General features: G+C 47.1%; 48 protein-coding genes (1 of these 48 running past the window's edge). 18 read left to right on the top strand and 30 right to left on the bottom strand.

Annotation, left to right across the window (positions count from 1 at the left end):
* The 4 genes from EDC56_RS00265 to EDC56_RS00280 form a co-directional block, all read right to left on the bottom strand.
* On the bottom strand, positions 1-2,982 hold a 2,982-nt coding region (locus EDC56_RS00265; RefSeq protein WP_123710541.1), incomplete at its 3' end, for a two-partner secretion domain-containing protein.
* A 34-nt stretch (positions 2,983-3,016) separates the two neighbouring features.
* Positions 3,017-4,879, bottom strand: coding sequence for a ShlB/FhaC/HecB family hemolysin secretion/activation protein (locus EDC56_RS00270; RefSeq protein WP_148059264.1), 1,863 nt, complete (start codon positions 4,877-4,879; stop codon positions 3,017-3,019).
* A gap of 754 nt (positions 4,880-5,633) precedes the next feature.
* Positions 5,634-6,275: a nitroreductase family protein gene (locus tag EDC56_RS00275; protein ID WP_123710543.1), complete on the bottom strand. Its 642-nt coding sequence runs from the start codon at positions 6,273-6,275 to the stop codon at positions 5,634-5,636.
* A 105-nt stretch (positions 6,276-6,380) separates the two neighbouring features.
* Positions 6,381-6,791: a DUF4279 domain-containing protein gene (locus EDC56_RS00280; RefSeq protein WP_123710544.1), complete on the bottom strand. Its 411-nt coding sequence runs from the start codon at positions 6,789-6,791 to the stop codon at positions 6,381-6,383.
* Positions 6,792-7,066: 275 nt separating this feature from the next.
* Here EDC56_RS00280 and EDC56_RS00285 point away from each other — a divergent pair, with 275 nt between their 5' ends.
* Positions 7,067-9,184, top strand: a complete 2,118-nt coding sequence (locus EDC56_RS00285; RefSeq protein WP_211333512.1) for a carboxy terminal-processing peptidase — start codon at positions 7,067-7,069, stop codon at positions 9,182-9,184.
* Between the two features lie 49 nt (positions 9,185-9,233).
* On the opposite strand, the gene gorA is transcribed toward EDC56_RS00285, so the two are convergent.
* The 7 genes from gorA to EDC56_RS00320 all read right to left on the bottom strand — a co-directional run bounded on the left by gorA (position 9,234) and on the right by EDC56_RS00320 (position 18,211).
* The gene (gene gorA / locus EDC56_RS00290; protein ID WP_123710545.1) at positions 9,234-10,601 is read right to left on the bottom strand and encodes a glutathione-disulfide reductase; all 1,368 of its coding nucleotides are present in this window, start codon (positions 10,599-10,601) and stop codon (positions 9,234-9,236) included.
* Positions 10,602-10,636: 35 nt separating this feature from the next.
* A complete protein-coding gene (cysG, locus tag EDC56_RS00295) occupies positions 10,637-12,022 on the bottom strand; it encodes a siroheme synthase CysG (protein ID WP_123710546.1) in 1,386 nt (461 codons plus the stop codon).
* 110 nt (positions 12,023-12,132) lie between these two features.
* Complete coding sequence (gene serS / locus EDC56_RS00300; RefSeq protein ID WP_123710547.1) at positions 12,133-13,416, bottom strand: serine--tRNA ligase; 1,284 nt, start codon at positions 13,414-13,416, stop codon at positions 12,133-12,135.
* A 16-nt stretch (positions 13,417-13,432) separates the two neighbouring features.
* On the bottom strand, positions 13,433-13,825 hold the full coding sequence (gene crcB / locus EDC56_RS00305) for a fluoride efflux transporter CrcB (protein ID WP_123710548.1): 393 nt from the start codon (positions 13,823-13,825) through the stop codon (positions 13,433-13,435).
* A 3-nt stretch (positions 13,826-13,828) separates the two neighbouring features.
* Entirely contained in the window at positions 13,829-15,178 is a 1,350-nt protein-coding gene (locus tag EDC56_RS00310) for a replication-associated recombination protein A (RefSeq protein ID WP_123710549.1), read from the bottom strand.
* A complete protein-coding gene (lolA, locus tag EDC56_RS00315; protein WP_162844032.1) occupies positions 15,178-15,807 on the bottom strand; it encodes an outer membrane lipoprotein periplasmic chaperone LolA in 630 nt (209 codons plus the stop codon). Before lolA ends, EDC56_RS00310 begins: the two co-directional genes overlap by 1 nt.
* Positions 15,808-15,877: 70 nt before the next feature.
* Entirely contained in the window at positions 15,878-18,211 is a 2,334-nt protein-coding gene (locus EDC56_RS00320) for a DNA translocase FtsK (protein ID WP_123710551.1), read from the bottom strand.
* A gap of 232 nt (positions 18,212-18,443) precedes the next feature.
* Between EDC56_RS00320 and trxB the strand changes: the two genes are divergently transcribed.
* The 4 genes from trxB to infA all read left to right on the top strand — a co-directional run bounded on the left by trxB (position 18,444) and on the right by infA (position 21,235).
* Positions 18,444-19,394 (top strand): thioredoxin-disulfide reductase, encoded by a 951-nt coding sequence (gene trxB, locus EDC56_RS00325; RefSeq protein ID WP_123710552.1) that lies wholly within the window; start codon positions 18,444-18,446, stop codon positions 19,392-19,394.
* Positions 19,395-19,454: 60 nt separating this feature from the next.
* On the top strand, positions 19,455-20,171 hold the full coding sequence (gene aat, locus EDC56_RS00330) for a leucyl/phenylalanyl-tRNA--protein transferase (RefSeq protein ID WP_123710553.1): 717 nt from the start codon (positions 19,455-19,457) through the stop codon (positions 20,169-20,171).
* 17 nt (positions 20,172-20,188) lie between these two features.
* Positions 20,189-20,899, top strand: coding sequence for an arginyltransferase (locus EDC56_RS00335; protein ID WP_123710554.1), 711 nt, complete (start codon positions 20,189-20,191; stop codon positions 20,897-20,899).
* Between the two features lie 117 nt (positions 20,900-21,016).
* On the top strand, positions 21,017-21,235 hold the full coding sequence (infA, locus tag EDC56_RS00340) for a translation initiation factor IF-1 (protein WP_123710555.1): 219 nt from the start codon (positions 21,017-21,019) through the stop codon (positions 21,233-21,235).
* 71 nt (positions 21,236-21,306) lie between these two features.
* Here the strand turns inward: infA and clpA are convergent, their stop codons facing one another.
* Complete coding sequence (clpA, locus tag EDC56_RS00345) at positions 21,307-23,580, bottom strand: ATP-dependent Clp protease ATP-binding subunit ClpA (RefSeq protein WP_123710556.1); 2,274 nt, start codon at positions 23,578-23,580, stop codon at positions 21,307-21,309.
* Between the two features lie 32 nt (positions 23,581-23,612).
* A complete protein-coding gene (clpS, locus tag EDC56_RS00350; protein WP_123710557.1) occupies positions 23,613-23,978 on the bottom strand; it encodes an ATP-dependent Clp protease adapter ClpS in 366 nt (121 codons plus the stop codon).
* 238 nt (positions 23,979-24,216) lie between these two features.
* Here clpS and cspD point away from each other — a divergent pair, with 238 nt between their 5' ends.
* Positions 24,217-24,468, top strand: coding sequence for a cold shock domain-containing protein CspD (cspD, locus tag EDC56_RS00355; protein WP_123710558.1), 252 nt, complete (start codon positions 24,217-24,219; stop codon positions 24,466-24,468).
* 54 nt (positions 24,469-24,522) lie between these two features.
* Here cspD and icd read toward each other — a convergent pair whose 3' ends face one another.
* Positions 24,523-25,776, bottom strand: coding sequence for an NADP-dependent isocitrate dehydrogenase (gene icd / locus EDC56_RS00360; RefSeq protein ID WP_123710559.1), 1,254 nt, complete (start codon positions 25,774-25,776; stop codon positions 24,523-24,525).
* 116 nt (positions 25,777-25,892) lie between these two features.
* On the opposite strand from icd, the gene EDC56_RS00365 reads away from it, so the two are divergent.
* The gene (locus EDC56_RS00365; RefSeq protein WP_123710560.1) at positions 25,893-26,540 is read left to right on the top strand and encodes a pseudouridine synthase; all 648 of its coding nucleotides are present in this window, start codon (positions 25,893-25,895) and stop codon (positions 26,538-26,540) included.
* A 55-nt stretch (positions 26,541-26,595) separates the two neighbouring features.
* Here EDC56_RS00365 and EDC56_RS00370 read toward each other — a convergent pair whose 3' ends face one another.
* Positions 26,596-28,821, bottom strand: coding sequence for an NADP-dependent isocitrate dehydrogenase (locus EDC56_RS00370; RefSeq protein WP_123710561.1), 2,226 nt, complete (start codon positions 28,819-28,821; stop codon positions 26,596-26,598).
* Between the two features lie 293 nt (positions 28,822-29,114).
* Between EDC56_RS00370 and EDC56_RS00375 the strand changes: the two genes are divergently transcribed.
* The 6 genes from EDC56_RS00375 to EDC56_RS00400 all read left to right on the top strand — a co-directional run bounded on the left by EDC56_RS00375 (position 29,115) and on the right by EDC56_RS00400 (position 34,551).
* Entirely contained in the window at positions 29,115-29,573 is a 459-nt protein-coding gene (locus tag EDC56_RS00375) for an NUDIX domain-containing protein (protein ID WP_123710562.1), read from the top strand.
* Between the two features lie 13 nt (positions 29,574-29,586).
* Entirely contained in the window at positions 29,587-30,714 is a 1,128-nt protein-coding gene (mnmA, locus tag EDC56_RS00380; RefSeq protein WP_123710563.1) for a tRNA 2-thiouridine(34) synthase MnmA, read from the top strand.
* Positions 30,715-30,733: 19 nt separating this feature from the next.
* On the top strand, positions 30,734-31,366 hold the full coding sequence (gene hflD, locus EDC56_RS00385; protein ID WP_123710564.1) for a high frequency lysogenization protein HflD: 633 nt from the start codon (positions 30,734-30,736) through the stop codon (positions 31,364-31,366).
* Between the two features lie 99 nt (positions 31,367-31,465).
* On the top strand, positions 31,466-32,833 hold the full coding sequence (gene purB, locus EDC56_RS00390) for an adenylosuccinate lyase (RefSeq protein WP_123710565.1): 1,368 nt from the start codon (positions 31,466-31,468) through the stop codon (positions 32,831-32,833).
* A gap of 187 nt (positions 32,834-33,020) precedes the next feature.
* Positions 33,021-34,142 carry a cupin domain-containing protein gene (locus EDC56_RS00395; RefSeq protein ID WP_162844033.1) on the top strand — a complete coding sequence of 374 codons (1,122 nt, stop codon included), beginning with the start codon at positions 33,021-33,023 and terminating at the stop codon, positions 34,140-34,142.
* Positions 34,114-34,551, top strand: coding sequence for a GNAT family N-acetyltransferase (locus EDC56_RS00400; RefSeq protein ID WP_123710567.1), 438 nt, complete (start codon positions 34,114-34,116; stop codon positions 34,549-34,551). Before EDC56_RS00395 ends, EDC56_RS00400 begins: the two co-directional genes overlap by 29 nt.
* A 50-nt stretch (positions 34,552-34,601) precedes the next feature.
* Here EDC56_RS00400 and ppsA read toward each other — a convergent pair whose 3' ends face one another.
* Entirely contained in the window at positions 34,602-36,971 is a 2,370-nt protein-coding gene (gene ppsA, locus EDC56_RS00405) for a phosphoenolpyruvate synthase (protein WP_123711710.1), read from the bottom strand.
* Between the two features lie 148 nt (positions 36,972-37,119).
* Here ppsA and ppsR point away from each other — a divergent pair, with 148 nt between their 5' ends.
* Positions 37,120-37,938 carry a posphoenolpyruvate synthetase regulatory kinase/phosphorylase PpsR gene (gene ppsR / locus EDC56_RS00410; RefSeq protein WP_123710568.1) on the top strand — a complete coding sequence of 273 codons (819 nt, stop codon included), beginning with the start codon at positions 37,120-37,122 and terminating at the stop codon, positions 37,936-37,938.
* Positions 37,939-37,947: 9 nt separating this feature from the next.
* Here the strand turns inward: ppsR and EDC56_RS00415 are convergent, their stop codons facing one another.
* Positions 37,948-38,949, bottom strand: coding sequence for a site-specific integrase (locus EDC56_RS00415; protein WP_123710569.1), 1,002 nt, complete (start codon positions 38,947-38,949; stop codon positions 37,948-37,950).
* A 137-nt stretch (positions 38,950-39,086) separates the two neighbouring features.
* Between EDC56_RS00415 and EDC56_RS00420 the strand changes: the two genes are divergently transcribed.
* Positions 39,087-40,172 (top strand): DNA-binding protein, encoded by a 1,086-nt coding sequence (locus EDC56_RS00420; protein WP_123710570.1) that lies wholly within the window; start codon positions 39,087-39,089, stop codon positions 40,170-40,172.
* Here the strand turns inward: EDC56_RS00420 and EDC56_RS00425 are convergent.
* Positions 40,169-42,571 carry a bifunctional acetate--CoA ligase family protein/GNAT family N-acetyltransferase gene (locus tag EDC56_RS00425; protein WP_123710571.1) on the bottom strand — a complete coding sequence of 801 codons (2,403 nt, stop codon included), beginning with the start codon at positions 42,569-42,571 and terminating at the stop codon, positions 40,169-40,171. The genes EDC56_RS00420 and EDC56_RS00425 overlap by 4 nt on opposite strands.
* A 66-nt stretch (positions 42,572-42,637) precedes the next feature.
* Between EDC56_RS00425 and EDC56_RS00430 the strand changes: the two genes are divergently transcribed.
* The 3 genes from EDC56_RS00430 to EDC56_RS00440 all read left to right on the top strand — a co-directional run bounded on the left by EDC56_RS00430 (position 42,638) and on the right by EDC56_RS00440 (position 46,941).
* Positions 42,638-43,564, top strand: a complete 927-nt coding sequence (locus tag EDC56_RS00430) for a histone deacetylase family protein (protein WP_162844034.1) — start codon at positions 42,638-42,640, stop codon at positions 43,562-43,564.
* A gap of 199 nt (positions 43,565-43,763) precedes the next feature.
* Positions 43,764-45,563, top strand: a complete 1,800-nt coding sequence (locus tag EDC56_RS00435) for a DUF1800 domain-containing protein (RefSeq protein WP_123710573.1) — start codon at positions 43,764-43,766, stop codon at positions 45,561-45,563.
* Between the two features lie 4 nt (positions 45,564-45,567).
* Positions 45,568-46,941 carry a DUF1501 domain-containing protein gene (locus tag EDC56_RS00440; protein ID WP_123710574.1) on the top strand — a complete coding sequence of 458 codons (1,374 nt, stop codon included), beginning with the start codon at positions 45,568-45,570 and terminating at the stop codon, positions 46,939-46,941.
* Here EDC56_RS00440 and EDC56_RS00445 read toward each other — a convergent pair.
* From EDC56_RS00445 to EDC56_RS00500, 12 genes are all read right to left on the bottom strand, one after another.
* Positions 46,938-47,408, bottom strand: coding sequence for a YiiD C-terminal domain-containing protein (locus EDC56_RS00445; protein WP_162844035.1), 471 nt, complete (start codon positions 47,406-47,408; stop codon positions 46,938-46,940). The genes EDC56_RS00440 and EDC56_RS00445 overlap by 4 nt on opposite strands.
* A 126-nt stretch (positions 47,409-47,534) precedes the next feature.
* Entirely contained in the window at positions 47,535-48,620 is a 1,086-nt protein-coding gene (gene alr / locus EDC56_RS00450; RefSeq protein WP_123710576.1) for an alanine racemase, read from the bottom strand.
* Positions 48,621-48,686: 66 nt separating this feature from the next.
* Positions 48,687-49,544 (bottom strand): D-amino acid aminotransferase, encoded by an 858-nt coding sequence (locus tag EDC56_RS00455; protein ID WP_123710577.1) that lies wholly within the window; start codon positions 49,542-49,544, stop codon positions 48,687-48,689.
* A gap of 57 nt (positions 49,545-49,601) precedes the next feature.
* The gene (locus EDC56_RS00460; protein ID WP_123710578.1) at positions 49,602-50,471 is read right to left on the bottom strand and encodes a glutamate cyclase domain-containing protein; all 870 of its coding nucleotides are present in this window, start codon (positions 50,469-50,471) and stop codon (positions 49,602-49,604) included.
* A 36-nt stretch (positions 50,472-50,507) separates the two neighbouring features.
* On the bottom strand, positions 50,508-51,443 hold the full coding sequence (locus EDC56_RS00465) for a 5-oxoprolinase subunit C family protein (protein ID WP_123710579.1): 936 nt from the start codon (positions 51,441-51,443) through the stop codon (positions 50,508-50,510).
* On the bottom strand, positions 51,440-52,117 hold the full coding sequence (pxpB, locus tag EDC56_RS00470; RefSeq protein ID WP_123710580.1) for a 5-oxoprolinase subunit PxpB: 678 nt from the start codon (positions 52,115-52,117) through the stop codon (positions 51,440-51,442). Before pxpB ends, EDC56_RS00465 begins: the two co-directional genes overlap by 4 nt.
* Positions 52,117-52,851 carry a 5-oxoprolinase subunit PxpA gene (locus EDC56_RS00475; RefSeq protein ID WP_123710581.1) on the bottom strand — a complete coding sequence of 245 codons (735 nt, stop codon included), beginning with the start codon at positions 52,849-52,851 and terminating at the stop codon, positions 52,117-52,119. The genes pxpB and EDC56_RS00475 overlap by 1 nt, the downstream gene beginning before the upstream one ends.
* A 19-nt stretch (positions 52,852-52,870) precedes the next feature.
* On the bottom strand, positions 52,871-53,656 hold the full coding sequence (locus EDC56_RS00480; RefSeq protein WP_123710582.1) for a putative hydro-lyase: 786 nt from the start codon (positions 53,654-53,656) through the stop codon (positions 52,871-52,873).
* Between the two features lie 307 nt (positions 53,657-53,963).
* The gene (locus EDC56_RS00485; protein ID WP_123710583.1) at positions 53,964-54,245 is read right to left on the bottom strand and encodes a hypothetical protein; all 282 of its coding nucleotides are present in this window, start codon (positions 54,243-54,245) and stop codon (positions 53,964-53,966) included.
* A 354-nt stretch (positions 54,246-54,599) separates the two neighbouring features.
* Positions 54,600-56,021 carry a Na+/H+ antiporter NhaC gene (nhaC, locus tag EDC56_RS00490; protein WP_123710584.1) on the bottom strand — a complete coding sequence of 474 codons (1,422 nt, stop codon included), beginning with the start codon at positions 56,019-56,021 and terminating at the stop codon, positions 54,600-54,602.
* A gap of 264 nt (positions 56,022-56,285) precedes the next feature.
* A complete protein-coding gene (locus tag EDC56_RS00495; RefSeq protein ID WP_123710585.1) occupies positions 56,286-56,744 on the bottom strand; it encodes a nuclear transport factor 2 family protein in 459 nt (152 codons plus the stop codon).
* Positions 56,745-56,885: 141 nt separating this feature from the next.
* A protein-coding gene (locus EDC56_RS00500) for a parallel beta-helix domain-containing protein (protein ID WP_123710586.1) crosses the window boundary here: on the bottom strand, positions 56,886-57,671 show its end. 1,659 nt of this gene lie beyond the right edge of the window; 786 of the gene's 2,445 nt are visible here — the last part of the coding sequence; its start codon lies off the right edge, out of view; its stop codon occupies positions 56,886-56,888.

Below are 57,671 nucleotides of genomic sequence, written 5' to 3' on the forward strand. Positions count from 1 at the left end.
AGTGACCAATTGACCATCGGAAAAGTCATTGCTGATAGTGCCATCGGTTATCACCTCAGTGATACCATGGAAGTTTATGTCGGCAGCTATTGCTTCGTTGAGGCCAGTGAACGACCAATCAAAGGTGCCCTGCTCGGTAATGGTGCCGGCTGTTGTCAAATGATTGATGTTTGAAAATTGACGCCCACCCGACGTTAACGTGTTAAGGCTTGCAATATCCCAGTTACCATTAGACTCATCGACGACGCTGTCAAATTCACCATTGCCCACATAGTTGCCGGAACCAGTAAATTTAATATCGGCGACGGTTAGATCTGCCCCTGAAACAGTGACCAATTGACCATCGGAAAAGTCATTTCTGATAGTGCCACCGGTTATCACCTCAGTGATACCATGGAAGTTTATGTCGGCAGCTATTGCTTCGTTGAGGCCAGTGAACGACCAATCAAAGGTGCCCTGCTCGGTAATGGTGCCGGCTGTTGACAAGTGATTGATATTTGAGAATTGGCGCCCAGCTGAAGTTAAAGTATTTAGGTTAGAAATTCCCCAATCACTATTAGACTGATCTACGATGATATCAAAAGCGCCAGCATTACCGACATAATCCCCTGTTCCAAAAAAATCAATACCAACAGCCTTGAACAGCTGAGCCCCTTGGTTAGCTATGTTAATACTTGCGTTTGACAGATTTGAAATTATACCGTCGGACTCGACTCGATCAATATCAAAAAACTCCCTAACAGAGTCATTAACGTGCTTGTGACCCAATATATCCCAATCGTCACTACGGTTATCCCTTACTACATCTGTCGCTACGTCACTCCCTGTATAACTACCATCGCCGAAGAAATCTATTTCGGCTACACGGATTTTATCGTTGCCATCAATGACGATCGTCTGGTCTACGCCGCTATCATTTGAAATTCTAAAATCGGAATTAATTTCATCGACATGCCGGAAGGATCGCATATGGTCATCGACTGCTCCAGCCCCTTTAATCCTCCACTCTGCATTCAATGGACCGCTAGTACGGTTATCCATGATAATATCGATATCTTCATCACTACCAAAATAAGTCGCCTCACGTTGCAGCCCATCACCAACAAAATTAATTCCAGCAACATTGAGTACATCATCATCCTCAAGTGTGATGGTCTTGGCCCCAGCCTCATTAATGATTGCGCCATCGCTTTGTACGACCTCATCAACCATACTAAAACGACGAACATGATCATCAATAACTTTATCTGCGATAAGGCTCCAGGTAGTACCACTTTCAACCCCGTTGGTATTTGACTCAGTTCGATTATCAACTATGGTATCTTTCGCCGTGGAACTACCGATGTAGTCACCATCACCAACAAAGTCTATCGCCGCGACGTTAATCTTCGTGTCATCATCGATGGTGACGATCTGTGCTGCGCCGCTGTCATTAGTTATAGTACCCGCGGTTTGCACCTGATCAATCTGCGTGAAGCTGCGTACCTGATCATCAGCATTGTTATTGCCTTTGACGTGCCAATTAGCATCACTACCGATACGAGCATCGACCACACTATCAATAGCTGAATCACTGCCGATGTAGTTTCCTTGCCCAACAATACGCAGATCATCAACAGTAAGAGCGTCGTTCTCGACAATGACGCTCTTAGCTAAACCGGAGCTATTGACAACTTGTCCGTCAGCATTAACTTGCTCGATATCGTTTATTAAGAAATTACCAATTGACGCATTACCATTACCGAGATTAACATCCCCCGTTAAATCATCAATAATAGTGTCACTGCCTGAACCACCCGAAACAGTAACTATTGAACTAGCGGTAATTGTGCCAAGCTTGCTACTACTATTTGCATCACCATGACCAACCTCTATTCCAATAGTCCCATCACCTGTCAACTCTATTAACCCGTCGTTTGTTAAATTAGCTGTTTGGATGACTATATGTGAGGTTTGACCACTGATTTTTCCGCTATTTATAACATCTCCCTTAGTGGAGACTTCAATAGCGCCTGCGTCCAACGAGCCCCCATCAGCAACACTTATCTCACCTGCAGGCGCATTGATAATATCGCCCATATTTGAGCTTAAGCGTATTGTACCGTTGCTAGTACTTATACCTGTTGCTTTTATTAAACCAGTGTTATTAACGGCGTTATCAAATAATGCAGAGCTTTCGTTCGCCTTAAGAACAATGTGGGTAGCCTGTATATCTCCGCTATTCGAGATTAAGTTCTCGTTTGTAAGGTCCTTATCCAAAAGGCCATCACTATCTACTGACACCCCTATATAGCCGTCTTGATCGAAAGTAATTGTTGCGGCGTTTGTAGCGTTTAATGATATATACCTCGCGCCAACCGATGTATCGCCTGAGCCTATTGAGCCACTATTAACGATATGGTTGCTGATAAAGTGCGCGCTAGAAGCGGCATTGATGGAGCCTTCTAGCCGAAGAGTGTTACCCCCACCCTCCTTAACAGTCATCGTTTTAGCATCGAAATCGAGGCTATCAAGCGCGAGTGTTGATGCGACAATAGCACCTACGTTGACTGTTGACTGAGGGTGAAAAATAATGCCATTACTATTAACGATGACAATTTTTCCGTTAGCCTCGATAGAGCCGAATATATTCGATGGGGAACTTGAAGTGACATTATTAACAGTGATGGATGAGGCTGTCGGCTGCTCAAAAACCATATCCTGATTAAGGCCGACACTGAAGTCTGCCCAGTTAATTCGAGCCTCTGGCGTTGTTTGAATAACTTTTAAGTTATCCGGGGTAATTGTTGCTGTACCCTCTACCACCACGCCCCCAGTCGGCGCAGCATTAACAAATTGACTAGACGCCATACCGCCTACACTTAAAGCAACCTGTGCTGCTACTGCGAGAGTAATAGGCATAGGAGTAAAAGGAAGGGGGATTCGCTGACGTTTAGTTTTGCGGTTAAATCCAGCTGTGTTTTTTTTAGCAATTTTCTTCATGATGATTCTTCCGTGAAAGCTAAATTATCAGCGTTTACTTAAAGTAAAAAGTAAAGTCTACGAACGTTCGAATTGATTTCTGGTCCAAGCCAACACCTTCCACAGAAGACTCTATCGATAGTGGACGCGCTATACTGATTTGTGAGTTGAAACTTTCGCCAGCATGAAACTTTAATAACATCCCATAGCCAGACATTTTCGCCCAATCATCTGCCGTATCTACTGCATAGACATTTTGACTACCATAAGCACCCTCTAGAAATATGCCAAATTCAAATAAATCCTTGAGCTGTTTATCGCCATAGACGCTGAAGTTTATTAGATCTGGGATATCCGGGTACCACTCTGTTGCGATATATGCTGAGCTATCAGCAGAAAAATCACTAACAGTAAATGCGCGGACAGCAGCGCCACCGCCCAGTGAGCTTTGCTCGTATGCTGGCAGCGAGCTTTCACTGTATTGACCGAAGCTGCGAACGATTAACCGTGACTTTAGGTCACTAAATGGAATAGGTAAAAAGAACAGCGAGTTGGTCGCCATCCGGAACTTATAGAATTCATCATCACGAGTAACAGGAACATCATTTGTTATCTTACCGTACTGTACGCTTAGGTCTATCATGTTAAGCATAGGAAAGGTGTTACCCATCACATCAAAGCTAAACCCTAAATCAGCACCAACAGTGTGGTCGCCAGCATTGGTCAGCAAATCAATTTCTGACTCTAGCTCTGTCTTTTTGTCTGTAAGATTCGCAGACAGCGTAAAGTTTTTTGCTCGTGTTCTAAGCATTTTCCTGCTTATACCTAACTGATACAGACTATTTTTCCCCGTAATGTCATATCGATCACTGTTCTCGTTCTCTACGGTAAATTCGTTATAGTCAGCTCCGACATTTATTCTCGTGCGTGCATCAAACACAGGGTAGCTGTAGTGAATTTGACCTAGGTCTGAATTCAGAGGGCTAAATGACTTCAAGTAACCGATTGACAGCTCATCACCATTTCCTGTCAGGTTATATAGGTCAGCTACAGCATAGAGTCGGTTATCGCCTGTAAAGGTTGATCCATGATTATCTGCTCTTATTGCCAGCTGCCACTTTTGCTCTTCTCTGACATTGATATTTAGCTTTGTTTCGCTTGGACGGCTACCCGCTTCAAAACCACCATAAATGCTTAGCCCGGGATAATCATTTAATAGATAAAAAGCTTCTTCAATATCCTTATCATTTACCAACAACCCAACCTGATCAATTAAGGGTTGCTTTAGCCTTTCCTCTGAGTATGACTGGTTCCCAGTGACACTCAACTCACCAAGTACACCTTCCATGATTCCTAGCTTTACAACACCATTTTGCACATCTTGAGCGGGGATATAGGCCTTTGCTAAAAACAAGCCGTTACTTCTATAAAATTGTGTGACTAAAGCGGCAACATCCTCAATGTCATAATAAGATAAGCCCCGTGCTGCATTTTGTTGCTTAATGACATCAGTCAACTGCCTTAAGGCACTTTCATCTAGCCCTTTTGATTCCCTTGCTTTTACCCGCTCTAGAGTCGCAGCCAGTTCTTCAAGTTCAGCACGTGTATATCCACTAGCGAACACTTCGTCAACCTTCATCAACGACCGTCGCTTATTTTCAACTATAGATTTTACCGCGGATTTTGTTATTCCTGACTCAGGGAATTCAGGTATACGATCAAACTCAAATTTCTCGACAAGTATTTTAGGTAGATCATCCCTGTCATCTGAAGCTGGTATTCTTACCTCGTTTGATGGCGCTTCACTGCCTTCACTCCTTGCCTGGAATTGTTTTTCGAGTTTACTCCCATCAAGCTCGGGTGAACTGTTATCAATAGCTCCTCTTATCGCATTATTGACTTGTGCTGCTTGAGCCAAACAATGACTTGAGTTAGTTAATATTATAAAGGAGCTTAATCCTACGACCAAAGATAAGGGCCGACGCCCAGAGAAAAAGATTGACACGAAAAACTCCCTTTAAAGCCAATTGCTGCACTCGAAAATCAATCGATTGATGTCAGCATGAGTCCATCACTAAGCAAAGGATGAGACATTATTTCCTAGGTATCAGAGATAGAGTAAATTATTATTAAGGTGGATTTTCCACTTTTTGCAGCCTAACTGCCATCCCTAGTGTTGGGGGTATTCTAAATAAAAGTACATGTTTACGTCAAGATATCTTCACTTTACTCATCCTTGCAACTTGTGGTATGTACAGACTGGTGCTGTTTGTACACTTATCAAAAACGTCACAAATCAGCCTTGCCAACGGCTAATGACGAAGCCACATCATTATCGCTGTTAACGAATATTCAAATTGCTTTTGAGAAACACTACAAGTTAAATAACAGTAAAAAAGAGGTGCCATAATGACTTATGGCGCTAAATAAACAGGCGGAACATAGTGCCAAGCCATTGTTTCTATAGGATATTAAGATCTAGCCAACAAAAATAAAATACTTAAATACTCTTTAACTATAATTTTATTTAAGCAATTCACTGCCAAGAACGAGGGTTGCAAGAGCATGATTACAGCATGCCGAATACCGCTCTATAGCTATAAGTCTTACGAACAGTTATATTTTATAGAACAGCATTCTTGCTTTAATATTAAGAAGCGAGGCAATAGATTTTACTTACGGCATGTCACTACCTGATCATACGGAAACCTCACCTTACAAGCCTTATCAAGGGTGTTGAAGTCGTCATCTGAACGATAACCTAACAGCACTATTGCAGTTGCCTTCAAGCCTTGCTCCTTTAAATTAAAAAGCTCACCGACCGCCTCTGGATCAAAGCCCTCCATGGGAGTTGCATCAACACCAATCATCGCAGCTGTTGTCAATAGCTGACCAAGCGCAAGATATAATTGACAGTCTATCCATGTTTGCAGATCAGCCGCACTTTTAGAGCTAACGAAACCTTGCATCATCTCAAGTCGATCAGGGTTGACCTGAGAGTGGCGGAGCTTAGCAGAAAGACTCTCAATCTCAGCACAATCTTGCACAGTAAAACTCTGTTTGGAGCACAGAACAATCGCATGAGAGCAATCTATCACTTTCTGCTTATTTGTAGCCCAGCTAGCTTGAGAGATCTCTAATTTATCCGCCGCATTTGAAATAGAAATAAAGTGCCATGGCTGGCTGTTTATCGACGAAGGAGCCAGTCGCAAAGATTGCAACAAGTCTTCTATAAGTTCATCAGGTACCGTCTTATCAGGCGAATATGCTTTGGTGGTGTAACGTAAAGAAAGTAACTCTAAGGCAGTTTTCATCAGGGCTCTCAAATATACCAATTTTAGGGCGCATATAATAAGCGATTCCACTACAACTTCAATGGCGGGCCAACAATGCCTTCCCTACCCGGATAGCCGTCTGAGTTACCCCATATAAACATTCCAATCTACCTCAATAGATAACTCAGCCATCTGTGAAATGATATGACTTGACAATCCTGGCCCTCCCTGGCCGTCACTATGCCAGAAGTTGATAATATTAACCGTACCGCCGCCCGCAATAACATCGACTATATGTTTACGCTTTGGCCTGACTATATCTAATAAGTATTGTATATGCTCCGTTGTATCATTAGAGTCAATCTCGCCTCTAGTTGTTAGAAACCAGCCATCAAATGGCTTCCCGTCTGCCTGCGACCAAATTTTTGTCGCCTTAATCCCCATAAACTCATCGACGGAAGCGCTATTTATATGCTGAGGGTAGATCCGCAATGTGGCATAGGTGCGAACACAATGCTGAGCTCGATCAATAAGTGCAAATTTTCGTTGGCTCATAGTTAAACCTAATGCTTAATTTATTGTCAAAGATGCAGTTTACAAAGAAATAAAGACTTAACTCAACACCGGGTACAGCATGGCTCTGGGCATTCGATCTAAAAAAGGCTATGCTAGTTGTCAATAATAGACATGTAAATAAACACTTATACTTTTTTAATCAAGCATTTATGTCATAGGGTGTTCGAGCATACAGATAGCTCTTTCGGTAATTGACAGTGACTATGAGCCTTTCGACATAGCACATTAGATGCACCAAATAAGACAGATAGTCCATGAAATTGATGAAGCCTCCTTTCGCCGCCGCCTGTATTGCTGCTTTTATTGCGTCTACATCCTCACTATCGGTAAGCGCAAAAGAGGTTAATGCTTTAAAACCTCTTCCAGTGCACAGCAATGTAACCGAAGAAATAGTCGATACACTCAATAGCCGAGCCTATCAAAAGCTCGATATCGATGACGACTTGTCACAGCAGCTATTTGATAATTACCTCAAAGCGCTAGACCCGAGCAAGTCATACTTACTACAGAGTGATATTGATCGATTAAACTTATACCGCGATAAGCTCGACAACCAACTTAAAGATGGCAAGCTAGAGGCAGGTTATGCAATATTCACCGCTTATGAGAAGCGACTAGAGGAAAGGCTGGAAAAAGTTATTAGCGAGCTACCTCAAACGATTAAGTCTTTCGATTTTACCAAAGATGAGTCGATCGCTATAGATGACAAAGCTAGAAAGTGGCCCGCGACAATGGCTGAAGCTGATGATCTATGGAGAAAGCGCATCAAGTCCAGTGTGCTCAGCCTCCGCATGGACGGCAAAGACGACAAAGGAATTGAGGAGCTCTTACTCAAGCGCTACCAACATCAGCTTAAGCGCATAACGCAGTTAGAAACAGAGGATGTTTACCAGCTTTATATTAACTCCTTCACCCAGATCTACGATCCTCATACCAACTACCTATCACCTCGTAGCTCAGAAAACTTTAAGATAAACATGAGCCTTTCCCTCGAAGGAATTGGCGCCGTACTAACCAAAGAAGACGAATACGTTAAAATAGTTAGACTTGTCCATAGTGGGCCAGCTGAGAAGACAGGTCAGCTACAGCCAGCAGATCGAATCATCGGTGTAGGTCAAAACTCAAATGGCAAAATTGAAGATGTCATTGGACTTAGGCTTGATGAGGTAGTCGACAAAATCCGCGGAAAGAAAGGCAGTACTGTTCGGCTGGAAGTTATTCCTGTTGATGCGGAAAGCATAGATAAGACGAAAGTCGTCACCATCGTTCGTGATAAGGTGAAACTTGAAGACCAATCTGCCCAGAAACAGATGCTGGAGCTCTATGACAACGGTAAATTAAGGAAAGTGGGCGTCATCAGTGTACCGACTTTTTACATCGACTTTGCCGAACTGCGTAAAGGTAACCCCAATTATAAGAGCACGACCAGAGACGTATCGAAGCTGCTTGCAGAGCTAACCGCTGACGGAGCAGAGGGAATCATTATTGATTTGCGAGAAAACGGTGGCGGCTCATTACAAGAAGCCAATGAACTGACGGGCTTGTTCATTGAATCTGGGCCTACAGTACAGATCAGGAACGGAAACAACAGAATTGGTCGTCAAGGCAAGATGCCAGGGAAGCCATATTACGATGGTCCGATGTTAGTCATGATCAACCGTATGAGCGCTTCTGCATCGGAGATTTTTGCCGGTGCGATACAGGATTACCGACGAGGCGTTATCGTTGGCAGTCGCTCCTTTGGTAAAGGGACAGTACAATCGCTTATGCCGCTGAACCATGGGGAACTTAAAATCACCGAATCAAAGTTTTACCGCATCTCCGGCAACTCCACACAACATCGTGGCGTTATACCTGATATTAAGTTCCCTGCCATTTATGATGTAGAGAAAGTCGGTGAGTCTACCTTAGACGATGCACTACCCTGGGACGCAATTGCGCCAGCGCGTCATAAGTTTTATTTTGAGATTACATCGATTGTTCCCGAGCTTAAAGCATTGCACCAACAACGCATGGCCGAAGACCCAGATTTCGTCTATTTAAACGATCAACTCGCTGCTCGAGAGCTTATCAATGCAAGAAACACGATCCCTCTCAATGAGAAAGCCCGTCTTCAGCTGAAAGAAGACAATGAAAAGAGAATGCTGAATATTGAGAACAAGAAGCGAAAGGCAAAGGGCCTGGAGCTACTTGCCTCGTTAGACGATAAAGATAAGATCGATGCCAAGAAGGAAAAGGAGAAGGCTAAAGAAGAAAAGCCTAAGCTTGATCCGGATACAAAAGCATTTGATGAGAATGACATCTATCTAACAGAAAGCGGCTACATCTTGGTTGATGTGATTAACGCGTTCAACAAAATTGCCCAGCATTGATCAGTAACCTGCTTCGCTCGAGAGAGTGAAGCAGGTTTTACTCAGTGGATTACCGAGCCTGACGCATTGTCACCAGCTCTTCTGCTGCCGTTGGGTGTATTCCAATCGTTGCGTCAAAAGTCGCTTTAGTCGCCCCCGCTTTAATTGCAACAGCAAATCCTTGCACAATCTCACCTGCGTCAGCACCTAAGACATGCAGCCCGACGACTCGATCAGTATCATCGTCAACGAGAATCTTCATCATTGTTTTTTCAGTGTTACCACTCAATGTATGTTTGAGGTGGCGAAAGCTGCTTTGGAAAACACTAAGGCTTGAGTATCGCTCCCTTGCCTGCTCCTCCGTCAGGCCAACGGTCCCAATGTTTGGGTGTGAAAATACCGCCGTTGCAATGCAATCATAATCAACAGGCTTCGCATCACTCCCGTATAGCTCATAAGCTAGGGCCATGCCTTCTGCAAGCGCCACCGGTGTTAGTTGCGGCCCACCAATGATATCCCCCACGGCATAAAGACCATCGACAGAAGTCCGAAATTCGCCATCAACAACAACAAAACCTTGGTCATCTATCTTTAAATCATCAGCAAATGCTCCCAAGCAATCCAACGAAGGAGCACGCCCGACGGCTGAGAGAAGCTGCTGACAATTAACTATCTCACCGCTAGCAAGTGATAGACTTAAATCCCCACGCTCACCACTAACAGAGTTAAGCCCTGTATTAAGGTGCACATGCACACCCTTTTCTATCATCTGACGCGTCAACTCGTAGGCAATTTCTCGATCAAAGCTACGCAACACCCTGTCACCACGGCAAATAAGGTGAACCTCTGCTCCAAGACCATTAAAAATGCTGGCAAACTCGACAGCTATATAGCCACTACCTAAGATCACAATGGTTTCAGGAAACTTCGCCAAATCGAAAATTTCATTTGAATCAACAGCTTTTTCGATACCATCAACTTCAGGCATCACTGGACGCCCACCAGTCGCGAGCAAAATCTTGTCAGCAGTTAAAGTTTTTTGGCTGCCGTTTGCGTCAGTCACGCACACAGTATTGGGGCCTGAAATTGTTGCTGACCCTGCTATGACGTCAGCACCACTGGCCGATAACATATTGGTATATATATCATTGAGGCGATGAATCTCTTTAGTTTTATTATCGCGCAAGACACTCCAATCAAAGCTTGGCGAGCTCGCATGCTGCCAACCGAAGCCGGCTGCATCGCGAAAGTCTTCGCCATAATGGGCCGCATAACTGTAGAGCTTTTTAGGTACACAACCGACATTGACGCAGGTTCCTCCCCAGTACTCTCGCTCGACTATTGCCACCTTGGCACCGAGACCAGCCGACATCCGGGCACATCTAACGCCACCAGACCCTGCGCCAATAACTAATAAGTCGTAATCGAAATTATGCATAACCCATTCCTAAATATTTCTAACAACCAACTGCTCTATACAGAAGGTGAAAACCAGTTCAACTTATCATGTAAATTAACAACTTCGCCCACTATGATAAGCGTTGGAGCTCTTACTTTTTCTGCAGCAACAATGGCATTGATAGTTTCTAAAGTGCCGGTTAACACTCTGTGGTGCCGTGTTGTCCCCTGCTGGATTAGCGCAATAGGTGTTGTCGCTGCGCGACCATGTGCGATAAGCTGCTGACAAATTACCGGTAGGCCAGTCAATCCCATATAAAAAACAACCGTTTGATCGCTAAACGACAGCTTTTCCCAGTTGAGATCAGTCGTGTTGTTCTTTAGATGCCCGGTTACCAATGAAACCGATTGCGAATAGTCTCTATGTGTTAGCGGGATACCACTGTAGCTCGCGCAACCTGCCGCAGCAGTAATCCCTGGAACCACCTGAAAAGGGATGCCAAGCTCAGCAAGACGCTCAATTTCCTCGCCACCACGACCAAAAATGAAAGGGTCACCACCTTTTAGGCGTAGCACTTTTCTACCTTCTTGAGCATATTTCACCAACAGCTCATTAATTTCTAGCTGTGGTACCGAGTGCTCTGATCGCGCCTTCCCTACATAGACGTACTCAGCATCCTTACGGCAGAGTTCGACAACCTCGTCAGAGACCAAGCGATCGTATAAGACTACATCAGCCTTTTGCATTAGCCTTAATGCCTTAAAAGTGAGTAAATCTGGATCTCCAGGCCCCGCCCCGACAAGAAATACTTCGCCTACAACGGCCTCATCCTCGCTTTCGAGCAAATCAGTTAAAGCTGCTTGAGCTTCCAACTCTTTGCCCGCTAAGACCAACTCTGCAACCGGACCATCTAAGGTTTTTTCCCAGAATAAGCGGCGCTGATCGATCGTTTGAAAGCGAGACTTAACTGCTTCACGGAACCGTCCAACTAGGTCTCCTAAGCGACCATAAGCTGAGGGGATCATGCTCTCGATTTTAGTTCGTAGCTGTCGTGCTAGAACGGGTGATTTTCCACCACTGCTTACCGCAACGACAACCGGAGATCGATCTATAATCGCAGGCAAAATAACACTACATAGAGACGGGTTATCAACGACGTTAACGGGAATATTCCCCCGCTGTGCATCCCTAGAAACCTGCTCATTAACAACTAAACAATTTGTCGCAGCAATGATCAAAGTATACCCATCAACGAGGCCGTGCTCATAGGGTTTTAGCAGTAACTGCCCCTTGCTTGCTTTAACTATCCCGCTCAAATCTTCACAAATATCCGGGGCTACAACATCTATTACAGCGCCAGATTTGGCTATAAGATGTGCCTTGCGATAAGCAATTGTACCGCCACCAACAATGAGGCACCTCTTACCTTTCATATCAAAGAATAAAGGAAGAAACTCCATGCTATACCTCCAGCATAGTTATTTTTATCATAGCGTTGTTTGCTCAAGATCACTTTAAACCTAGCAAACAAAAGGGCACCGTTAGTGCCCTTTTGTCGAAAAATGATACCTTAAGATATCACTTCAAGGCCGCCCATATAGGGTCGCAAGACCTGGGGAACATCAACACTACCATCTGCATTTTGGTAGTTTTCCAGCACTGCTACCAAGGTACGCCCAACCGCCAGACCCGAGCCATTTAACGTATGCAAGTATTCATTCTTACCCGTTTCAGGGTTCTTCCAGCGAGCCTTCATTCTGCGCGCTTGGAAATCTCCAGTATTAGAGCACGAGCTTATTTCCCGATACTTATCTTGTCCCGGCAACCAAACTTCAAGATCGTAGGTTTTTCTGGCAGAGAAACCTAAGTCGCCACCACAAAGAATGACTTTTCTGTAAGGCAGCTCTAGTGCCTGAAGAATTGCTTCTGCATGCCCGGTAAGCTCCTCTAACGCCTGGTTAGACTGATCTGGTCGAGCAAAATGAATCAACTCTACCTTCTCAAACTGATGTTGACGAATCATCCCGCGAGTGTCACGGCCTGCACTGCCTGCTTCACTACGAAAGCAGTTAGTATGTGCACAAAACTTCTGCGGTAGTTCGTTGACTATTTCGTCACGATATAAATTAGTCACAGGGACTTCAGCCGTCGGCGCAAGGTAGAAATCTCGCTCACCGATCAACTTGAATAAGTCTTCTTCAAATTTTGGCAGCTGCCCCGTACCACGAAGTGAATCGCCATTAACGACAACGGGGACATTGATTTCACTATAGCCGTGCTTATCAATGTGCGTATTCAACATGAATTGAGCCAGAGCACGATGCAACCTTGCAATACCACCTTTTAGCACGGCAAAGCGCGAGCCAGCAATCTTAACGCCAGCGGCGAAATCTAACTCGTTCCCCTTGTTTTCACCAAGAGAAACGTGATCTTTGGCTTCAAAATCAAAGCGCTTCGGCTCACCAAACTTTAATACTTCAACATTATCGTCCTCATCAGCACCCGCAGGTACTTCAGGGTCAGGGATGTTGGGTATCGACATCAGCCAAGCATCTAATTCCCGCTGGATTGAAGAGGCTTCACTTTCAAGCTTATCGACCTGCAGATCAATCTTTGCCAAGGTCTCATTCACCTCAGCCTTGGCATCATCGACAGACATACCTTGACCAACTAGTTGGCCAATTTTCTTAGAGGCCGACTTTCGCTCAGCACGGAGAGTCTGAGTATCGATATCAGACTGCTTACGACGAGCCTCTAACGCCGTAAACTTAGCTACATCAAGGTCATACCCTTTGATTTTTAGCTTTTCGGCAATAGTTGCGGTTTCAGCGCGGAGTAGTTTGGGATCGAGCATGATAATTCCTGGTTGATCAAATCATTCGTGTTAGTGTCACAGCCAGCCAGGCGGCAGCTATGGAGAGCACGACACTGGCCACTATGTAGACAATTGCTATTTGCGCATGACCGCTCTCAAAGAAGTTTATCGCCTCGAGAGAGAAAGTAGAGAAGGTCGTAAAAGCTCCCAGCAATCCTACCATTAAAACACTACGAAAATCAGGGTGAAGACTGCCTTTTTCAGTGATTAATACGTACATAACTCCCATCACCACGGAGCCTATGATGTTTACCAGTAAAGTGCCAATATGCATTTGCTGATGAACAACTATCTCACGATTAAAGTAGTTGCTAGCCGCAAATCTAAGGCAGGCACCAATAGCTCCACCAAATGCAATACTAATCCAAGTAAAAAGTGGGTGCACCATGACTCAATCCTCAACGGGTTTATAGCGTTGCCACTGACTGTCATTATCGAGCAGCTCTAGGCGTTTTAACTTATCTGAAATTTTGATCTCAAGGCCACGCTGAACAGGCCTATAGCAAGATGTGGCAACAACCTCTTCAGGCAAGTAGCATTCACCTGCCGCGAATGCATCGGGGTAATTATGGGCGTAGCGATACTCGCCGCCATAGTTTAACTCCTGCATCAACGATGTGGGAGCATTACGCAGATGTATGGGGACATCGTAACTTGGCTGACCCCTAACCATTGCCATCATTTCATTGAGGGCAGTGTAAACCGCATTACTTTTCGGTGCCGCAGCAAGGTATAGCACGGCTTGAGCTAGCGCCCTCTCCCCTTCACCACTTCCCAGCCTTACAAACGCGTCCCATGCATTCAAGGTAATCTCCAAGGCTCGTGGGTCAGCATTACCAATATCTTCGCTTGCCATCGTGACCAGGCGACGGGCTATGTAGAGAGGATCACAACCACCATCGATCATACGGCAAAACCAATACAGTGCCCCCTCGGTTGAGCTACCACGTATCGACTTGTGAAGTGCCGAGATCTGCTCATAGAAGATATCTCCACCCTTGTCGAATCGGCGAAGCTCTCCCGCAAGCACTTGCTCTAACTGATCCTCAATTAAGATGTTAGAGGAGGAGTCGGGGGCAATTAAATCGCAGGCAACCTCCAATATATTGAGTGCCCGACGCGCATCACCATCGGCTGCCACGGCAATCTTTTCAACGACGTCAGGCGTCGTCGTGATGCCACGCTGAATAAGACCACCCTTGGGGTCTGTCAAAGCTCTTTCTAATAGAGTGACGATCGCTTCTCGTGGTAGCGATTGCAAAATATAGACACGGCAACGAGACAATAAGGCGTTGTTAAGCTCAAAGGATGGGTTCTCAGTCGTTGCCCCTACAAAGATCACCGTGCCATCTTCGATATGTGGGAGAAATGCATCTTGCTGCCCTTTATTAAAGCGGTGCACCTCATCCACAAACAAGATAGTTTTAGCGCCATTCATCGCTCTACGTTGTTTTGCCCGTTCGACTGCCTCTCGAATATCTTTGACGCCAGCCAGAACTGCTGACATCGTCTCGAAATGAGCGTCTGTGACCTCCGCGATTAACTTAGCTAGTGTCGTCTTACCTACACCAGGCGGCCCCCAAAAAATCATGGAGTGCAACTGCCCTCGGTCGAGCGCTTCGCGAAGCGGTTTACCGCTCGCAAGGATATGTAGTTGCCCACTGTATTCAGCCAGCGTAGTTGGCCTCAACTTCGCCGCTAAAGGCTGATAGCCGCAACTGTGGTCATCAAATAGCACGATTAGTTATCTTCCAGCACATCAGTTCCCTTAGGGGGAACAAAGACAAACATTGAGTCTGCCAGCTTTGGATTGAGCTTAATACCATTAAAGCGAATTACCGTGCTCTGCTCAAAGCCATCCTGGAGCGTCATACCTGTGACCTCTCGCCCTTCAAAATCAATCACTAACTTATCAAACAAAGAGTCGGTTGATCTTGGCTTAAGCGTAAAGCTTCCTGTTCCGACGGCATTCACACCACCGTCTACCTGGTACTGCTCGTTCAGCTGACCAACCTTGCCACTCAGGATCATAGCCGGTGTCTTTGATAGATCAACATCAAAAGGCCCTACTGTGGCTTGCTCAAGATCTGCGTCATAGCGCCATAGCTTAATGCCATCAGTGACGACAAGCTGTGAGAAAGGCTGCTCTGTTTGCCAGCGTATCTTGCCTGTATTGACCACCGCCATCTGGCCACTACTTCGCTCGATGACTTCACCGTCATCGTCTTTTAATGTTTGCTTAAAGCCTGCACTGTAACTGGAAAGTCCTGATAGCAAACCACTTAGCGCTGCCACTTCTTTATCACCAGCATAACTAACGCAGGAGACACTTAATGCTATGCTAGCAATGCTTAGAGTTAATAATTTCAAGGTTAGCCCCTTATCTTTAATTGACTAGGCCGCCATTAAGCGTCCTCGTTGTAACTGTCATGAAACGCTACTAATCCTTCGGTGGTGGCGCAGCTAAAACCTCTCTACTACCATTGTGCCCTGGACCACTGATAACACCGGCCATCTGCATAGCATCCACAAGATTTGCCGCCCTATTGTAACCGACACGTAGATGGCGCTGTACGGAGGAAATTGATGCTTTACGTGTCTCAGTCACAAAAGCGACTGCTTGATCAAACAATGCATCTTGAGCTTCAGCATTAGCATCACCATCAAGGCTGACTCCTGCCACTTCTGTATTGGCGCCGTCATCCAACAAGCCGTCGACATAACATGGCTCACCTCGCTTTTTAAGATCTTCAGCGACACGAACGACCTCATCATCATCGACGAAAGCGCCATGAACGCGCACAGGAACGCCCGTTCCTGGCGGCAAATAAAGCATATCGCCTTGCCCGAGTAACTGCTCAGCGCCACCTTGATCAAGTATGGTTCGTGAATCGATCTTAGATGAGACTTGAAATGCGATACGCGTAGGCACGTTTGCTTTAATGAGACCGGTAATGACGTCCACCGACGGGCGTTGAGTTGCAAGGATTAAGTGAATTCCTGCAGCACGTGCCTTCTGCGCGATACGGGCAATAAGCTCTTCAACTTTTTTACCGACAATCATCATCATATCGGCAAACTCATCAATGACGACAACAATGGAGGGTAATGACTCAAGCTCCGGGATAATATTAAGCTGTGCGTTTGCGCTGAAAGTATCCTGAGGCTGCCACAAAGGGTCGAGAAGAGGCTCATCTATAGCCTTAGCATCAGCTATTTTCCTGTTAAACCCAGCTAAATTCCTTACCTTAAGCGCTGCCATCAGGGCATAACGCCGCTCCATCTCGGCAACACACCAGCGCAACCCATTCGCCGCATCTTTCATGTCGGTGATAACAGGGGTTAATAGATGAGGGATGCCATCATAAACAGATAGTTCGAGCATCTTAGGGTCAATCATGATCAAGCGCACCTCTTCAGGTGTCGACTTATACAGCAAGCTCAACAGCATGGCATTAACACCGACAGACTTACCGGAGCCTGTCGTACCCGCAACCAATAAATGCGGCATCTTTGCCAAATCAGCCACAATCGGCTGGCCACTAATATCGTGACCTAACGCCATTGTTAACGTCGATTTACTATCTTCGAACACCTTGGAGGCGAGGACATCTTTTAATGACACCATCTCTCTGTCAATGTTGGGAATCTCTATACCAATGACTGACTTACCAGGAATCACCTCAACGACTCGAACACTAACGATAGCCAATGAGCGCGCAAGATCTCGTGATAAACCAGATATTTTGCTGGCCTTAACGCCTGGCGCTGGCTGAACTTCAAAGCGAGTGATAACAGGCCCAGGAGCAACGGAGACAACCTCGGCCACAACACCAAAATCCTTCAGCTTCAACTCTAGCATGCGAGACATAGCCTCGAGAGTCTCCTGGCTATAGCCAATATCAGCTTTGCACTCCACTTCATTCAACAACTCGAGCTTAGGCAACCCCTCAATAGTTTCCTCCATCGTCGGAAACAATTCATTCTGCTTCTCTCGCTCAACTCTAGCCGACTGTTCAACACGCTTCTTAACGGGAGCGATCTGCACTGGCGGCTTTACCTTGACCCTTTCGAGTTCAACCTCGACAGCTTGCTTGCGCTTATCTTTAGTGTCGCGTGCAAGCTTTTTTTCGGCTCTATTTTCACGAATTGAGCGGTACTTGGCTGCAATATAACTAAGAGCGGCCATTACTGCCATGCCACAGCGATCCATCACCCAGAACCAGGACATGTCAGTAAAAAGAGTCAATCCAAAAAGAAACAATGAGAATAGCAGCAGCTGAGCACCAAATATATTGAATGCATCCAGAGTAAAACGGCCAACACTCATGCCGATGATGCCACCACTTCCCATAGGCATGGAGCTCACTCCATGATCGTTGGCGATAAAACTCATTCCCGTTAAACCGACGACCACGAACACTAAGCCAAGCAGCCTTGTACCTACCAACCACATTGGAATGGAAACGGACTCATAACGTGCTCGGAACAATACATAGCCACGATACGCGATCATCAGCGGGAATAATGCGGCGGTATAACCAAAGGCTGAGAACAAAACATCGGCCAACCACGCCCCTGCCCTGCCGGCCGCATTATCAACGTCATGGCTACTCCCTAGCGATGACCACCCCGGGTCCGATGAGGAATAACTTAAAAGCGCTAGCATTAGATAGCTTGCAATTGCTACGGAGGCAATCAAGGCGCCTTCTCTCAGTCGCGGTGATAGCCCTCGCACCGCCTTATCTTCAGATAGAGTCTGTTCTTTTGCCACGTTACTGTTTGAATCTCCACATTAATGAGGGCGACAACCAATTCAGCCCATATTAAAGCCTAACAGATATTAAGCTATCTTTCGTACCGCTTTAACGAAGCTTCGTCGAAATTCAGCGACTATAGCAAGCCTTATCAGCTTTTTTTACCCTCACTCCTTTAAAAACTATACCTCACCCCATACATTGTGTTCATACGTTACTAAACCCACAGACTTATACTGGGAAGAACTCATGAGCGAAACCATTCATCACCCACTAATTATTCTTGGCTCTGGCCCTGCAGGCTATACGGCAGCTGTTTATGCGGCCCGGGCTAATCTAAACCCTGTCGTTATTACTGGGATGCAGCAAGGGGGTCAGCTGACTACCACCACTGAAGTTGACAACTGGCCTGGCGGCCAAGAAGGACTACAGGGCCCTGAGCTAATGATGAAGATGCAAGAGCATGCTGAGCGCTTTGACACTCAAATTGTCTTCGACCATATTGAAAGTACGGACCTCGCCAGCGCTCCATTCACCTTGGTCGGCAACAATAACACCTACACCTGTGATTCGCTGATTATTGCCACTGGCGCCTCTGCACAATACCTGGGTCTACCATCTGAAGAGGCTTTCATGGGCAAAGGCGTTAGTGCCTGCGCTACCTGTGATGGTTTTTTCTATCGCGGTAAAAAAGTTGCAGTAATCGGTGGTGGTAATACCGCGGTTGAAGAAGCTCTCTATCTTTCTAATATCGCCGCTGAAGTCACTCTAGTTCACCGACGCGATAGTTTGCGCAGCGAGAAGATTTTACAAGATAAGATCAAAGACCGCGCTGAAAATGGCAACATCAACATACTCTGGAACAACACTCTCAATGAAGTTCTTGGTGATGACACGGGTGTAACAGGCCTTGAGCTCACAAGCACGCTTGACGGTAGTAAACAGAAAATTGATGTTGATGGTGTTTTCATCGCGATAGGCCATAAACCAAACACCGACATTTTTAAGGGTCAGTTAGAGATGAAGGATGGCTACTTAAAGATTAATAGCGGTACAGAAGGCAATGCGACTCAATGCAGTGTTGAAGGAGTCTTTGCTGCGGGCGATGTGGCCGATCATATTTATCGCCAGGCAATAACCTCTGCTGGTTTTGGTTGCATGGCCGCTCTTGATGCTGAGCGCTACCTTGACAACCAGTAGTCTTACCGAGTAGATCTTGCGTACAATAGGCAAAACCCTCGACTCTATTGTACGCATGTTATGACGATACCCTGGCTCCCAGAAGACTCCTGTATATTCCCTCCCGTCAACTCGGCCCTGAAAGATCCAGATGGCCTATTGGCAGCAGGTGGCGACCTTTCCCCTGAAACACTGCTATCCGCATACAAAAACGGTATATTCCCCTGGTATGATCAGGATCAACCTATTTTATGGTGGTCACCCGACCCTCGCACCATTGTAGAACCACAAACAGCGCACGCCTCACGCAGCCTCAAGAAGTTTATTCGCAAACACCCGCCAACAGTCACCTTCGATCAAGACTTCTCCAATGTCATCAAACAATGCAGACTCACACGCGAAAATAAAGAAGGAACTTGGATTACAGATGAGATGGAAGCCGCCTATAATTCATTATACCGAATGGGCTATGCGCACAGCGTTGAAGTCTGGGACGAAGATGAACTGATTGGCGGCCTTTATGGTATTGCATTAGGCAGGGCTTTTTTTGGAGAGTCCATGTTCAGCCTACGCGACAATAGCTCGAAAATCGCCTTTATCACGCTCTCAAAGTACCTCCAACACTGGCAATTTGAACTCATAGACTGCCAAGTAGAGTCAGAGCATCTCTTATCTCTTGGCGCCCAAGTGATTAGCCGAGACAGCTTTATCGAGCGCATCAACACAGCGACAATCAAGGCAACACAGATTGATTGGCAAGTCCCCCCCGGGTTATTAGCCTCACTGTCACAGCCTTAGAATAATGAGGACTAAACGTGGCCGACCTAAAAGTCTACGCAACATCTCCCCACCCCTGCAGCTACCTTGCTGACAAAGAAGCAGTAACCCTGTTTTTAGATCCTAATGCAGAAGTAGATAAATCACTTTACAGCCAGCTCAGTGATATTGGCTTTAGGCGCAGTGGCGATAATGTCTATCGCCCTCATTGCCAAAACTGCAATGAATGTCAGGCGGCAAGAATTGATGTCAACAAGTTCACGCCCACAAGAAGCCAGAAGCGTGTCATTAAACAAAATCAAGACCTAAGTATCGAGATGATTGACACCATCAACACCGAAGAGTGCTACCAACTCTATGAACAGTACATCAATCAGCGGCACGCAGATGGAGACATGTACCCGGCAAGTGAGGAGCAATATCGCTCATTTTTATCAGATCAATGGGGCATTACGCGTTACCTAGCTTTCCGCCTGCACGGTGAACTGATTGCTATAGCCGTTATAGATGAGCTCAAATCAGGTTTAGCGGCCGTATACACATTCTACTCACCTACCGAACAACGGCGAAGCTTGGGCAGCCTAGCGGTACTGAAGCAAATAGAAGCAGCAAAGAACAGTGAGCTTCAATACGTTTATCTTGGCTATTACATAGAAGAGTGCCAAAAAATGTCTTATAAGCGACACTTTCACCCGCTTGAAGTCCTTCATGATGGCGCTTGGCGTGAATTAATCACTTCAAACGTCTAGAAGTTTTGCTTATTGTAGCCAGATGAGGCAAAATTGCGCGAATTTATTTGCTGGCGTAGCTATTGCTTATATTTGACGCAGCGAAAAGGATGTTTTTTAACCAGAGGTGAGCGCCGCATGGCAAAAGAAGACCAGATTGAAATGGAAGGGGAAGTTGTTGATACCCTACCAAACACTACTTTTAGAGTAGAGCTTGAAAACGGCCACGTAGTCACGGCCCACATTTCAGGTAAAATGCGTAAGAACTACATCCGTATTCTTACTGGAGACAAGGTTCGCGTTGAGCTAACTCCATACGACCTAACCAAGGGCCGTATTACCTACCGCGCTCGCTAATATACCCAGCAAGTTCGGCAGGTACAAAAACAGCGGCCATTGCCGCTGTTTTTGTATGTTCATCATACCCCTTAGACGACGACCTCTTCTGCCGCAAGAACCAGTTTCTCATCCTCGATCAGCACATGAACTGTACCACCGGACTCCGCAAGCTCCCCAAACAACACCATCTCTGCAAGCGGCTTTTTAATCGACTCCTGGATAATCCGAGCCATGGGTCTTGCCCCCATGTTCTGATCATAACCATGCTCAACCAGCCATAACCTTGCCTCCTGACTGATCTCTAACACTACCTTTTTGTCGTCGAGCTGTGCTTGTAACTCTACTAAGAATTTATCCACGACAGTAAGCACCACATCAACATTCAGGCTATCAAACTGAATGATGCCGTCCAACCTATTTCTAAACTCCGGCGTGAACATCTTTTTAATAGCTTCTGCACCATCGGTGCTATGATCCTGTACGGTAAAGCCAATGGAGCGCCTTGCTATATCTTCCGCCCCCGCATTTGTCGTCATAATAAGAATGACATTACGGAAGTCAGACTTTCGACCATTGTTATCGGTCAATGTACCGTGATCCATTACCTGCAATAAAAGATTAAAGACATCAGGATGAGCCTTCTCTATTTCATCCAGCAATATGACACTATGCGGCGACTTGCTTACAGCCTCAGTTAATAAGCCACCTTGATCATAACCAACGTACCCAGGGGGGGCGCCGATTAATCGAGAGACAGTGTGACGCTCCATATACTCAGACATATCAAAGCGAATCAACTCGATACCCAGAGCACTGGCAAGCTGTTTAGTAACCTCAGTTTTTCCCACGCCTGTTGGGCCCGAAAAGAGGAAAGAACCGACAGGCTTATCATCGGCTTTCAAGCCAGCCCTGGACAACTTAATCGCAGTACTGAGCGCAGTAATAGCCCTGTCCTGACCAAAGATTGTTAGCTTTAGATTATCTTCAAGCTTGGCGAGAACGCTCTTGTCAGTGCTAGAAACACTCTTAGCCGGTATTCGAGCAATCTTGGAGATAACTAGCTCAATATCAGACACCCCTATGAGCTTCTTGCGTTTATTCGTCGGCTGTAAACGCTGATAAGCCCCCGCCTCATCGATGACATCAATAGCCTTGTCCGGAAGGAAGCGCTCATTAATATAGCGCTCTGCAAGCTCTGAAGCTGCTTTAAGAGCCTTGGCGCTATACTTGACGTCGTGATGCTCCTCAAACTTACCTTTCAAGCCCTTAAGTATTTCAAAAGTTTGCTCTACAGACGGCTCTAAAATATCAACCTTCTGAAAGCGACGCGCTAGCGCCCTATCCTTCTCAAAAATCCCTCGGAACTCTTGGAATGTCGTCGAACCAATACAGCGCATCTCACCAGAACTAAGCATAGGCTTAACCAAGTTTGAGGCATCCATTACACCACCTGATGCCGCCCCTGCTCCGATAATAGTATGTATTTCATCGATGAAGAGAATGGCATGCTTTCGCTTCTTAAGCTCGGCAAGTAAGCCCTTAAAGCGCTTTTCAAAATCCCCTCTGTATTTAGTACCCGCCAACAGCGAACCTAGATCCAAAGAGTATACGACGCTATCTTTAAGTATGTCCGGAACCTTACCTTCGACAATAAGCTTAGCCAGCCCCTCTGCAATCGCAGTTTTACCAACACCTGACTCACCGACCAACAATGGATTGTTCTTACGTCGACGAGAAAGAATCTGCGAAACACGGGCAACTTCATGATCACGCCCAATCAAAGGGTCGATCTTACCTAAGGCCGCTTGCTCATTAAGGTTTGTAGAGTAGCTGTCAAGTGGATTGGCCTCGGTAGACTCACCTGTAAAACCCTCTTCCTCGACCTGCTCTTGCTCCGCAGACTCACTCGAGTTCGCACTACCACCAGAGACTTTAGAGATACCATGGGTAATATAATTAACGACATCAAGACGTGCGATATTCTGCTGCTTAAGAAGGTAAACAGCCTGACTTTCCTGCTCGCTAAAAATGGCAACGAGGACATTAGCACCCGTTACCTCCTTCTTTCCAGACGACTGAACGTGAAAAACGGCTCGCTGCAACACGCGCTGAAAACCAAGAGTAGGCTGGGTCTCTCTTTCCTTGTCGTCTTCAGGAATTAGCGGTGTAGTAGAGTCGACGAAATCCACTAATTCGACACGAAGCTTACTTATATCGATACCGCAAGCGGTTAGCACGGACTGTGCGGCACTATTATCAAGTAGCGCCAAAAGTAAGTGCTCGACCGTCATGAATTCATGGCGCTTAGTACGTGCACCCTTGAAAGCTATATTAAGTGTGGCTTCCAAATCTTTACTTAGCATATTAAAACCTCGATCTCACTTGCTTAAAATCGTTATTCATCAACAGCCTCTATTTCACACAACAGCGGATGCTCGCTTTCTCGTGCGTACTGATTAACCTGCACCGCTTTCGTTTCAGCAACATCTTTTGAATATATGCCGCAAACTCCCTTCCCCTTATTGTGCACCGCAAGCATCACCCTTGTGGCCGACTCTACTTCAAGATTGAAAAAAGCTTGTAATATATGCACTACAAAGTCCATCGGCGTGTAGTCATCATTAAGCAACACTACCTGATATTGCGATGGACGCTTTAGTTTAGGCTTCTCCTCAGCGACCGCTAATGCGCCGTCACCTTGCTGGAGCTCATCACCTCTATCCATGCTTAATGTTAGTCGAAGATTATTAACTTTACCCATGTCACACTTACTCACGATAGATCCTATTTTTGGAAGTCATTATACTAACACCCAATCGACTAGCAGTTCATACTTGACTAATATGGATTTAGGGTTTAAATGTGTATGTACGATATTTATATGCTTTTTATTTGGCTACGGCAATACCTGCCTAGTCAAACAAGCATTCAAAAATATCTGCTTAATGACAAGTAAGTCAAAGCCTTAAGCTAAAGATAATCAAACAAGGATCGAAGTTATGCAAACTGGAATTGTGAAGTGGTTCAACAACGCTAAAGGATATGGTTTTATCCTTCCCGATGAGGGCGAAGGCGATATTTTCGCTCATTACTCAACGATTGAAATGGATGGCTACAAGACACTTAAAGCGGGACAAAGCGTGGTGTTCGACACCGTCCCGGGGCCAAAAGGGCTCCACGCCTCGCTCATCATGAACCCGGAGTCAGCTCACGCCAAGCAAGACGCCGCCCTTGAAACCACGCCATCTTAGCGCGCTGACCTACCTAGTATCCACACCCCAAGCGAGTGCGGATACTAGGAGTTGCTACATGTTTTCGATAATATCCGCACCAAACTCAGAGCATTTACGCAAGCTAGCGCCCTCCATCAATCGCTCAAAGTCGTAAGTTACTGTTTTGTTGTTAATTGCAACATTCATTCCCTTTATGATCAAGTCGGCAGCATCATTCCAACCAATGTGCCGGAGCATCATCTCTGCCGAGAGGATTAGCGAGCCAGGATTAACCTTGTCCAACCCACTGTACTTAGGGGCGGTGCCATGAGTTGCTTCAAATAACGCGATATCGTCACTTAAATTAGCGCCTGGAGCGATACCTATGCCACCAACTTGAGCCGCCAGAGCATCAGAGAGATAATCCCCGTTAAGGTTGAGCGTGGCAATGACACTGTACTCCTCTGGGCGTAGCAGCACCTGCTGTAGCATCGCATCAGCAATGACATCTTTAAAGATAATCTCACGCCCGGTATTAGGGTTGGTGATCTTCATCCAAGGCCCACCATCAAGAAGCTCTGCACCAAACTCCTCGACAGCCAGCTCATACCCCCAATCCTTAAAGCTACCCTCTGTAAACTTCATGATATTACCCTTATGCACCAAGGTAACTGAAGGGAGGTCCTGCTCGATAGTGTATTGGATAGCCTTCCTGATAAGACGCCGACTGCCATCACGTGAGACGGGCTTAATGCCAATACCGCAATGATCAGAAAATCGAATTTTGGTGACACCCATCTCGTCTTGCAGGAAACTGATTATCTTTTTAGCTTCACGGCTATCGGCCTGCCACTCGATACCACAATAAATGTCTTCAGCATTCTCCCTAAAAATGACCATATTGGTCTTTTGTGGTTCACGAACAGGGGATGGAACCCCTTTGAACCAACGTACTGGTCGCTGACAGACATAGAGGTCAAGCTCTTGTCGCAACGCAACGTTTAGCGAGCGAAAACCACCACCAACAGGCGTTGTTAGAGGACCTTTGATGGCAACAGTATACTCCTTGATAGCATTCAAGGTCTCGGCAGGAAACCAGTCGCCATCATAAAGGTCCGCAGCCTTTTCGCCGGTATATATTTCCATCCAGGAAACTTTTTTAGCTCCTCCATAAGCTTTAGCAACGGCAGCATCGACGACATCGATCATAACTGGCGTAATATCACTGCCAATACCATCGCCCTCGATAAAAGGTATAATTGGATTGTTGGGTACAGATAGCACAAAGTCATCATCGACTCGAATCTTCTCGCCTTGAGCAGGCACCTTAATATGCTGATATCCCATTTTGACCCCGTTTTAATTTAATTAGCAGGTAAATTCCGCATGTACTATACGACAACATCCAGCCAATAGCACATTCGCCACCACTCAATATCCGCATAATCAACCAAGAGCAGCTTATGAGCGAGATTTACCTGTTGAACAAACCCTTTAATGTATTAAGTCAATTTACAGACAAAGAACAAAGGGCAACACTTGCCGACTTCATCAAGACAAGCGATATATACCCTGCTGGGCGGTTAGACTACGACTCAGAGGGACTTATTCTGCTCACAGCTGACGGCCAACTCGCACACAGAATAGCCGACCCAAAACACAAGCTTAGCAAAACCTACCTGGTACAGGTCGAAGGCGTGGTCAAGCAGTCAGTACTGACCCAGCTAAACAAAGGTGTAACACTCAATGACGGCCCCACTAAGCCTGCCAAAGCCGAACTGACCAACGAGCCGAGCTGGCTATGGGAAAGAACCCCCCCAATTCGTCAACGCCAAAACAGCGCCACAAGCTGGCTATCGCTCACTATAAGCGAAGGAAGAAACAGACAAGTTCGCCGTATGACCGCCTCTGTAGGTCACCCTACACTACGGCTGATTCGAATAAAGATCGGCCCATGGAGCCTCGAACAGCTAAAACCAGGTGAGTACAGGATCGAGCATGTTCACATGCCAAAAAGCACAGCACGAGAACAGCCGGGAAAAAATAGGCGAAACACGCGCGCAGGTCTCAACAGCACGCATAAAGCGAGGAACAAAAAACGACAGAAATAGTGCAAAAAAACCGCCTACATTACTGTGGCGGCTTCTCTCGACACGCTTAAATATCTTAGATTGAAGCTATCGCTTCATTCAGGGTCGCACTAGGTCGCATTGAGTCTTCTGCCTTCTTTTGATCCAGCAGATAATAGCCACCTAAATCGATCGCCTCTCCCTGAGCATCGTTGAGCTCCTTAACGATCTTCTCTTCGTTTGAAGACAAGAGCTCAGCGAATGCTGCAAAGCGCTGCTGCAACGCCTTATCATCTGTTTGAGCCGCCAATGACTGGGCCCAGTAAAGCGCAAGATAGTAGTGGCTACCACGATTATCCAGCTCGTTGACACGGCGCGAAGGCGACTTGTTGCTCTCCAAGAACATATCTGTCGCAGTATTCAGCGTCTCAGCGAGAACCTTCGCGGCTTGGTTACCTGACTTAACTGCAAGATCTTCAATTGAGACCGATAGCGCTAAAAATTCACCGAGCGAGTCCCAGCGCAAATGGCCTTCTTGCTCAAATTGCTGCACGTGCTTTGGCGCCGAACCGCCTGCGCCCGTTTCAAATAAACCACCGCCAGCCAGCAGAGGTACAATCGATAGCATTTTTGCGCTAGTGCCAAGTTCAAGGATCGGAAAAAGATCTGTCAAGTAATCACGCAGCACGTTCCCTGTTACAGAGATCGTATCTTGACCAGCCTTAACACGCTCAAGCGTGTAGCGAGTAGCCTCAACAGGCGACATAACCTTAATCTCTAAGTCTGCGATATCGTAATCCTGCAGATACCTTTCAACAATAGAGATGAGGTTGCTGTCGTGTGCGCGGCTCTTGTCTAACCAAAAAACCGCTGGAGAACTGGTCGCTTTAGCACGATTAACAGCGAGCTTAACCCAATCCTTTATCGCGACATCCTTCACCTGACACATGCGCCAGATGTCACCTTTCTCAACATCATGCTCGAAAACCACACGATCTTCGCTATCTATGACGCGAACAACACCATCGGCAGGGATCTTGAAAGTCTTATCGTGCGAACCGTACTCTTCTGCCTTCTTGGCCATTAAGCCAACATTTGCAACATTACCCATCGTAGTAACATCGAAGGCGCCATGCTGCTTACAGAAATCAATGGTCTCTTGATAAACACCGGCATAGCAACGATCAGGGATCATTGCCTTAGTGTCATGCAGCTTACCATCGGTCCCCCACATCATGCCTGAAGAGCGAATTGCTGCCGGCATAGAGGCGTCAATAATCACATCACTAGGAACATGTAGATTGGTAATGCCGCGATCAGAGTCCACCATCGCCAATTCTGGTCGTGAACTATAAACCGCATCGATCGCTGCCACGATCTCTTGCTGCTGATCTTCGCTTAAGCTTTGGATTTTGGCATAAACATCGCCGAGACCATTACTTGCATCAACACCAAGCTCTTCAAATAGCTCGGCATACTTCTCAAAAACATCTTTAAAGTAAACGGTAACCGCATGACCAAACATGATAGGGTCGGAGACCTTCATCATCGTCGCCTTAAGGTGTAGTGATAACATTACACCCTCTGCCTTGGCGTCTTGCATCTCTGCCTCAAAAAAGGCGCGCAGTGACTTGACGCTCATAACAGATGCATCAATAACTTCACCGGCCAACAACGGGTTGCTCGCTTTTAACGTAGTCGTCTGACCATTTGCCAGCAACTCAATACGTACGTCAGTGTCAGCAGCCATAACAGCAGATTGCTCGCTGCCGTAAAAATCACCTGACGACATATGGGCAACATTGGTCTTCGAGGTGCTAGACCACTCACCCATTGAGTGAGGGTTTTTCTTCGCGAAATTCTTTACCGGCGCAGCAACGCGGCGATCAGAGTTACCTTCACGCAACACTGGGTTTACAGCGCTTCCTAGCACCTTTGAATAGCGGTCTTTAACAGCCTGCTCGGAGTCATTAGTTACCTCTTCAGGGTAATCAGGGATGTCATATCCCTTCGCCTGAAGCTCTGCTATTGCAGCATTGAGCTGTGGAATCGAAGCACTGATGTTCGGTAGCTTAATGATATTGGCAGAGGGTGTTTTTGCGAGCTCACCGAGCTCGGCAAGAGCATCACTTTGTTGCTGTTCTGCCGTTAGGTTATCAGGGAAGTTAGCGATGATACGACCAGCAAGAGAGATGTCTCGAGTCTCAACTTCGATGCCTGCGGCACCAGTAAAAGCCTGCACGATTGGCAGTAGTGAGAATGTAGCGAGAGCAGGTGCTTCATCGGTTTGTGTGTAAATTATTTTTGAAGTATCTAGCGTCATGTATGTTCCTAACAGTCTTATGGCGGGTTCGCCCGAGGCTCAATAAAAGATGACTCGTGATCACCTTTGTCAACAATGCTCGAACCCCTTCATTAAAATGCGAGGCACAATATATCATCATTAACAATTATATGTGTCATTCATTTAGATTATTAGGTGAAGGTTAAAAAGGGCAACATGATAAAAAAGCCGACAAACTCATCGATTGCTAGAGCAGCGTGTTAGAATCAATGGCAGCCTTCGCAGCAGGCCTACAGCATCGTTCATACGCGAATAAACACTGAGCTTTTTATATGCAACATAGCTTCACGCCCCATATTACTGTCGCGACCGTCGTAACACGGGAGTTCAGGGGTCACACTCAATACCTGATGGTAGAAGAGCGCTGTAAAGACAGTAACTTACTCGTCTTTAACCAGCCAGCCGGGCATGTTGAGGCACACGAGAGCCTTGTTGACGCCGCTTGCCGGGAAACTCTTGAAGAGACAGCCTACCAAGTAGAGATCACTGCTCTGATTGGCCACTCACGCTACGAAGCAGCGAATGGCTCCACCTATTTCCGTACGACCTTTGCAGCCGACCTTGCAATATATCACGATGACGCCATATTAGATGAAGATATACACAAAGTTCATTGGCTGAGCTATGCCGAAATAATCGCTTTATCTGCTAGAATGCGCAGCCCCTTAGTTATAAAATCCATCAATCGTCACAGAGATGGGCAAATTTACCCCCTTAGTGTGATTTATTAGTACAGGTTTACAAATGAGATCTACCCAAAAAGTCATTGTCGGCATGTCCGGCGGTGTCGATTCATCAGTCTCTGCCCTACTCCTTCTTCAGCAGGGGTATGATGTCGAAGGCTTGTTTATGAAAAACTGGGACGAGGACGACGGCACAGATTACTGCACCGCGAAAGACGACCTTGCTGACGCGCAGGCCGTAGCAGACAAGCTTGGCATCAAGCTCCACACTGCCAATTTCGCAGCAGAGTACTGGGACAACGTTTTCGAGCACTTCTTAGCGGAATATAAGGCCGGCCGCACCCCCAACCCCGACGTGCTGTGTAACCGTGAAATCAAGTTTCGGGCCTTCCTCGACTATGCCATCACTCTGGGCGCCGACCTCATCGCCACCGGGCATTACGTCAGGCGTAAACAGGGCGAGAATGGCACCGAGCTTTTGAAAGGGCTAGATAACAACAAAGACCAAAGCTACTTCTTGCATGCTGTTGGTTGCGAAGAGCTTTCTAAGTGCCTATTCCCTATCGGCGAGATGGAGAAGCCACTGGTTCGCGAAATTGCAGAAGAGCACCAGCTAGCGACAGCAAAGAAGAAAGATAGCACCGGCATCTGCTTCATCGGTGAGCGTCGCTTTAAGGATTTTCTAGCACAATACCTACCCGCCCAGCCCGGCCCAATAGTATCAACAGACGGCCATAGCATGGGCAAGCACTCTGGGCTTATGTACCACACACTAGGACAGCGTCAGGGTCTTGGCATCGGTGGTGTCGCTGGTAACAACAAACACGATGCCTGGTATGTGGTCGACAAAGATTTAGAGAACAACATCCTTTTGGTTGCCCAAGGCAGCCAACACCCTCGACTCTTTAAGAAAACACTAACAACACGACAGGTCTACTGGATTGATGGCAAGGGCCCCTCGCTTCCATTGCGCTGCAGCGCCAAAACTCGGTATCGACAACCTGATCAAGGCTGTCTGATTGAAGGCGACCCCGATGGCGGCTATCGCGTGCATTTCGACCAACTCCAACGCGCTATGACCCCTGGTCAGTCAGTCGTTTTCTATGATGGTGAAACTTGCCTAGGTGGCGGCATTATCGAATACACATTCGATGAAACGCCGCCTATTGAGTCTCCTGTCACACAGTAAAATTAAACAATAGTTGATTATGAATCGTCACCAGCAGCAAACACTCGCACTTGCGGGCATCGTACAAGCAGCAAAACTCGTGGACCAAATTGCAAGGACAGGCGTCTGCAGCAAGCCCGAGCTCGATACCTGCTTGCGCAGCCTCTTTGCCTTTGACCCCGACAGCACAGAGCAGATCTACGGCGACCGTCATCAACTTAGTAGTGGCTTAAAGCTAATCGAGGGGCTATTAGGCAAAGACGATATCGAGGGAAAGCCCGAGATATTGCGCTACGTAATGAGCCTGCTGCATCTCAATAAGAAACTATCAAGTCAAAGTCAGATGCTGGGGATTATCCATTCTCGCCTACAGCATGCCGCTTTCAATCTCGATAATTACGATAACAACCCGCAACCATTAATCACCTCTGTCGCAGGACTCTACCAAGACACCTTATCGTCGCTCACCTTTCGCGTACAAGTCACCGGCAACGTCCAACACTTGAAGACACCCGCCAATGCCGACAAGATTCGCGCCCTGCTCCTTGCTGGCGTGAGGTCAGCCATGCTCTGGCGCCAACTCGGTGGCCGCAGATGGCAATTACTACTGAATCGTCGCCAAATCCTTAGAGATACACGATCTTTACGGCAGAAAAGTACAATTCCAGATTAACTGCGACCTTAAAATATTGTATACTCGCGCCCTTTTCAGCACCCCTCATTCCAACTGTGTGGCGCATGGCGCGCCAACTAAAGCAAATCAGGAAGGTCCATGGACTTATCAGCGTTAACAGCAGTATCACCAATCGACGGCCGCTACGGAAGCAAAACCGAATCGCTCAGGGATATCTTCAGCGAGTTTGGTCTCATCAAAAGCCGTGTCACCGTCGAGGTGCGCTGGCTTCAGTCTCTTGCAAATCATTCGCAAATTACTGAGCTAGCCGCATTTAGCGCGGAAGCCAACGAACTCCTCAACAATCTTGTCAGCAGCTTCACTACCAGTGAGGCCATGCGCGTCAAAGAGATTGAGCGCACAACCAATCATGACGTTAAGGCCGTTGAATATCTCATCAAAGAGAAATTTGAAGGCAACAACGAACTGCTGGCAATCAACGAGTTTGTTCACTTCGCCTGCACAAGCGAAGACATCAACAACCTCAGCCACGCTTTGATGCTGAAAGAGGGGCGTGAAAACGTTCTTGTACCTCTCTGCCAAAAGATTATCGATAAATTGCGTGAGATGGCTCACGAGCTTGCAGAGCTGCCGATGCTATCGCGCACCCATGGCCAAACCGCCAGCCCAACAACTGTCGGCAAAGAGCTTGCCAACGTGGTTGCCCGCCTGCAGCGTCAACTAGAGCAAATTAAGTCTGTTGAGCTATTAGGCAAAATCAACGGAGCAGTAGGCAACTACAATGCCCACCTTAGCGCCTACCCTGAAGTTGACTGGGTAGCTCACGCCAAGGGCTTCATCGAAGGGCTCGGCCTAACCTTCAACCCTTACACAACACAAATAGAGCCACACGATTATATCGCCGAGCTCTATGACGCCATCGCCCGCTTTAACACGATCCTGATCGACCTTGATCGTGACATCTGGGGCTACGTTTCTATGGGCTTTTTCAAGCAGCGTACAATCGCCGGGGAAGTTGGATCATCAACAATGCCACACAAAGTCAACCCAATTGACTTTGAGAACTCAGAGGGCAACCTTGGCATTGCCAACGCAGTAATGAACCACCTCTCTAGCAAGCTCCCCGTTTCTCGCTGGCAGCGCGACCTTACCGACTCAACAGTTCTACGGAACATGGGTGTTGGCCTTGGTTATAGCTTAATCGCTTACGAATCAACAATTAAAGGTCTTGGCAAGCTACAAGTCAACGCCGAACGCATCGGTGACGACCTTAATAACGCCTGGGAGGTTCTAGCCGAGCCTATTCAAACCATTATGCGTCGCTACCACATCGAGGAGCCCTACGAGAAATTGAAAGCGCTGACTCGCGGCCAGGACATCAACAAGGAAACCATCCTCGCCTTCGTTGAAACGCTCGCCATACCGGAAGAGGCCAAACAAGCTATGCGCGAGCTTACGCCGGCTAACTATATAGGGAATGCCGCAAAACAGGCCAAGGACATCTAAGCCCTAGCCTACGACTAGCCGCCCAAGGCGGCTAGCCACCCCTCCTTCACGCCTAGAGCACCTCTTACAAAATGCTGCCGCAACACACGCGATTTTCAATCAGCTACTAAGCCGCTATTATTCCCTCTACCGACACACACAAAGGCCCCTCATGCCCCTCTTTGGCAATATTTCGCTCGAACAATTCATGTCTGAGTACTGGCAAAAAAAGCCTCTACTGATCAAAAACGCCTTCCCCGACTGGCAGCCGCTAATCAGCCCCGACGAACTCGCGGGACTCGCACTAGAAGACTTCATCGAATCTAGAATCCTCGTTGGTAACGCCAAGTTTGACAGCTGGCAACTCGAACACGGCCCTTTCAATGAAGAGCGCTTTGCCAACCTCCCGAAGAAGCATTGGACACTTCTAGTGCAAGGCGTCGACCAATGGAGCGAGCCGGTAGCAGACCTGCTAGAAGAGTTCAGGTTTGCACCGAACTGGCGTGTTGACGACGTAATGATTTCTTATGCTGTCGACGACGCAAGCGTCGGCCCACACTTTGACAACTATGATGTCTTTCTTATTCAAGGGCTCGGGAAAAGACGCTGGCAAGTGGGCGGCAAGTGTGACGATAATACTCCGCTAAAGGAGCATCCCCAACTTAAGATTTTGGCGGACATGGAGACAGAAAACGACTGGATCCTCGAAGAAGGCGACATGCTCTACATTCCACCTTGCTACAGCCATTGGGGCAGAGCTATTGGCGAATCAATGACCTACTCCATCGGTTACACCACACCCACCAATAGCGACATTATCGGCCATCTCTGCAACGACTACCTAAGCCGCTGCAGCGACAAAGAGCGCTACACCGACCCGGAGCTAGAGGTCACCGAAAACCCAGGCGAAATCACCGAAGCCGCACTCGACAAAGTAAAGAGAATACTGCTCAGCATTGCCGACGATGAAACACAGCTCGCACGCGCTTTCGGTGAAATGGTAACCGAAGCTAAAAACCCGGATCTTTTTTCTCCCGCCGAGCCTATCAGTCAAGCTGAAATGCTTGACCTCATCGACAGCAGCAGCATGATTGCTCGCAACAACTGCTCTAAATTAAGCTACTTTAACTTAAAGGATACTTGCCTCTTGTTTGTCGATGGTCAAAGCTTCGACTGCAACACCCAAGGCAGTATTCAAATAGCTAAACAACTTGCCGACAGTGGCGGCCTCATCATCGAAGAAATGTACGAACAACTCAATGACGAGGCATCCACCAAATTACTAATCGAGCTACTTGCAAATGACCACATTGAATTCATCGAAGATTAAAGTCCAACCGGTAAACTGGTTTAACTACCAGAAAGAACTAACAGAAATAAGAACCAAGGTCTTTATCGAAGAGCAATCATGCCCGCCTGATGAAGAATGGGATGAATACGATCGCAGCAGCAAACACTTTATCGCCTATCAAGACGACATCGTACTCGGTTGCGGACGTTTGATGGAGTCCGGTCAGATTGGCCGAATGGCTGTATATAAGCATGCACGAGGCCTAGGGGTGGGCGGGGCCATTCTCGCGACTATCGTGAAGTATTGCGCGGCAAACAACATTGAAAATGTTATGTTGAACGCACAAACACACGCTATAGGCTTCTATCAACGCTATGGCTTTGAGGCGACGGGCGATACCTTTATGGAAGCAGGCATCCCCCACCAAAAGATGACACTTAGCAACTAGCAGAGCAAAAAAAACCGGCAATTGCCGGTTTTTTTAATCAATTTCCGCTATTACTCGGTCTCACCGCCAAGATACATCCAAGTCTCCAGCACAGAATCCGGATTAAGAGAAATGCTCTCAATACCTTGATCCATCAGCCAGCGTGCGAAGTCTGGATGATCGGAAGGCCCTTGGCCGCAGATCCCCACATACTTGCCTGCATCTCGACAGGCTTTTATTGCCATCGCAAGCAATGCTTTTACTGCGTCATTGCGCTCATCAAACAGTTGCGCCACAAGCCCTGAGTCTCGGTCAAGACCAAGCGTCAACTGAGTCAAGTCATTCGAGCCAATTGAGAAACCGTCAAAATACTGCAGGAACTGGTCGGCTAGCAAAGCGTTTGCCGGAAGTTCACACATCATTATCAAGCGCAAGCCATTATCGCCTCGCTTAAGGCCGTTTTCCTCAAGTATCTCGCTGACTTGACGGGCTTCGTCGACTGTTCTTACGAATGGGATCATAACTTCGACATTGGTGAGCCCCATATCGTTACGAACTCGCTTAATCGCCTCACACTCAAGATCAAAGCACTCACGGAACGAGTCAGAGATATAGCGCCCTGCACCACGGAAGCCTAGCATCGGATTTTCTTCAACCGGCTCATAAACGCTGCCACCAACAAGATGCGCATACTCGTTAGACTTGAAGTCCGACATGCGCACAATAACTTTCTTGCCATAGAAAGCACCCGCAATCGATGAAACACCCTCAACGATCTTCTGCACATAGAACTCACGCGGCGACTCGTAGCCTGCGATACGACGATCGACAGATGCCTTAACGTCACGGGTCAAGCTATCGTAGTTTAGTAGCGCCTTAGGATGCACTCCGATCATCCGATTAATAATAAACTCGAGACGCGCAAGACCAACGCCATCATTCGGGTAGGCCTGGAAGTCAAACGCTCGATCAGGGTTACCAACGTTCATCATTAATTTAAACGGCAGCTCTGGCATATTTTTGATATCGGATGTATTGATATCGAACTCAAGCAAGCCATCGTAAACAAAGCCAGTGTCACCCTCTGCGCAAGAAACGGTCACTTCACGCCCTTCGGCAATCAGCTCAGTCGCATCACCGCAACCAACGACAGCTGGAATCCCAAGCTCGCGAGCGATAATTGCCGCATGACATGTCCGTCCACCACGATTCGTGACGATAGCAGAAGCACGCTTCATCACCGGCTCCCAATCTGGGTCGGTCATATCCGTAACCAGGACATCACCATCTTCCACGCGATCCATCTGCGAGATATCTTCGATAACCTTAACTTTACCGCTACCGATACGGTGACCAATAGAGCGCCCTTCACAAACGACCTTACTGCGGCCCTTCATTAGATAGCGCTCCATCTTCGTGGTGTTATCGCGACTCTTGACTGTTTCTGGGCGCGCCTGAACGATATAGAGTTGCTGGTCATCACCATCTTTTGCCCACTCGATGTCCATCGGGCGGCCATAGTGCTTCTCTATAATAAGAGCCTGCTCAGCAAGCGCCTCTACCTCGGCGTCATTCAGCGAGAAGCTGTTTCTCTCTTGCTCTGAAACATCTACAGTTTTAACGCTACGCCCTGCCGACGCCTCCTCACCATAGATCATCTTAATCTGTTTGCTGCCCAAGTTACGACGCAGTACTGCTGGACGCTTATTCTTCAGAATTTGCTTATGTACATAGAACTCATCTGGATTGACAGAACCCTGCACAACAGTTTCACCCAAGCCGTAGGAAGATGTGACGAAAACAACATCGTTAAATCCTGTCTCAGTATCTAAGGTGAACATAACGCCGGCCACGCCCGTCTCACTGCGTACCATGCGCTGAATACCCGCCGAAAGGGCAACTTCGGAATGATCGAAGCCCTGGTGCACACGATATGAAATTGCACGGTCATTATAGAGGGAGGCGAACACTTCTTTGATGGCAACAAAGACGTTATCAAGCCCCTTAATATTCAAGAAAGTCTCTTGCTGCCCAGCGAAAGAGGCGTCCGGAAGGTCTTCCGCCGTCGCAGAAGAACGAACAGCCACACCAAGATTAGCGTTGCCGTTTTGAAGCTTAATGTAGGCAGCTTCGATTTCGCTCTTTAGCTTACCTGCGAAAGGAGCATCGAGTACCCATTGGCGAATTTTAGCACCAACCTCAGCGAGCGCCTTAACGTCTTCAACGTCTAGAGAATTAAGTTCATCGTTGATGCGCTTCTCTAGATTATTTTGATCAATGAAGTCACGATAGGCTTGCGCTGTTGTCGCAAAGCCGTTTGGAACGCTGACACCCGCACCAGAAAGGTTACTTATCATCTCACCAAGAGAGGCATTCTTGCCACCTACACGATCAACATCGTCCATACCACACTGGTCGAACCACAATACGTAATCAGTCAAAATAAACTCTCCTGCTATCATAAGCATCTTGAAAGGGGCAAAGCATGGCAAGATAATACGTGAACCATCTGTAAATTGGTTACCAAATACAAGTTATTTAGCTAGTAAAACAACAAGCATTAAATATCAACAAGTTAAGGCGAGCACCATGAAACGTACAGTCTATTTTATTTCTGACGGAACCGGCCTGACAGCCGAGGCTCTGGGTCACAGCCTGCTGGCGCAATTTCCAGGCATAGAGTTTGAGCACCACACCCTGCCTTACATAGACACCGTTGAAAAAGCGCATGAGGCCGCAGAAGCCATCAACGTATCGAGCAGGCGTGACAGCTACCCTGCGATCGTATTTGACACCATCATCAACAAAGAAGTTAGAGCGGTAATTAGTGCCTGCGACGCACTAATCACCGATATTTTTTCTAGTTTCTTATCGCCTCTTGAAAAATCACTACAAGCACACTCATCCTACAGTGTTGGCTGCGCCCAGAACGCCACCGACAACCCTGCATACATCAACCGAATCGAAGCTGTTCACTACGCACTCGACGCGGATGACGGCGCAAAATTGAATCGCTATGATCAAGCCGACATTATTCTTATTGGCGTATCTCGTAGCGGTAAAACCCCAACCAGCCTTTATCTAGCAATGCAATTCGGCGTCTTTGCTGCGAATTACCCTATTACCGAGGAAGATCTTGAGTCCAACAAGGTACCAAAAGCACTCGAGGCATACCGTCATAAGCTATACGCCCTATCCATAAGCCCTGAGCGACTCTCGGCAATTCGTAATGAGCGTCGAGCCAACAGTCGCTACGCATCAATCATTCAGTGCGAAGACGAGCTGCGCCAAGCACGCTCGATCTATGAGCGCTTCAAGATCCCCGTCATTGACACAACCAGTCAGTCAATCGAAGAGATTTCAACACGGATTCTTGCCGACACAGGCATCGAGCGACGCAACAAATAACTCTAACTGCTATCGCTGCAGTCGTGCCGGCAACAGCGACTGCAAGCTCGCCTCGTGATCGATGTACCGCATAGCACTGCTTACATCCTTCCAGCCGACATAGCTCATCAATTCCTTTAAATCCGTACCACAACTAACAGCATGAGTCGCAAACCCTCGCCGCATTGAGTGAGCACTATAGGACTCACTATCTGCGACACCGGCCTTTATAAGCAAGCCTCGCATCCATGGCGCAAGGCTATTTACTCCCATCGCTGAACCAGCAACCCCACCCCATCGGTTTATCGAGCGAAACAAGGGCCCACTAGTCAGTTGCGACTCGCAAAGCCAGGCTTTAATTGCTTCGATAGGGCATAACGCATCAAGGCATGGCAGTCGATGCGTCACCCCCCGGCCCTCCCTATCAGCTTTTGATGAGCGGAGATAGATTTCCGCACCCTGCCCATCTATCACCTTAATATCCTCAATTTGAACTGACAGCAGCTCAGCGCCACGCATCGCGCGCCAAAAGCCAAGCAGTAGCATCGCTCTATCCCTAAGCGCGACCAACCTCTCCTTCTTTCGCGTTCTTTCATCAATCATTTCGTCGAGATGATTGGCCGCCAACAAAGAAAGGTAGCCATCTATTTTTTCTAGCTCAGCAATAGCAATAGGTTTCGCCTGCCTAGCCTGCCTGTTGTGACGCTTCGCGATACCTCGCATCAACGTCTTAACCTGGGTCGAACGAGCCGGATCAACAAAACCCTGAAGCTGATGCCATTTTGAAATCGAAGCCAAGTAACGGCGCAATGTTGACATCTGTCTTTGCTGAGCCATATCAGCCAAAAACTCAATCAACATATTCTGGCTAGCAGGCAACAAACCACCCCACTTCTCGTAAACACGCACGTCTGAGCGATAGCCACGACGTGTATTTTCAGCAGTGGCAGCCTCCATATAGCCGGCCACGAGGACTTTAGAGTCTTCCTTAGGGCTCCGGCTAACGGACTTATTTGAAACGATTTTAGGCATCGATTTTCACACCATTAACTCATAACAAGTGATAATCCATTATTATCAATCATTAGAAAATATCAAACAATAGCTATGTATAATTGGCTTTATAACGTAATATAAGATGATACGTATCACATGATGGAATACTCGCTATGGCTCGCTCTGGTGTCACCTACTTCGATATTGAAAAAGCCGCTGCTGCGCTGCTTGTGGCCGGCATCAACCCAACCGTAGATAGCTTGCGCAGCGAACTGGGCAACACTGGTAGCCGAACAACGATCAGCAAATACCTCAAGGAGTGGCGGGATAACAAACACCAGCTCAAAGGCAGCGAACAGCTGCTCAACGACAGCCTTACAGAAATCATTTCATCACTGGCGCTGAAATTGAGAGAGCAAGCTGCTGAGCCGTTGCGACAGGCCGAGAAAAAGTGGCAAGAAAATAAAGACAGGCTCATTGAGGCGGAAGACACTCAAAAGGAGGAGAACCAGAAGCTATTGCTTATAGTCAAGGAGCTACAGGAGAAAAACGAGGCGAGCAACAAGCTAAACTCTCAGCTAAAGCACGATAACTCGCAACTTACAGCACAGCTCAATGAGCTCAAAAACGACTACAGTGCTGTAAACGCAAGGCTCGAAGAGAAAGAACAGCACCTCGATAGTGCTAACGAAAAATACCAGCATAGCCAATTAAGCCTCGAGCACTTCAGAGATGCCAGTGCACTAGCACGAGAGCAACTCATCAACGAGCATCAACAACAAGCCAGCCAGCAGGGGGCACAAATCCTCCAGCAGCAACAAGTCATCAACCAGCAACAAGAAAGCTCAATACAGCAGCGCGCTGAATTATTACTGCTCCAGAAGCAACAAAGCAAAACAAAAACGGAAGCCGAGCTTCTACGCAAGCGTACTCAACAAGCAGAAGACGACGCCTCAAGCTTCAAACACCTAATCAACCAGCTACACGAGCAAATAGAAGTAGTGACGGACAAGTACAGCAAGCAACAGATGGTGCATCAAAAAGAAGTCGCGGAAATTCACGGCAACTACAGCAGGGCAACCAAGAGTGCAGAAGAGAAAATCGACAACCTTGTCGAAACACTTGCGCAGTGCCGCGATGAATCATCAAAACATCAGCACAACGCCATTGTCACTGGCGCTAAGCTAGAGATGCTGGAGGAAATGCTTCAGCAACTAACCTCCTCTGCAAGCAACAGCAAAAACTCAACGCTACCTTAACGCGAACGTGGCCGGGTGAGGTCAAGCTCAGCCAAAACAAGCGTATCATCGTCTGGATCACTACGAATCTGGAAACCAAGGCTTTTGCAAAAAGCCTTCATCTTGTGATTTTGTCGCAACACCACCCCTACCATCAGCTTCAAACCAGCCTCTGCCGCTATCGTTATGATGCGCTCCATCAGATAGCGTGCGACACCTTGTCCCTGCCAGTCGTCCGCAACGACCACTGCAAACTCGCAACTATGACCATCGCCTGAGTTTGTATATCTAACGACCCCAACCTCAACAGACTCTCCCGCCTCCTCGACAATGGCTATCAGAGCCATCTCACGGTAGTAGTCTATCTGCGTAAAACGAGCCAACCACAATGGCGGCAACTCTTTAAGGTTCTGCATAAACCGCATGTATCGGGTCTCAGAGGACAGCTGCAGAACAAAAGACCGCTCCATCATTGCGTCTTCGGCGCGCATTGGGCGCACAGAAACTTCACGCCCCGCTTTGGTTACATAGGTCGTTCGTAGTTGGTTAGGATATGGGTGGATGGCCAGATGAGAATAACGAGGAACAGGTTTGCTTGCCGCACTGACGAAGAGTGAGACATCCTGACCTGGCGACTCAGCATCAGCTGCATCAGCAGCCAACCTCAAAACCTCGACTTCAGGCAACTCGCAAACCATATCACTAACACACAACAGCAGTTGCTGTAACTCTAGATGATCGTTTGAGGCATTTGCCGGCAAGTCAAGCTTTTGCAGCAAGGCATGCACCAAGCTCGGATTGAGAGGCGGGAGTAATGTTGCAATTCTTATCGTGGTATCCGCAATAAACACATGTATCGCCGGGCCAAAATCGGCATCTTTACGCACTTCAATTTGCAGTGGCAAGCCACGATAGCGCAGCTGACGCCCGACCTTGTTCGCCATAATCTGGAAAGAGGCAAGGACTGAGATTGCCGTCTGCAAAGGAAGCTGACCGCCACCAGTACGCCGAACAGGCGACAACAAGGATTTAGCCCCTTCGATATCGGCCTCATTATCAAACGCATGACTACTTGGCGTCTCAAGCATGAGAAGCTGATTTCTATAGAAATTAAGCAAAAAGCTATAGCCTACGATCGCACTTTCTGGCGTCCTGAAGCAGGCCATCCCAGCATCATCCATACGCTTGCTCGCAGATTCAACACTCGCACCACCCATCCAGCAGGTTAAAATTGGTTTCTTTTGTGTGCGGTGAAGCTGTAAGCAGACATCGGCAATCGCCTCGACATCATTCACAGCGGTTGGCGCTATCATCACCAACACAGCAGCACATTCTTTGTCAGCTAACATCGCCTCTATTGCCAGACCAAACCGGGCTGGTTCTAGGTCGTTATAAATATTGGTCGGGTTGCCAACATCCGACGAACGAGGTAATAACTTTTTCAAGCCACTAACACACTCACCTGTTGGCCGATAAAGCGGCACATTGAGACTTCTTGCTCGTTGCGCCGCTAGCGCGCTTAAACCGCGACCGTTAGCGACAATACCGAGTCCTTCTTGACGCAGCTTCTTACCCATCATCAAAACTTCGGCCGCACCAATTAAATCATTAAGGCGGTAAGCCCTAATAACACCAGCTCGGCGTAACGCCGCGTTAATCACGGCATTATGTAAAGCATCTGAATCCGTCTGCGCTGTCAGCAGAATAACAGGCTTAATGCGAGCCGCCGCACGCAAGCTACTCAACAGCTTACGCGCCGGATTGATGTGATCAAGATACAATAAAATACTGTGTGTTTTGGGATCATTAGTCAGATAGTCAAGAATGTCCCCCATATCAATACCAGCGGTATTGTCGAGAGCGATAACCTGTGAGAAGCCAATATCTTGCTGCCTAGCCCAGTCGATTACTGACGAGCAGACACCGCCAGACTGGCTGACTAAAGCCAGCTTACCAGGCTTGGGCGCATCAACCCCCAGCCAAGCTGCAAAATGACTCTCTGGGCGGAGAACACCGAAGCACCCCGGCCCTAATAGCTTGATGCCGTACTTATTCGCCAGCTGGCTTAATGCTTTAAAAATACGACGTTTTTCAGCACGATCACGATACCCAGTGGGAGAAACGACAATAGCAGCTTTGACCCCTGCCTTGCCGCATTCACGTAGTATATCTGCAACATTACCAATACCTGTTGCAACTACTGCCAGATCAACCTGCTGGCCCACCGATTTAAGATTAGGGTAACAAACGTAGCCACCGAGGAGCTTATGATGAGGGTTGATTGGGTATATTGAGAGCGCTGACTTAACGGCGATCATTCGCTGAAAAACTGCCGTCCCAATTGAAAGCTCCTTGTCACTAGCACCGAATAGCGCAATTGAGCGAGGATTAAGTAGATGATCAAATGCCGTACGCTTCATAAGTAATTACGCTTCCTTTGTGAATAGCTTATCATGTGCAAAAGAAAACTATTCCGAGTGGTAACTATGGTCACAGCCTACATTAGTCATCCCGATTGTGCACTGCATGATATGGGAAATAATCACCCCGAATGCCCAAGAAGACTGAACGCCATTAGCGATTGCCTGATCGCCGCAGGCACCTTCGATTATATTCAACAAATCGATGCGCCTAAAGCCGAATTACACCACCTTCAGCTAGCCCATGATCGCAACTACATCAACAATTTACTGATTAACAGTCCGAAAGAAGGGCTTTTTCGTATCGACGAAGACACAGCACTCAGCCCTCACACTTTAGATGCTGCAATGCACAGCGCAGGAGCAATGATTAGGGCTGTTGATGGCGTAATGAGCGGCGAGTTTACTAATGCCTTCTGTGCTACTCGCCCGCCCGGGCATCATGCGGAAAGGGCTAAGGCTAACGGCTTCTGCTTCTTTAACAACATTGCTATCGCAGCGCATTACGCTGTAAAACATCACAGAGTAAAAAAGGTAGCCGTTATTGATATCGACATTCATCATGGTAACGGCACCGAGGATATCTTAGGCGGCAGCCGACGCATTCAGTACTGGTCTAGTTTCGAGTCCGACATTTTCCCTTTTCGTGACAATAAGTTACGAAGTCGCCGTAACGTTTCCCTACACCCAATCGCTACAAACTGCTCTGGCAGCGACTACAAAAACCTTATTAATGATCAACTCATGCCTTGGATTTATCGCCTCCGCCCCCAATTAATTTTGCTCAGCACCGGCTTTGACGGTCATATTGAGGATGAAATATCCCACAGTCGATTAACCGATAACGATTACAGGTGGGTTATAGAAAAGATAAACGGCGCAGCTAAGGTGTTCTGTCAGGGTAGAATTATTTCGACACTAGAAGGTGGTTACAATCTATCGGCACTTGGCCGCTGCGGTGCTGCACATGTAAAAGAGCTAGCAGGGCTATAAGCTAAACACTGGTTTCGGCCAATACAGAAGATGTGGTGACACCATCTGTAACCATACTGCACTGTCCGCAGTTAGTGACACGCAGTTTTGGGAAAGAATTAAGAAATTCGCGCTATCGATATAGAAAATATGATATAAAAAACGCTCATTACCAAACTATGCCGGGATTCGGCAAACAAATAAAAACAAGGTAATTACTGTGTTTAAGCGTTTAAATAAATACTTTTGCTTCTCTCTCTTCCTTTTCATTTTGACTGCTTGCGGCGGAGGCGGGAGTGGTGGCGGCGCTCCAGACACACCGCTTCCAAGCGACGAAAGCAGCGATACAAACAACGGCGACCAGAGCGGCGGCGACCAGAGCGGCAGCGGCAGCGGCAGCGGCGACCAAAATGATAACGGTGACGAGACCACCCCACCTGTCATTGAGCCGCCAGCACTTCCCGATGAGCGCGCCGCAAGACGCTTTCTTATGCGGGCGACCTTTGGCCCTGTAAAAAACGATATTGACTATGTAATGACCCATGGCTATGAAGCCTGGATCGACAAACAAGCTATTCTTCCAGCCAGCCTTCATTTCGATCTTTTTGAAACAATGATGACTGAAGATGGCCTCTCTCCCAATCTTAACTGCTTCATGCCTCTGGCTGAACAACGTATAAGAATGGACGCATGGTGGCAGCGTGCACTTAAAGCCGAAGACCAGCTAAGGCAGCGACTAGCCTTCGCCTTAAGCCAAATAATTGTTATCTCTGAAAAAAATGCCGACCTGTTATGTAGAACGCGTGGAGTAACTAATTTCTACGATATTTTAGTCGCTAATAGCCTAGGAAACTATAGAGATATTTTACAACAAACCACACTTCATCCGGCCATGGGCTATTACCTTTCAAGTATAAGAAACCGAAGAGAAGCCACTAACAACAATATTTTACCCGACGAGAATTTTGCACGAGAGGTGATGCAACTTTTCACTATTGGCTTAAAAGAACTCAATGACAACGGGTCAGTTAAACTAGACTCAGCCAATAACCAGGCAGAGACTTATAACCAAGAAATGATCATGACACTTGCTCGTGTCTTTACAGGGTTGAACTACGGCGACAGCACAATAGCCATATCAGAAAAGCGTACTCTTAATTCAGACATAATCCCTATGAAAGGCTGGATATTCTTCCATGATAATGAAGCGAAAGCTCTATTCAACGGTACTCTACTCCCTAAATTCGGCTTCCCACTAGATGAAGTTACAGCAACAATCGACAATCTTTTTGAACATCATAATATTGCTCCTTTTATTTCAAAAAGGTTAATACAGCGATTTGTTAGCAGTAATCCTAGTGATAAGTATGTCGAAAGGGTAGCACAAGCATTTAATGACAACGGCCATGGTAAAAAGGGAGATATGATCGCCATCATAAAGGCGATACTGCTTGATGAGGAAGCCTTAAACAGCCATTCAGATGGCCAATCCTTCGGTAAAGTAAAAGAACCGCTATTGATGTTTTCAGCACTATGGCGTGCTTACGATGCCACAGGGGAAAACAACCGCTTCCGCTTTAGCAACAGCGATACAATTAGCGGTCAGAAACCGTTATCTGCCCATTCAGTTTTCAATTTTTACTCACCAACATACTCACCTGCTGGGACAATCCGAGATCACAACTTATTTTCCCCTGAGCTCCAAATACTAACTGCACAATCAATAACAAAAACAACTAACGCCCTAGAGGAGTATGCAAATAGCGCAATACTTAACAGTGAAGAGAGAAATACGATAAGTGTTGATACGAGCTCACTATTGCCACTGGCATCAACTCCCTTATTGCTCGCTGAAAAACTCAATATGGATCTAATGGCTGGCTCGATGAGCGACGAGATGAAACAAGTCCTAATCGATTTTATCGAGACAACTCCCTACGAAAACAACGACGGAACCCTTAGGGTAAATGAAGCCTTATTCTTAGTATTGTCCTCCCCAGAATTCGCCATACAGAGATAATTTTATGAATAATTACAATAGATCTCGTCGTCGTTTCATCAAAAAAATGTGCCTCACAACTGCCGCTGCCACAAGTAGCCTTAATGTCTTTCAACAAGCTATAGGCTCCACTGCTGCTGACGACTATAAAGCTCTTGTCTGCATCTTCTTAAATGGCGGCAACGATTCATTCAACATGTTCGTTCCCCTTGATGGCGCGGAATATCAAAGCTATCAAGACTCCAGAACAAACCTCGCCATTCCTCGGGACTCACTCTTACAAGTACAACCCAGCAACATAGCTGCTGCAAACTATGGCTTTCACCCTGCAGCCTCAGCCTTTAAAACACTATTTGACAATGAAGACCTATCTATCCTGGCAAATGTGGGAGCACTAACCACCCCTGTGAATCTAAACAACCTAGACACTGTTGAAAAACCCCCGCATATTCACTCCCACCTAGATCAACTAAACTTTTGGCATAGTTTAGACAAAACATCACAACACCTATCAGGCTGGGGGGCAAGAGCGTTAGACAAGATTAATACTTCGATACCCCCCAGCAACACAGTAATACCTAATGCATTTACCTTTTCCGACTCTAGCTTATGGTTATCAAGTACAGAGAGACCATTCAGACTTGACTCGTCTGGCTCTGTGAAACTGAATGGTATTCTTGAAAACAGTCAACAAGGAGACAGCCAGGCGCAAAAGAGAACCAATGCATTCCTTAAGTTACTAGAAATAAACAACAACCATTTATTTATCGACGAGTTTGCAAAAATTCAGGCCAAGGCTCAAAGGCGAAGCTGGGTTATGTCTCGGGCATTAGATCAAGCTGACACCAACTTAGATTCAATTAACTGGCCAAATCATGCTTTAGCGAAAGACCTAAACATTATTGCAAAAACTATTTCAGTGAGATCGCAGCTAGGACATAAGAGAGACATTTTTTACATTGATGCTGGTGGTTGGGATACACATAGTAATCAGCTGTCACGTCATGCTCTGCTACTTACACAGCTCAGCGAGTCTATGGCGGCCTTCAATGACGCAATGAAATCCATGAACATTCATGACAAAGTCACAACTTTTACAGGGTCTGAATTTGGCAGAACACTCACCAGCAATGGCGATGGTACAGACCATGGATGGGGCGGCCATCAACTCATTATGGGCGGAGCCGTCGACGGCGGTAAGTTATTTGGCGCGTTTCCAAGTCTTGAAATTGGTGGCCCAGATGATTACGGGCGAGGCCGAATAATACCCACGACGTCTATCGATAGCTATGGTGCAACGTTAGCAAAGTGGATGGGTGTCAATGATGATGAGCTACACCAGATATTTCCTAATCTCGTCAATTTTAACGAAAAAGATATCGGCTTTTTCAGCAGTTAGTTCTTCTCACGCAACACAACAGGCGGCAATATTGCATACTCCCCTTTGAAACTAACAGCCACCTTGCCTTCGGCCAATATTGTTGAAGACAAGGTGATTTTGGCCTTCCCTTTTTGCTTAAAATCAGCAAGGAACATCTCAAAGTCCCCTTCTTCAATATCACATACAGCACTAAAAACCTGCTCTGATACAGGACGCAGATAATCGATCTCTCCGCGACTGACCACAAGATTACAATCAACCTCTGCCGCTTCTGTCTGTAAATACACCATCCCCCAACAGCTCATTACTGCCAAGCAGTAGAGACTACCACCAAAGGCCGTAAACTTATCGTTGATGTTAGGTGAAAGAGGGGCGCTGAGCTGCAAACGACGGCCATCATAATAACTGACCTCCATGCCAATCTCTTGCGCAAGAGGAAGGTGCTGCTGAAAAAAACTTGTTAATCTTTGCTCGATTGGCTGCACGTTTAACGACCCATAAATATTAAAAATTAATTATAAAAGAAAGCCGTTGATTAAGCACAATCGACGGCTTCACTAAAAGCTGCTGCGTTACGGGTCATTCTACCCTACCCTCGCATTTTTCGTCAGCTAGTCGACGACAATCCTTGGCGTGCGCATTGGCATTCGTGCCAGAAGCTCATAACCTATCGTACCTGCATAACTCGCAACCTCGTTGACGCAGATATTAGTCCCCCAGAGTTCGACCTCATCACCTATGGCAACATTTTCTATGTGACTAACATCAATGCTAAGCATGTCCATCGAAACACGGCCGACTAACTCAGCACGCTGATCCTTGATCCACACAGGCGTCCCAGATATCGCGTGCCTCGGGTAGCCATCACCATAGCCTATGGCAACTGTCGCAATCTTGCTGCGCTTTGGCGCGACCCAGGTACGGCCATAGCCAACGGATTCGCCTCGATCAACTTCACGCAAGGCAATGATGGCGGATCGTAGTGTCATCACCGGCTTTAACGGCAATACTGCATCATGCTCTGTCATTAAGGGTGAGTTGCCATAGAGCATAAAACCCGGTCGATTCCACTGCCCTCTTGCTTCTGGCCAAGCAAGTAAAGCAGGCGAGTTCGCCATACTCAATTCGACGTTAAGATCTTGAGTAAGCTCGAGTAAATGAGCAATCTGCAGCTCAGTTGTGTTATCACTAAGATCATCAGCTGAAGAAAAGTGCGTTGCGACAACTATTGCGTCATTGGCAACGAACGGGCAATGAATTAACCGTTCATAGCAAGTCGCAAACTCATTAGCAGCAAGCCCAAGGCGGTGCATGCCAGTATCAGCTTTTAGCCACACCGTCAGCTCCTGCTTTAAGGGAGCTGCGACGATCGCATCAATCTGCTGCCGACAACTCGACATCAACCAAAAGTTTTGCTCACTTGCCGTCATCACCTCGTCGGCGGTAAAGGCCCCCTCTAATAGCAAAATGGGCTGGTTAATACCTGCATTTCTAAGCTCAAGAGCTTCCTCAATACAAGCAACGCCAAAAGCAGGAGCTAAATCGGCCAGCGCTGATGCCACAGCAACAGCACCATGACCATAAGCATTAGCTTTGATAATTGGGATAGCGCGACCTTTATCAGATAGCCGCTGCGCATAACGGTAATTATGGCGTAACGCGGAAATATCCAATAAAGCTTTGGTTGGACGAGCCATAAGCCCTCTCACAATATAAGTTGTGCCGGTAAAGCCTTGGCTCTACAGGCGCCCGCTAATTAACGCTTAATAGTTGAATTTACCTTCTGAAAACAACTGCTGCGCAACAACCCACACGTCACCGATTTCACCATTACCAACAGGCTTACCGTCAATCGCGACTACCGGCCCAACCTCTTTCGATGAACTCGTTAACCAGACCTCATCTGCAGCATCGAATTCTTCTCGGCTCACTGCGCGCTCCTCAACTTTTATACGGCCATCTTTACGTAAGATATCGAGCAACATGAAACGAGTAATACCTGGCAACAAAGCGTTACTCAGCGGCGCAGTAATAACAACACCATCTTTGACTATATAGGCGTTAGTTGAGCTACCCTCCGTTAAGAAACCGTCAACATCAAACAAAATACACTCTTGGTTACCTTCATCAACGCCTTTTTGGTAATGCAGGACATTGCCAAGTAGGGCAGTCGACTTTATGTTACATCGCTTCCAACGTAAATCTGTACTTGTTGATACTGAATAAGAGTTGGCCTTACTCTTATCGGCAACAGGCGCCGGTGGAATTTCGAAAGCAAACGCAAATACTGTCGGCTTCACCCCTGATGGAAAGCTATGTGCACGCTTAGTATCTGCACCACGACTGACGTGGAAATAGATGCCTAGGTTTTCACCATCGTTCTCCCCGTCTAGCTTTAAGGCTATTGCCTTCCATTCCTCATGGCTCATCGCTAGCTCAATACCTATTGCTTTCAAGCCATCGTTCATGCGATCCATGTGTGGGCCAAAACCAACAAGACCACCGCTATAACAGGGCACTACCTCGTAAATACCATCGCCAAACAGGAAGCCTCTATCCATAGGGGAGATTTTAGCTTCATGCATTGGCATGTATTCGCCATTGAGATAGACAGTACTCATAATTTTCTCTCTTAATTTACAACGGGTCCCGTTGGACACAAATTAACAACAAAAGGTTTATTTAATGCTAAAGCCTGTTAACTGGCGCAGCTGCTCGATCAATTCATCGCCCGCTGAAACAGGCAAACCATCTTCAGTCAGCGTATTCTCTCTAGTGACACCATCCACGCTACCGCGATTGGATAAATAACGCAAAATTGTTATCGGCCTCACCAGCTGAAAGAGATCTTCGTCATTGGCAACTGACAACAGCGCAATCAAACCATGTGCGCCCCAGTTGGACACATCAGAGATCAGCAGCTCATCGCAGCCGGTCACCGTTGGCACGATATCAAGCTGCTTAACTGTTGTATAAATATTGCCCATGCCAATCTCGTTACCGCCGTCACCCACAGCAATAGTGGGGCACTCGGCCTGGTTAAGGAATTCGTCAAAGCTCGCACACCGTGCACTTATATCCTCACCGCGCATATTGAAGTAGCCAGCGCCTTTTGACAGGCCTGGGCGCTCAATAGAAATAACCAGCTCGGGCGACAAAAGAGCGAGGGACTGTTTAGCCTCCTCCACTCGCGTCGCAATAGCGTTAGTATTGATTGTATGTACACAATAATCTGCTGATAACGCGCTCGCCAGAGGGTCGCCACAGACAATTACAGGCCGTGCACCAAGGTGCTTAAGTACATCATAAAGCGCTATCGCACCAACCGGCCCATCTGTCTCGAAGGTATCCAGCACAGGAAAGCCCGTACCGATAAGAACCGTCCCTTTTACCCGGTTGATTAGTTTGGCGGCCCGACCGTAATACCCTGGCCTCAATGAGGCTTGCATCTCTTTCATGCCACGTAAATTACGCTTAACCAACAAGTCTTCGACTTGTTGGCTCAACGATTGCTCTGATATTGTCAGCTCAACTTCCAATGATGACATCGCTTACTCCAACCTCAATACACAAGCCAACGGCTATTATTCAATGCTTAATAATTCAATTTTTTCACGACGGCAGTGCGCCAAATGCAATTCGTTATGGGCCTCTTCAATACTAATAGCACTGAAAAAAACCTCCGCTCCGGCCATCAATTGAGTAAGCTTATACAGGTCAATCCCTATCACAGAGCCAATTTTCGGGTAACCACCAATTGTCTGCCTATCATTAATCAGTACGATAGGTTGACCATCTGCGGGAACCTGCACAGCACCCAAACATATCCCTTCGGAAAGTAGCGCCGTTTCATTGGTAGCGATGGCCGCACCCTCAAGACGGTAGCCCATACGGTCGCAGCTGGCGGAAACTTTGTAAGGCTCGCTAAAAAATGTCGCCTTTTGTAAATCACTGAAAAGAGCTTGCTGATAACCAAGCACAACCCTTAACGTGACACTTTTGTGATAACGAGGTCTATGATCAACAGGGAGCCGCTTGAGCGGAGTCGTCCCGCTGGGCTTGATGGGTAGTACAGTGCCGGCACTCAACTTATCACCGTCAAGGCCACCAATACCTTCTCGCATTACTGTAGAGCAGCTACCAAAGCTCTGCTTAACTTGTAACCCTCCCGCAACAGCAACATAGCAACGACACCCTTCTTTGGCGTAACCTAACTCTAAAGCCTGCCCTGCACGCATGCTAAGACCCCGCCATTGCTCTACAGGCTGCCCGTCTATTTTGACTTCAACAACCGCCCCCGTCACAGCGACCACCGTGTCAACATTAGCAATTAATTTTAAACCACCGACGGTACACTCGATCATCGCCGCGTCAGCTTCATTGCCAAGTAGGCGATTCGCCCAATAGAACGCCTCACTATCCAACGGCCCACCAGTCGTCAAACCAATAGAGTGGTAACCGAAACGACCTGAATCTTGAATCAGGCTCAGCATACCAGGCGACTTTACGGTTAAACTCACAGCTCACCTCCCAATCGTAGAAACTCGTCACGTGTAATCGACTCGAAGCTGACGCGATCTCCTGCAACCACCGGCATGCTAGGTGTTTTATCGGGGTCAAACATGCGTTGCGGACAAAGACCGATAAGGTTCCAACCACCGGGAGATACCGCTGGATAAACGGCCGTCTGTCTATCTGCGATAGCAACAGCCCCTCTAGGCACTTTCATGCGGGGCGTCGCCAAGCGAGCTGCTGCGATACGTTGATCAACTTCGCCCAAATAGGCAAAACCAGGTGCAAAACCAATGGCATAGACTCGATACTCTTGCTGCTGGTGAATATCGATCACCTCAGCGACACTCAGGCCAGCTGCCAGCGCTAATGCAGAAAGGTCGGGGCCAGACTCTTCGCTGTAATAAACAGGCAATGTTACTAACCTTCCTGCATCCGAAGCAGTTGTATTTTCGTGACTAAAACTCTGAACCAAAGCATTTTTTACTGCCCAAAAATCAGTTTGCAAAGGGTTAAAAACGATGAGTAGTGAGGCGTACGAAACAACCGTATCGACAATACTCTCTCCCATCAATGCCAATAGTGCTACCTGTGTTTGTTGAATACGCTGCGACACCTCAGGGCTTGGCGTCTCGGAAAAATAGGCAATCAGTGCGCTATCGCCTGCGATTTCTATCCTCATTATGGCGCTCCTGCCATGCAGCGACGAATATCGCCAATGGCCTGCACTGCCGTCATGTTATCACCATGTACACAAAGGCTATCGACATGTAGCTTGAGGGTCTTTCCGCTCACTGTCGTTATCGTCCCCTCCTCTATTAACTGACGGACCTGGGCAAGCATCTTGTCATGGTTGTGTACAGCCCCAGGCTTACTTCGAGCCAAAAGGCGACCATCGTCGTCGTAGCATCGGTCGGCAAAGGCTTCAAAATATAACGTCAAGCCCAATGCACTGGCTTCCTCCTGGTGCTGCTGCCAATCAGCCGTCGCCTGCAACATAAGCGTTACGGGGCGATGATAACCGGCAACCGCCTGCATTACCGCCTGACGAACACTGGGCACGGACATCATGTCGTTATACAGCGCGCCATGAGGTTTTACATAATCTACACAGATCCCCTCAACCTGAGCCATGCCATCAAGAGCCGACAACTGATAACGAACCAGTGCTACGATCTCATCATGGCTACAATTGAGAGAACGGCGTCCAAAGCCCACTAAGTCCGGGTAACCGGGGTGGGCACCGACAACAACCTTGTTCTCTTTTGCCAACGCGAGTGTCTTGGTCATCACCAGTGGGTCACCAGCATGAAAACCGCAGGCAATATTAGCCATATCAATTTGTGGCATAACCTCCTGATCAACACCCATATTCCAAGAGCCAAAACTCTCACCTAAATCACAGTTTAATTTCATTATAATTCCCTCTCGTCGATCACATTACGGCTAAGCGACTATTAGGCAGGTCGGTGACCAGCATGCAGCCAGGGCTGTGAGTGATGCAAAATGGTGGTTTCGCCTGCTCTAGGGCAACCTGTGGTGTCACACCGCAGGCCCAAAATACAGGTGTTTCTCCTGCCTTAAGAGAAACAGCATCACCAAAATCAGTCCGATTGATATCTTCAATACCGATTTGGCTTGGGTCGCCAAAATGAATAGGCGCACCGTGCACAGACGGGAAGCGTGTACAAATTTGAATCGCTCTAATAGCATCAACAGGCAGGAACGGCCGCATACTAACGACGGTATTACCGCTAAAACGACCTGCTGGCTTACAGGGAATGTTAGTACGAAACATCGGTACATTAACGCCTTCGCTAATATTACGGACATCAAGGCCATCGTTGAGTAATGCTTCTTCAAAAGAAAATGAACAGCCTAACAAGAATACCACCAAATCGTCGCGCCAATGTGCAGAGACATCCTCGACCTCATCAACCAAGCTACCGTCTTTGAACAGCCTGTAGCGTGGAATGTCAGTACGAATATCGAGGTCAACTCCCATGCCCGGCAGATCAAATTCACCGGGTTGCCCCATCGCAATCAACGGGCAAGGTTTAGGGTTTTGCTGACAGAATTGTAAAAACTCAGCGGCCCAGTCAACGGGTAATATCACTAAATTGCACTGAACATAACCTTCGCTGTAACCCGAGGTATTGCCACTATGTTGGCCTAAACGGATCTTTTGCCTTAACTCATGAGGTGTCATTGTCGCGTTCATCGCTACCTGCCTACCTTGGATACTTTTAAAATTGTTAGTTTTCTATTGGCTTATACCAGCCTTACGGCGATTAAACATAGGTAGTTACACCTATGCATCGGTTTTATGCGCTACAGGGTACGGAAACGGCAGTTGCAGACCAGCATAAAATAAAACATGTAAAATATTTAATAACACTCGAGGAGAATACCCTCTCCACTAAAGACAAATAGCCCCAGTTATCTTCATGTAAAATGAGAAAACTGAGGCCATTCGCAAATGCTTACAGCGCTAGCTAGCTAGCAAAGCGCCGTCGATAGATTAGCGGTTACTGCTCAAATAACTGAACAAAATAACCGTCACTCTGGGCGGCTTCGATATTACTCCGATGTGCTGAGCTCACGCTGTTTTTAATAAAGTCACCGTGCGCTTCCTTCATCTTATCGATGATCACCTGCCCAAAACCTGCATTTGCGAGATAAAACTTGCATAACTGTATAGCGCCCTGCTGATCCTTATAATCAATATAGACAATGAATTCAGCTTGCTGACCTGCATTAACGCCTTCTACGTCTTTTTTTGCCGTTGCTGTTACTGAGAATAAAAACATAATACGCACCTTAATTTTGATGGCGCATTGTACCGTAATCCCTCTTCAAAACCAGAGAGCGGTTACTGTGGTGTTTTTGATCATAGATCACTAAACCGTCCACATCGACTTGAGACCCCACGCTTTCCCTTAAACCGGGGCTGGGCTCCCGTTCTGACTCGTTGTACCGTCATGTTACGTTACTCTTATTATGCTTATAGGTGTTAAAATAAATGGACTATGTAAAATATATCACACACGAACGTAATCAACACTGATAATTTTATTTTGACGACTAACCAGACAGCAAAAAGGCGCTTTAAAAGCGCCTTTTTGCTGTCCTTGCTACCGCAGGGCTATTTGATAACTACTCTATTATTGAGCTACCTCGGTCTGGATCTGCTGCGATTCTTTGAGGTCAGCCACCTTGTGAACGAAAATACCAAGATAAGAAGTAATGATAGTTACACCAATACACACAAAGCTTAGCCACATATAGGGCGCATAAGCAAAAGTGGAAACCCCTAAAATACTCGCCATATAAATACCGTTATCACTCCACGGCACCATGCCTGAAGTTAAGGTGCCACCAAACTCTGCGTTACGAGAAAGGTTTTTACGCTGATACCCTAAGCGATCATAGTTCTTGGCGCAGATCTTAGGCGTCAAGATCAGTGATACATACATTGCAGAGCCAAAGACATTGCCCAGGAAGGCTGTACCAATGGTTGATACCGCAAGGCTACCTGCTGAATTAACGAAGCGCTCAAAACTACGTGCAATAACCTCTAGCGCACCAACTTTATCGAGTAAGCCGCCGAAACCTAGACCAAAGATGATTACAGCAACAGAGCCCAGCATTGAAGAGACGCCACCACGGTTAAGGATCTTATCCAAGAACTCAATACCAGAATCCACAACAGCCGGTGCCCAGCCAGTAGCTACAGCATCACGTAAGTCTAGGCCCTGTACAGAAACCGCCCAAACTATACCAAGCACAGCACCAAAGCTGATCGCCGGGAAAGAAGGCATACCTTTAGCCAATAAACCGAGCACTAAAATCAACGGTACAAAGGACCAAGGGGTGATAACAAATTGCTGCTGCATCGCATCAGAGACAATCTGTACTTGGCTCATATCGACCTGTCCGGCGTAGTGTGCTCCAGCAACAGTAAACAATATTCCGGTAATAACGTAGCTAATCAGAGCGATAGGCATCATGCCTCTGATGTGATCCATGATTTCTACGCCAGACATTGTCGAGGCTAAGACAACAGAATCCGAGAGTGGTGACATCTTATCGCCAAAATAACAGCCGGATAGAATCGCGCCAGCAGTCAACGGCGCAGGCACACCTAGGCCCTGACCAATACCCATCATAGCGATACCTGCGGTACCTGCACTACCCCAAGAGGTACCCGTTGCCAGCGCGGTCAATGAGCAAATCACCATCGTAGCTAGAAGGAAGATATGGGGATCAATAACTTGCAAACCGTAATAGATGATCGTAGGTACTATGCCGCCCGCAATCCATGTGCCGACCAACGCGCCAACAGATAGCAAGATCAAAATAGCGACCAAGCCTTTATTGATACCCTCAAGAGCGGCCTCTTCTAATGACTTATAGGTGTGTCCTAGCCAGAGGCCTAAACCGATAATAATAAACCAACCAATATACAGAGCGAGCTGAATAGCGAGGTCGAGCTCTGCGGTAAACGAGAAAGCGAGCCCGAGAAAAGCTCCGAGTGCGAGGATAACTTGTAGCATTGAGGGAAGACGAGTCGTACCGGAATTCATGCAAATACCTTCAGCGGAAAGCCCTGCCCCTGGGCGAAAGGCCGGCACTACAACGGTAGAAAGCTCTACGTATTGCCAGTTAACCGACCACTAGAATGAACACACGTTCAAATTCAACATCATGCTCTGGGCCCAGCGAGTATAATATTCAAATAATCCAACGACCACGTCTCGTTATCCGCATGTTGATACAAGTCATCTGCAAAAATTAACATTAACTAATATTTAGTTCGCTAATGGGTCGTTGATATCAAAGACAGCGGTCTATCCTTTGATCGGGCAGCACGTTATAAATTGATCGTCATTACGCTTGGTTATCTGTTCAAACAACCTGTCATAGCTAGATTTCATGATTTTCCAGACGCCACCCTCCTTCACATACACATCATGGTAAATAGCGCTGCCATCGAAAGTGATACCATCATCCAAACTGACAAAGGTATCCCGCAGGTACCAAATGCCTGTCGCCGTATCACCGGTGACAGTGATTTCGGGGTGGTGACCGGTATGCATACCAAACTTTGTCTTGCTAAATGAGTCGCTAAAGAACGCCTCAAGCTCATTCCAGCCATTTTTACAGTATTCATAGCTTGGGCTGCGATAGTGTATACCACCATCGGCAGTAAACACTGTCTGAAGACCAGCAAGATCTCCAGTATCTAAAAAACGAAAATAACGTGATTTTAACTGCTTGATTAGCTCAATGGCTTCTAGGTCTAACATTGGGAATCCTTATCATTATTATTACCGGTTACATGCTAGCAAATGTAGCCGCCTAGTAGATGAAAAATAAGACATATTGACTTATCCCTCAACAAAAAAACCGGCATAAGCCGGCTTTATCTTTCATCGTTTAACTAATGATTAATCACACCCATTAGCAACACTCATACCGGTATTGATCCATTGTTCAATTAACTCAACCCCCTTCTGATGCACCACACTTCGCCCTAACTCAGGCATTTTCACCGAAGGATCATTTGAGTGCATGCGGTAGGTCATGATTGACTGCTCAGCATCACCCGGAACAATATCGTGATTTAAATTACCCGACGAATGACCCGCTGCGATTGGCATTTTACAAACCCCCGTTTTCTTATCGACAACACCTGTAATACGGTCTTTATTCAGGTGTAAACCTGTGCCCGACGCGCGGCCCTCAGGTGAGTGACAATGTGCACAGTTACCATCAAGGTAACTCAAGGCACGTTGCTCGAGGGTAGCCGTATCATCATCCCAGGCTTCATAAGCAGGAACATCAGTAGCCGGTGCCGAGTTATCGGCATTCTTTGGGAGGTTCGCTAAAATCCCTCGGTTCTCCCAATCCATCAACTGATTGACGCCATTCAAATCACTATTTAGGTAATGGGGCTGAGGCCCTAACGGCTTATCCGTCCCCTTAGTGCCGTGGCAAGAGGAACACTGGTTACTATTGGGCACCTGGTACGTTGTCGTACGAGCAGTACCTTGATCATCAACAAAGCGCACCTCTCGACTGGCACCACCGTAGGCAAGCTGAGCATCAGCACCATCCCACACATAAGGCAAACGCTGCCAAGCGTCACCACGATTAATCAATAATCGCGTTTCAACCAACTGCTGCTCGCTCAGCTCATCAACGAAGTAGAAGGTCTTAGCGATAACCGTACC

Origin of the sequence: Sinobacterium caligoides (assembly GCF_003752585.1) — a bacterium.
GTDB classification, from domain to species: Bacteria; Pseudomonadota; Gammaproteobacteria; order Pseudomonadales; family Sinobacteriaceae; genus Sinobacterium; species Sinobacterium caligoides.

Bases quoted from the DNA above. Each gene is read 5' to 3' on its own strand.
- EDC56_RS00400 (WP_123710567.1), top strand. From the start codon at position 34,114: ATGACCACATTGAATTCATCGAAGATTAAAGTCCAACCGGTAAACTGG.
- cspD (WP_123710558.1), top strand. From the start codon at position 24,217: ATGCAAACTGGAATTGTGAAGTGGTTCAACAACGCTAAAGGATATGGT.
- crcB (WP_123710548.1), bottom strand. From the start codon at position 13,825: ATGGTGCACCCACTTTTTACTTGGATTAGTATTGCATTTGGTGGAGCT.
- gorA (WP_123710545.1), bottom strand. From the start codon at position 10,601: ATGCATAATTTCGATTACGACTTATTAGTTATTGGCGCAGGGTCTGGT.
- hflD (WP_123710564.1), top strand. From the start codon at position 30,734: ATGAATCGTCACCAGCAGCAAACACTCGCACTTGCGGGCATCGTACAA.
- EDC56_RS00460 (WP_123710578.1), bottom strand. From the start codon at position 50,471: ATGTCATCATTGGAAGTTGAGCTGACAATATCAGAGCAATCGTTGAGC.
- EDC56_RS00455 (WP_123710577.1), bottom strand. From the start codon at position 49,544: ATGAGTACTGTCTATCTCAATGGCGAATACATGCCAATGCATGAAGCT.
- clpA (WP_123710556.1), bottom strand. From the start codon at position 23,580: ATGCTAAGTAAAGATTTGGAAGCCACACTTAATATAGCTTTCAAGGGT.
- mnmA (WP_123710563.1), top strand. From the start codon at position 29,587: ATGAGATCTACCCAAAAAGTCATTGTCGGCATGTCCGGCGGTGTCGAT.
- cysG (WP_123710546.1), bottom strand. From the start codon at position 12,022: ATGGAGTTTCTTCCTTTATTCTTTGATATGAAAGGTAAGAGGTGCCTC.
- pxpB (WP_123710580.1), bottom strand. From the start codon at position 52,117: ATGAGGATAGAAATCGCAGGCGATAGCGCACTGATTGCCTATTTTTCC.
- EDC56_RS00425 (WP_123710571.1), bottom strand. From the start codon at position 42,571: ATGAAGCGTACGGCATTTGATCATCTACTTAATCCTCGCTCAATTGCG.
- aat (WP_123710553.1), top strand. From the start codon at position 19,455: ATGACGATACCCTGGCTCCCAGAAGACTCCTGTATATTCCCTCCCGTC.
- EDC56_RS00495 (WP_123710585.1), bottom strand. From the start codon at position 56,744: ATGTTAGACCTAGAAGCCATTGAGCTAATCAAGCAGTTAAAATCACGT.
- icd (WP_123710559.1), bottom strand. From the start codon at position 25,776: ATGGGATATCAGCATATTAAGGTGCCTGCTCAAGGCGAGAAGATTCGA.
- EDC56_RS00480 (WP_123710582.1), bottom strand. From the start codon at position 53,656: ATGAACGCGACAATGACACCTCATGAGTTAAGGCAAAAGATCCGTTTA.
- nhaC (WP_123710584.1), bottom strand. From the start codon at position 56,021: ATGAATTCCGGTACGACTCGTCTTCCCTCAATGCTACAAGTTATCCTC.
- trxB (WP_123710552.1), top strand. From the start codon at position 18,444: ATGAGCGAAACCATTCATCACCCACTAATTATTCTTGGCTCTGGCCCT.
- EDC56_RS00280 (WP_123710544.1), bottom strand. From the start codon at position 6,791: ATGAGCCAACGAAAATTTGCACTTATTGATCGAGCTCAGCATTGTGTT.
- EDC56_RS00375 (WP_123710562.1), top strand. From the start codon at position 29,115: ATGCAACATAGCTTCACGCCCCATATTACTGTCGCGACCGTCGTAACA.
- clpS (WP_123710557.1), bottom strand. From the start codon at position 23,978: ATGGGTAAAGTTAATAATCTTCGACTAACATTAAGCATGGATAGAGGT.
- purB (WP_123710565.1), top strand. From the start codon at position 31,466: ATGGACTTATCAGCGTTAACAGCAGTATCACCAATCGACGGCCGCTAC.
- EDC56_RS00395 (WP_162844033.1), top strand. From the start codon at position 33,021: ATGTCTGAGTACTGGCAAAAAAAGCCTCTACTGATCAAAAACGCCTTC.
- EDC56_RS00430 (WP_162844034.1), top strand. From the start codon at position 42,638: ATGGTCACAGCCTACATTAGTCATCCCGATTGTGCACTGCATGATATG.
- alr (WP_123710576.1), bottom strand. From the start codon at position 48,620: ATGGCTCGTCCAACCAAAGCTTTATTGGATATTTCCGCGTTACGCCAT.
- EDC56_RS00415 (WP_123710569.1), bottom strand. From the start codon at position 38,949: ATGCCTAAAATCGTTTCAAATAAGTCCGTTAGCCGGAGCCCTAAGGAA.
- EDC56_RS00275 (WP_123710543.1), bottom strand. From the start codon at position 6,275: ATGAAAACTGCCTTAGAGTTACTTTCTTTACGTTACACCACCAAAGCA.
- EDC56_RS00285 (WP_211333512.1), top strand. From the start codon at position 7,067: ATGAAATTGATGAAGCCTCCTTTCGCCGCCGCCTGTATTGCTGCTTTT.
- EDC56_RS00365 (WP_123710560.1), top strand. From the start codon at position 25,893: ATGAGCGAGATTTACCTGTTGAACAAACCCTTTAATGTATTAAGTCAA.
- ppsR (WP_123710568.1), top strand. From the start codon at position 37,120: ATGAAACGTACAGTCTATTTTATTTCTGACGGAACCGGCCTGACAGCC.
- EDC56_RS00485 (WP_123710583.1), bottom strand. From the start codon at position 54,245: ATGTTTTTATTCTCAGTAACAGCAACGGCAAAAAAAGACGTAGAAGGC.
- EDC56_RS00440 (WP_123710574.1), top strand. From the start codon at position 45,568: ATGAATAATTACAATAGATCTCGTCGTCGTTTCATCAAAAAAATGTGC.
- EDC56_RS00475 (WP_123710581.1), bottom strand. From the start codon at position 52,851: ATGAAATTAAACTGTGATTTAGGTGAGAGTTTTGGCTCTTGGAATATG.
- EDC56_RS00370 (WP_123710561.1), bottom strand. From the start codon at position 28,821: ATGACGCTAGATACTTCAAAAATAATTTACACACAAACCGATGAAGCA.
- infA (WP_123710555.1), top strand. From the start codon at position 21,017: ATGGCAAAAGAAGACCAGATTGAAATGGAAGGGGAAGTTGTTGATACC.
- serS (WP_123710547.1), bottom strand. From the start codon at position 13,416: ATGCTCGATCCCAAACTACTCCGCGCTGAAACCGCAACTATTGCCGAA.
- EDC56_RS00420 (WP_123710570.1), top strand. From the start codon at position 39,087: ATGGCTCGCTCTGGTGTCACCTACTTCGATATTGAAAAAGCCGCTGCT.